This window comes from Streptomyces sp. NPDC029139, assembly GCF_055564335.1.
Map to the genome: position 1 here is coordinate 108,449 of NZ_JBVHWN010000010.1, position 56,767 is coordinate 165,215.

At 71.6% G+C, this 56,767-nt stretch carries 49 protein-coding genes, 1 pseudogene and 1 riboswitch (2 of these 51 cut by a window edge); of the genes and pseudogenes, 30 read left to right on the forward strand and 20 right to left on the reverse strand.

Annotation, left to right across the window (positions count from 1 at the left end; genetic code table 11):
• Window positions 1–394, reverse strand: the 5' portion of a protein-coding gene (locus ACZ4VW_RS22375) for a flavin reductase family protein (RefSeq protein WP_467965036.1). It extends 170 nt beyond the left edge of the window; the window shows 394 of its 564 coding nt (coding positions 1–394); it begins with the start codon at window positions 392–394; the stop codon falls past the left edge of the window.
• A gap of 315 nt (window positions 395–709) precedes the next feature.
• Between ACZ4VW_RS22375 and cdgB the strand changes: the two genes are divergently transcribed.
• Together cdgB and ACZ4VW_RS22385 are read left to right on the forward strand one after the other, a co-directional pair.
• The gene (gene cdgB, locus ACZ4VW_RS22380; protein WP_467965038.1) at window positions 710–2,365 is read left to right on the forward strand and encodes a diguanylate cyclase CdgB; all 1,656 of its coding nucleotides are present in this window, start codon (window positions 710–712) and stop codon (window positions 2,363–2,365) included.
• A gap of 121 nt (window positions 2,366–2,486) precedes the next feature.
• On the forward strand, window positions 2,487–3,443 hold the full coding sequence (locus ACZ4VW_RS22385) for a CBM35 domain-containing protein (RefSeq protein ID WP_467965040.1): 957 nt from the start codon (window positions 2,487–2,489) through the stop codon (window positions 3,441–3,443).
• A 54-nt stretch (window positions 3,444–3,497) separates the two neighbouring features.
• Here ACZ4VW_RS22385 and ACZ4VW_RS22390 read toward each other — a convergent pair whose 3' ends face one another.
• From ACZ4VW_RS22390 to ACZ4VW_RS22400, 3 genes are all read right to left on the reverse strand, one after another.
• A complete protein-coding gene (locus ACZ4VW_RS22390; protein ID WP_467965043.1) occupies window positions 3,498–4,424 on the reverse strand; it encodes a 1-phosphofructokinase family hexose kinase in 927 nt (308 codons plus the stop codon).
• A gap of 124 nt (window positions 4,425–4,548) precedes the next feature.
• The gene (nagA, locus tag ACZ4VW_RS22395) at window positions 4,549–5,751 is read right to left on the reverse strand and encodes an N-acetylglucosamine-6-phosphate deacetylase (protein ID WP_467965045.1); all 1,203 of its coding nucleotides are present in this window, start codon (window positions 5,749–5,751) and stop codon (window positions 4,549–4,551) included.
• Window positions 5,751–6,731: an ROK family protein gene (locus tag ACZ4VW_RS22400; RefSeq protein ID WP_467965047.1), complete on the reverse strand. Its 981-nt coding sequence runs from the start codon at window positions 6,729–6,731 to the stop codon at window positions 5,751–5,753. Before ACZ4VW_RS22400 ends, nagA begins: the two co-directional genes overlap by 1 nt.
• A 176-nt stretch (window positions 6,732–6,907) precedes the next feature.
• On the opposite strand from ACZ4VW_RS22400, the gene ACZ4VW_RS22405 reads away from it, so the two are divergent.
• Genes ACZ4VW_RS22405 through otsB form a run of 3 tightly spaced genes read left to right on the forward strand, consistent with a single transcriptional unit; the run spans window position 6,908 to window position 9,307 of the window.
• Window positions 6,908–8,179 (forward strand): ABC transporter substrate-binding protein, encoded by a 1,272-nt coding sequence (locus ACZ4VW_RS22405; RefSeq protein ID WP_467965049.1) that lies wholly within the window; start codon window positions 6,908–6,910, stop codon window positions 8,177–8,179.
• A gap of 10 nt (window positions 8,180–8,189) precedes the next feature.
• The gene (locus ACZ4VW_RS22410; protein ID WP_467965051.1) at window positions 8,190–8,438 is read left to right on the forward strand and encodes a DUF3263 domain-containing protein; all 249 of its coding nucleotides are present in this window, start codon (window positions 8,190–8,192) and stop codon (window positions 8,436–8,438) included.
• Between the two features lie 23 nt (window positions 8,439–8,461).
• The gene (otsB, locus tag ACZ4VW_RS22415) at window positions 8,462–9,307 is read left to right on the forward strand and encodes a trehalose-phosphatase (protein WP_467965053.1); all 846 of its coding nucleotides are present in this window, start codon (window positions 8,462–8,464) and stop codon (window positions 9,305–9,307) included.
• A gap of 101 nt (window positions 9,308–9,408) precedes the next feature.
• Here the strand turns inward: otsB and ACZ4VW_RS22420 are convergent, their stop codons facing one another.
• The 4 genes from ACZ4VW_RS22420 to ACZ4VW_RS22435 all read right to left on the reverse strand — a co-directional run bounded on the left by ACZ4VW_RS22420 (window position 9,409) and on the right by ACZ4VW_RS22435 (window position 15,789).
• Window positions 9,409–11,688 carry an immune inhibitor A domain-containing protein gene (locus ACZ4VW_RS22420; RefSeq protein WP_467965055.1) on the reverse strand — a complete coding sequence of 760 codons (2,280 nt, stop codon included), beginning with the start codon at window positions 11,686–11,688 and terminating at the stop codon, window positions 9,409–9,411.
• A 203-nt stretch (window positions 11,689–11,891) separates the two neighbouring features.
• Complete coding sequence (locus ACZ4VW_RS22425; RefSeq protein WP_467965057.1) at window positions 11,892–13,334, reverse strand: alpha,alpha-trehalose-phosphate synthase (UDP-forming); 1,443 nt, start codon at window positions 13,332–13,334, stop codon at window positions 11,892–11,894.
• A 65-nt stretch (window positions 13,335–13,399) separates the two neighbouring features.
• Complete coding sequence (locus ACZ4VW_RS22430; RefSeq protein WP_467965059.1) at window positions 13,400–14,779, reverse strand: DUF11 domain-containing protein; 1,380 nt, start codon at window positions 14,777–14,779, stop codon at window positions 13,400–13,402.
• A 56-nt stretch (window positions 14,780–14,835) separates the two neighbouring features.
• The gene (locus tag ACZ4VW_RS22435; protein WP_467965317.1) at window positions 14,836–15,789 is read right to left on the reverse strand and encodes a glucosyl-3-phosphoglycerate synthase; all 954 of its coding nucleotides are present in this window, start codon (window positions 15,787–15,789) and stop codon (window positions 14,836–14,838) included.
• 121 nt (window positions 15,790–15,910) lie between these two features.
• A riboswitch (SAM riboswitch) is annotated at window positions 15,911–16,063 on the forward strand.
• Between the two features lie 17 nt (window positions 16,064–16,080).
• Between ACZ4VW_RS22435 and thrC the strand changes: the two genes are divergently transcribed.
• The 7 genes from thrC (at window position 16,081) to ACZ4VW_RS22470 (ending at window position 22,545) form a co-directional block, all read left to right on the forward strand.
• Entirely contained in the window at window positions 16,081–17,388 is a 1,308-nt protein-coding gene (gene thrC, locus ACZ4VW_RS22440; RefSeq protein ID WP_467965061.1) for a threonine synthase, read from the forward strand.
• A gap of 31 nt (window positions 17,389–17,419) precedes the next feature.
• Window positions 17,420–17,698 (forward strand): MoaD/ThiS family protein, encoded by a 279-nt coding sequence (locus ACZ4VW_RS22445; protein ID WP_467965063.1) that lies wholly within the window; start codon window positions 17,420–17,422, stop codon window positions 17,696–17,698.
• A 404-nt stretch (window positions 17,699–18,102) separates the two neighbouring features.
• On the forward strand, window positions 18,103–18,306 hold the full coding sequence (locus ACZ4VW_RS22450; RefSeq protein WP_005315736.1) for a cold-shock protein: 204 nt from the start codon (window positions 18,103–18,105) through the stop codon (window positions 18,304–18,306).
• Between the two features lie 390 nt (window positions 18,307–18,696).
• Entirely contained in the window at window positions 18,697–20,325 is a 1,629-nt protein-coding gene (gene groL, locus ACZ4VW_RS22455) for a chaperonin GroEL (RefSeq protein ID WP_467965065.1), read from the forward strand.
• Between the two features lie 135 nt (window positions 20,326–20,460).
• Window positions 20,461–20,928 carry an SRPBCC family protein gene (locus ACZ4VW_RS22460; protein ID WP_467965067.1) on the forward strand — a complete coding sequence of 156 codons (468 nt, stop codon included), beginning with the start codon at window positions 20,461–20,463 and terminating at the stop codon, window positions 20,926–20,928.
• Window positions 20,925–21,539, forward strand: coding sequence for a GNAT family N-acetyltransferase (locus tag ACZ4VW_RS22465; RefSeq protein WP_467965069.1), 615 nt, complete (start codon window positions 20,925–20,927; stop codon window positions 21,537–21,539). Before ACZ4VW_RS22460 ends, ACZ4VW_RS22465 begins: the two co-directional genes overlap by 4 nt.
• A gap of 49 nt (window positions 21,540–21,588) precedes the next feature.
• The gene (locus tag ACZ4VW_RS22470; RefSeq protein WP_467965071.1) at window positions 21,589–22,545 is read left to right on the forward strand and encodes a hypothetical protein; all 957 of its coding nucleotides are present in this window, start codon (window positions 21,589–21,591) and stop codon (window positions 22,543–22,545) included.
• Window positions 22,546–22,683: 138 nt separating this feature from the next.
• Here the strand turns inward: ACZ4VW_RS22470 and ACZ4VW_RS22475 are convergent, their stop codons facing one another.
• Window positions 22,684–24,264, reverse strand: coding sequence for a carbohydrate-binding protein (locus ACZ4VW_RS22475; RefSeq protein WP_467965073.1), 1,581 nt, complete (start codon window positions 24,262–24,264; stop codon window positions 22,684–22,686).
• 603 nt (window positions 24,265–24,867) lie between these two features.
• Here ACZ4VW_RS22475 and ACZ4VW_RS22480 point away from each other — a divergent pair.
• A complete protein-coding gene (locus tag ACZ4VW_RS22480; RefSeq protein WP_467965075.1) occupies window positions 24,868–25,269 on the forward strand; it encodes a hypothetical protein in 402 nt (133 codons plus the stop codon).
• 184 nt (window positions 25,270–25,453) lie between these two features.
• On the opposite strand, the gene ACZ4VW_RS22485 is transcribed toward ACZ4VW_RS22480, so the two are convergent.
• Together ACZ4VW_RS22485 and ACZ4VW_RS22490 are read right to left on the reverse strand one after the other, a co-directional pair.
• Window positions 25,454–25,714: a DUF397 domain-containing protein gene (locus ACZ4VW_RS22485; RefSeq protein WP_467965077.1), complete on the reverse strand. Its 261-nt coding sequence runs from the start codon at window positions 25,712–25,714 to the stop codon at window positions 25,454–25,456.
• Window positions 25,695–26,537, reverse strand: a complete 843-nt coding sequence (locus ACZ4VW_RS22490) for a helix-turn-helix domain-containing protein (RefSeq protein ID WP_467965319.1) — start codon at window positions 26,535–26,537, stop codon at window positions 25,695–25,697. The genes ACZ4VW_RS22485 and ACZ4VW_RS22490 overlap by 20 nt, the downstream gene beginning before the upstream one ends.
• A gap of 120 nt (window positions 26,538–26,657) precedes the next feature.
• Between ACZ4VW_RS22490 and ACZ4VW_RS22495 the strand changes: the two genes are divergently transcribed.
• From ACZ4VW_RS22495 to ACZ4VW_RS22505, 3 genes are all read left to right on the forward strand, one after another.
• Window positions 26,658–26,873, forward strand: a complete 216-nt coding sequence (locus ACZ4VW_RS22495; RefSeq protein ID WP_467965078.1) for a hypothetical protein — start codon at window positions 26,658–26,660, stop codon at window positions 26,871–26,873.
• Window positions 26,870–27,073 (forward strand): hypothetical protein, encoded by a 204-nt coding sequence (locus ACZ4VW_RS22500; protein WP_467965334.1) that lies wholly within the window; start codon window positions 26,870–26,872, stop codon window positions 27,071–27,073. Before ACZ4VW_RS22495 ends, ACZ4VW_RS22500 begins: the two co-directional genes overlap by 4 nt.
• Window positions 27,074–27,242: 169 nt before the next feature.
• A complete protein-coding gene (locus ACZ4VW_RS22505; protein ID WP_467965080.1) occupies window positions 27,243–28,730 on the forward strand; it encodes an alpha/beta hydrolase in 1,488 nt (495 codons plus the stop codon).
• 53 nt (window positions 28,731–28,783) lie between these two features.
• On the opposite strand, the gene murQ is transcribed toward ACZ4VW_RS22505, so the two are convergent.
• Window positions 28,784–29,704: an N-acetylmuramic acid 6-phosphate etherase gene (gene murQ / locus ACZ4VW_RS22510; RefSeq protein WP_467965082.1), complete on the reverse strand. Its 921-nt coding sequence runs from the start codon at window positions 29,702–29,704 to the stop codon at window positions 28,784–28,786.
• 26 nt (window positions 29,705–29,730) lie between these two features.
• Window positions 29,731–30,669 (reverse strand): MurR/RpiR family transcriptional regulator, encoded by a 939-nt coding sequence (locus ACZ4VW_RS22515; RefSeq protein ID WP_467965084.1) that lies wholly within the window; start codon window positions 30,667–30,669, stop codon window positions 29,731–29,733.
• A 123-nt stretch (window positions 30,670–30,792) separates the two neighbouring features.
• Between ACZ4VW_RS22515 and ACZ4VW_RS22520 the strand changes: the two genes are divergently transcribed.
• Entirely contained in the window at window positions 30,793–31,149 is a 357-nt protein-coding gene (locus ACZ4VW_RS22520; RefSeq protein WP_467965086.1) for a hypothetical protein, read from the forward strand.
• A 13-nt stretch (window positions 31,150–31,162) separates the two neighbouring features.
• Window positions 31,163–31,447: a DUF4031 domain-containing protein gene (locus ACZ4VW_RS22525; RefSeq protein WP_467965088.1), complete on the forward strand. Its 285-nt coding sequence runs from the start codon at window positions 31,163–31,165 to the stop codon at window positions 31,445–31,447.
• Between the two features lie 80 nt (window positions 31,448–31,527).
• On the opposite strand, the gene ACZ4VW_RS22530 is transcribed toward ACZ4VW_RS22525, so the two are convergent.
• Entirely contained in the window at window positions 31,528–32,784 is a 1,257-nt protein-coding gene (locus ACZ4VW_RS22530) for a Cmx/CmrA family chloramphenicol efflux MFS transporter (protein WP_467965321.1), read from the reverse strand.
• A 115-nt stretch (window positions 32,785–32,899) separates the two neighbouring features.
• Entirely contained in the window at window positions 32,900–33,589 is a 690-nt protein-coding gene (locus ACZ4VW_RS22535; RefSeq protein ID WP_467965089.1) for an HD domain-containing protein, read from the reverse strand.
• A 136-nt stretch (window positions 33,590–33,725) separates the two neighbouring features.
• On the opposite strand from ACZ4VW_RS22535, the gene ACZ4VW_RS22540 reads away from it, so the two are divergent.
• From ACZ4VW_RS22540 to ACZ4VW_RS22565, 6 genes are all read left to right on the forward strand, one after another.
• Entirely contained in the window at window positions 33,726–35,165 is a 1,440-nt protein-coding gene (locus ACZ4VW_RS22540; protein WP_467965091.1) for an MFS transporter, read from the forward strand.
• A 166-nt stretch (window positions 35,166–35,331) separates the two neighbouring features.
• Window positions 35,332–35,643 carry a DUF2087 domain-containing protein gene (locus ACZ4VW_RS22545; RefSeq protein WP_467965093.1) on the forward strand — a complete coding sequence of 104 codons (312 nt, stop codon included), beginning with the start codon at window positions 35,332–35,334 and terminating at the stop codon, window positions 35,641–35,643.
• Window positions 35,640–36,266: a LysE family transporter gene (locus ACZ4VW_RS22550; RefSeq protein WP_467965095.1), complete on the forward strand. Its 627-nt coding sequence runs from the start codon at window positions 35,640–35,642 to the stop codon at window positions 36,264–36,266. The genes ACZ4VW_RS22545 and ACZ4VW_RS22550 overlap by 4 nt, the downstream gene beginning before the upstream one ends.
• Before the next feature lie 480 nt (window positions 36,267–36,746).
• The gene (locus tag ACZ4VW_RS22555) at window positions 36,747–37,298 is read left to right on the forward strand and encodes a precorrin-3B C(17)-methyltransferase (RefSeq protein WP_467965097.1); all 552 of its coding nucleotides are present in this window, start codon (window positions 36,747–36,749) and stop codon (window positions 37,296–37,298) included.
• Window positions 37,299–37,683: 385 nt separating this feature from the next.
• Complete coding sequence (locus ACZ4VW_RS22560; RefSeq protein WP_467965100.1) at window positions 37,684–41,427, forward strand: laminin G domain-containing protein; 3,744 nt, start codon at window positions 37,684–37,686, stop codon at window positions 41,425–41,427.
• A gap of 169 nt (window positions 41,428–41,596) precedes the next feature.
• Window positions 41,597–48,115, forward strand: a complete 6,519-nt coding sequence (locus ACZ4VW_RS22565; protein WP_467965102.1) for an RHS repeat domain-containing protein — start codon at window positions 41,597–41,599, stop codon at window positions 48,113–48,115.
• Between the two features lie 470 nt (window positions 48,116–48,585).
• Here the strand turns inward: ACZ4VW_RS22565 and ACZ4VW_RS22570 are convergent, their stop codons facing one another.
• On the reverse strand, window positions 48,586–49,281 hold the full coding sequence (locus tag ACZ4VW_RS22570) for a M48 family metalloprotease (RefSeq protein ID WP_467965323.1): 696 nt from the start codon (window positions 49,279–49,281) through the stop codon (window positions 48,586–48,588).
• Between ACZ4VW_RS22570 and ACZ4VW_RS22575 the strand changes: the two genes are divergently transcribed.
• Entirely contained in the window at window positions 49,166–49,513 is a 348-nt protein-coding gene (locus tag ACZ4VW_RS22575) for a hypothetical protein (RefSeq protein ID WP_467965104.1), read from the forward strand. The two genes, ACZ4VW_RS22570 and ACZ4VW_RS22575, sit on opposite strands and share 116 nt — an antisense overlap.
• A 14-nt stretch (window positions 49,514–49,527) precedes the next feature.
• On the opposite strand, the pseudogene ACZ4VW_RS22580 reads toward ACZ4VW_RS22575, so the two are convergent.
• From ACZ4VW_RS22580 to ACZ4VW_RS22590, 3 genes and pseudogenes are all read right to left on the reverse strand, one after another.
• Window positions 49,528–49,611: pseudogene (locus ACZ4VW_RS22580) on the reverse strand (metal-sensing transcriptional repressor); the annotation flags it as partial.
• Window positions 49,612–49,640: 29 nt separating this feature from the next.
• Window positions 49,641–51,914, reverse strand: coding sequence for a heavy metal translocating P-type ATPase (locus ACZ4VW_RS22585; RefSeq protein ID WP_467965106.1), 2,274 nt, complete (start codon window positions 51,912–51,914; stop codon window positions 49,641–49,643).
• 110 nt (window positions 51,915–52,024) lie between these two features.
• On the reverse strand, window positions 52,025–52,309 hold the full coding sequence (locus ACZ4VW_RS22590) for a cation transporter (RefSeq protein ID WP_467965108.1): 285 nt from the start codon (window positions 52,307–52,309) through the stop codon (window positions 52,025–52,027).
• A 165-nt stretch (window positions 52,310–52,474) separates the two neighbouring features.
• Here ACZ4VW_RS22590 and ACZ4VW_RS22595 point away from each other — a divergent pair, with 165 nt between their 5' ends.
• Entirely contained in the window at window positions 52,475–53,452 is a 978-nt protein-coding gene (locus ACZ4VW_RS22595) for a hypothetical protein (protein WP_467965110.1), read from the forward strand.
• Window positions 53,453–53,503: 51 nt separating this feature from the next.
• A complete protein-coding gene (locus ACZ4VW_RS22600; protein WP_467965112.1) occupies window positions 53,504–54,199 on the forward strand; it encodes a copper homeostasis protein CutC in 696 nt (231 codons plus the stop codon).
• Between the two features lie 169 nt (window positions 54,200–54,368).
• Here ACZ4VW_RS22600 and ACZ4VW_RS22605 read toward each other — a convergent pair whose 3' ends face one another.
• Entirely contained in the window at window positions 54,369–55,106 is a 738-nt protein-coding gene (locus ACZ4VW_RS22605; RefSeq protein WP_467965114.1) for an SDR family NAD(P)-dependent oxidoreductase, read from the reverse strand.
• Between the two features lie 83 nt (window positions 55,107–55,189).
• Here ACZ4VW_RS22605 and ACZ4VW_RS22610 point away from each other — a divergent pair, with 83 nt between their 5' ends.
• The 3 genes from ACZ4VW_RS22610 to ACZ4VW_RS22620 all read left to right on the forward strand — a co-directional run.
• Window positions 55,190–56,059 carry an aminoglycoside phosphotransferase family protein gene (locus tag ACZ4VW_RS22610; protein ID WP_467965116.1) on the forward strand — a complete coding sequence of 290 codons (870 nt, stop codon included), beginning with the start codon at window positions 55,190–55,192 and terminating at the stop codon, window positions 56,057–56,059.
• Window positions 56,056–56,259: a hypothetical protein gene (locus tag ACZ4VW_RS22615; RefSeq protein WP_467965118.1), complete on the forward strand. Its 204-nt coding sequence runs from the start codon at window positions 56,056–56,058 to the stop codon at window positions 56,257–56,259. The genes ACZ4VW_RS22610 and ACZ4VW_RS22615 overlap by 4 nt, the downstream gene beginning before the upstream one ends.
• Before the next feature lie 168 nt (window positions 56,260–56,427).
• Window positions 56,428–56,767: the 5' end (the start) of a hypothetical protein gene (locus ACZ4VW_RS22620; RefSeq protein ID WP_467965120.1), read on the forward strand. Its footprint extends 1,169 nt past the window's final position; only the first 340 of its 1,509 coding nucleotides appear in the window; the start codon lies at window positions 56,428–56,430; the stop codon falls past the right edge of the window.

Genomic DNA, 56,767 nt, shown 5'->3' on the forward strand with positions numbered 1-56,767 from the left:
CGCTCTCCTCCCCGCGCGTGTACGGGACGTCGTCGAAGAGCAGCCGGTCGCTCACCCGGCCCTTCATGGCGAAGCGGCCCGCGATGTGACGCTGGCTCTCGGAGAGGACGGAGACCGCCCAGACCGGCACCTCCGCCAGCAGGTCGTCCATGCGGGAGCCGTTGCGGAGGCTGACCAGCACCAGCGGCGGGTCGAGGGACACGGACATGAACGCCGTCGCCGTCATCCCGACGTCCTCGCCGCGCGGACCGTCGTCAGGGTCGTGGGCCGTCACCAGCACCACGCCCGCCGCGAGGCGGGACATCGCCGCCCGGAACTCGTCGTTGCTCACCCCCTCAGCATGAGGGATCGCCAGATCCGAGGCGGGGGGCGGGGCGGGAGTCGTCGTCAGCACACCTCGCACGCTAGCCGCGCCCCGCGCCCGCCCGCATCGGGCCGTGGGACCAGTCCCGGCCCCCTCGCCGGTCCTAGGACCTCCGCTTCCGTTGCCGTACCGCACCGTTCTCTTTGCGTTCAAGAAAGAACGGGAGCGCTTTCCGACCTCCTCTGTAACGCTTCATCACCTGTTGTGACTTGAGTCACAGAGCCCAGTATTTGTTGACCCTGTGTACCGGGTGCACAGCTCGCTGTGATTCAGTGGCAAGGACAGTGCAGTACGAAGCCGATGAGAACCCTGGAGTTGCTGTCGAGGTCTCGGGGAGAGCGAGCGATGGAGACCGAGTCGGAGCCGTACGTCCGTCTTGCGACCCTGCGGCAGCTGCATCAGGTCGTGGCGGACCTCAACACAGCCCGCAGTCTGGCGGACACCCTGCAGACCGTCGCCGACGGAATCGTCGTCGGCCTGAACTACGAACTGGCCTGCGTCAACCTCGTACGCCCCGACGGTGACCTCGTCGTCGCCGCCTTCGCCGGCAGCCCCGCCGCCGAAGCGCTGATCACCGGCCGCGTCGGCTCCCGGGAGTCCTGGGAACGCCGCCTCTCCATGGGTGTCGCCTGGGGTGACCTGCGGTTCATCCCGCACACCGAGGGCTGGGTCCTCATCGAGGACGACGTCCCGCAGTGGCACACCGAAGGCCCCGCCCCCCGCTTCGAGGACGAGTGGCACCCCCACGACCGGCTCTACGCGCCCATGTACGCCCCCGGCGTGCGCTCCGGGCACCCGGGGGGAGCCACCGGCGCCAAGCGTGAACTGCTGGGCGTGATCTCCGTCGACCGGCCGCGCAACGGCCGCCACCCCGGTCCGTGGGGCCAGGAGGCCCTGCAGATGTACGCCTCCCAGTCGGCCATTGCGATCAGCAACGCCCGGCTGCGGGCAAACATGCAGCGCGCCCTCGTGCGTCTCGAACGCGAGCAGCAGGCCCTGCGCGCCAGTGAAGAGTCGTTCCGGCAGGCCTTCGAGTACGCCCCCTCCGGCATGGCGATCGCCGAGATGGGCGGCGACCAGCACGGCCGCCTCCTGCGCACCAACGACGCGCTGTGCCGCCTCCTCGGCCGCCCCGCCTCCGTCATGCGCCGGTACTCCTTCGCCGACCTGGTCCATCCGGAGGACATAGGCACCCTGCTCCGCACCTCCGCCGAGGGCGGCCGCGCCGAGCTCCGCCTCGGCCGCCGCGACGGCACCTATGTCTGGGTCTCCCTGCGCAACTCCGTCGTCGCCGACACCGCCGACGGCCCCCGCTTCCTCCTCACCCACGTCGAGGACATCGAGGAGCGCAAGCGCCACGAGCTCCAGCTCGCGCACCGCGCCTCGCACGACGCCCTCACCGGCCTGCCCAACAGCGCCGAGCTGCGCTCCCGGCTGAGCGCCCGGCTCTGCGAGCGCCCGCACTCCGCGCCGGAGACCGACCACGACGTCCCGTACGGGCACGAGCACAACTTCGGCTTCGACTCCGGGCCCGGCCCCGTCGGGCCGTACGACCACCACGTCCACACCGTCGCCCCCGCCGGCGGCGAGGTGGACGACGGGACGAAGGGGCTCGCCGTCCTCTTCTGCGACCTCGACGGCTTCAAGTCGATCAACGACCGCTTCGGGCACCACACCGGCGACGCGGTGCTCATCGAGGTCGCCCGGCGGCTCACCACCGGCGTACGGGACGGGGACACGGTCGCCCGGCTCGGGGGTGACGAATTCGTCGTCCTCGCCGACGGGCTCGGCGCGGCCGACGCCGCTGACCTGGCCGTACGGCTGCGGAACGCCATCATTCCGCCGATCCGGGTCGACGGACGGGCGGTCAGGGTCGGGGCGAGCTTCGGCATCGGCTGGGCCGAGTGCGGCATGAGCGTCGAAGAGGTCCTGAACTCCGCCGACCAGCGGATGTACATCGAGAAGCGGTCCCGGGCGAAGATCCACCGTCGCGCCGGATAGGCCGCGACGCTACCTGTGAGTCACTTCATGGTCGGTCAAGAGACGGATCGGCGGGTGGCCCGTTCGAGGTAGGCTCGGCCGGTCGGCGACGGCTGGCGAGCATGGATAGGAGTGACCAGGGATGGCTGCCGGTAACGACGGCGCGAACACGCCCGAGGACGACGATCCGTTCGGCTACCTGTACGCGGACGGCCAGGCGGCAGGCGCCCAGCCGCCGGGACAGGGCGGCTACGGCTACCCCGGCCCGGCCGCGCAGCCGGGTGTCCCCAGAACCTCGTACAACCAGGTCAGGACGGTCGGCGAGCGCCAGTACGGTGGCGTGCCGCAGCAGCAGACCTACGGTGGCCAGCAGCAGTACGGCCAGCCCAACGCGCAGTACGCCGCGCCCGAGACGTACCCCGGCGGCGACCGGACCCGACAGGCGCCGATCCCGCCCCAGCGCGGTGGTGGCGGTGGCGGCCGCGGACCCAACACCAAGGGCCTGCTCGTCGGTGCGATCGCGGTCGTCGCGGTCGTCGTGATCGGTATCACCGCCGCCGTCATCAACAACACCGGTGACGAGAACTCCGACGGCGGGACCGCGGGCGGCAAGCCGACCGGCGGATCCTCGCAGGTCCAGGAGACGCCCTCCACCACGCCCAGCGCGGACGAGACCCCGGCCGAGCTGCCGCAGCAGGACGCGGCGACGCTCAAGCTGGGCGGCACGGCGCAGCTCGACAAGACCATCAAGGGCGCGCAGGGCACGGACGGCCTGTACGTGACCGGGTTCAACGCTGTCGGCTCGTCCGCGACCTGGCAGACCGAGGTGCCCGAGGCCGGCACGTACAAGATGGAAGTGCGGTACGCGATCCCCGCCAAGGACGCCAACGCCACCGTCACCGTCAACGGCAAGGCGAACAGCAACCCGATGAATCTGAAGAACTTCATCGGCACCAGCGACCCGAACCCCGAGAAGAACTGGCAGACCACGTGGTCCCAGGTGTCGCTCGAGAAGGGTCAGAACACGATCATGCTCTCCTGCGAGCAGGGGAACCAGTGCGACGTGATCTTCGACTGGGTGAGGATCAGCCACCTCTGATCCGTACGGCTTCGGCGCGGGCCCCGTGGAACCTTCGGTTCCGCGGGGCTTTCGCTATGCCGCCGCGACCTGTTCCGTGACCGTCACCCGCGGCAGCAGCTCCTCGTACGCCTTCCGGTCGAACTCGCCCGCGACCGGGGAGAGCACCGTCGCCGCCGACAGGGCGACCGCCCGGGCCAGCCGGTCCGGCCAGGAGAGTCCGTCGACCAGAGCGGACAGCAGGCCCGCGACGGCCGAGTCGCCGGCTCCGGTCGGGTTGCCCCGCACCGCGGCCGGCGGGGCGGCGTGCCACAGGCCGTCCGGGGTGGCGGCGAGGATGCCGGCCGGGCCGAGCGAGGAGACGACCGCGTGCGCGCCGCGCCGGCGGGCGTCGCGCGTGGCGCGGTGCGGTTCGCGGGAGCCGGTGAGCTGGGCGAGTTCGTCCGCGTTGGGCTTGACGAGGTCCGGGCGGGCCGCGATGCCGCGCCGCAGGGGCTCACCGCTGGTGTCGAGCAGGACCGGAACGCCGGCGCCGCGGGCGATGCGGACGAGCTCCGCGTACGCGCCGACATGGATGCCGGGTGGCAGGCTGCCGCACAGGGCCACCGCTTGGGCGCCGGCGAGCAGCTCGGTGTAGTGGCCGGTGAAGGCGGACCACTCGGCGGGGGTGAGGGTGGGGCCGGGCTCGTTGAGCTGGGTGGTGTCGCCGGTCGCGGCGTCGACGACGGCGACGGTACGGCGGGTGGGCCCGGCGATCGGCAGAAGCGCGTCGGTCAGCGGCAGTTCGGCGAGGTGGGCGCGGACGACCTCGCCGGTCGGGCCGCCCGCGCAGCCGGTGACGACCGTCTCGTAGCCGAGGGCGGCGAGCACGCGGGCGACGTTCAGGCCCTTGCCGCCGGGGCGTTCGATCACCTGGGTGACGCGGTGGGAGGCGTGCGGGGTCAGGGCGGGGACGCGATAGGTGAGGTCAAGTGCCGTGTTGAGGGTGACCGTGAGAATCACCTGCCGTACCCCCGTACGCGTCGGAAGATCGTGGAACCGCCGTGGAACGAGCCCCGATCATGCCAAACAGAAGGCGGTTGGCCCAGTCCCCGGGCCAACCGCCGTGCGCTCTGTTCCGTCCTTTTCAGGCCACTTGGGGCTCAATCACCCAGGCGCCCTTGCGCATGACGCCCTTGAGGTCGAAGTTCTCGTCGAGAACGACCAGGTCGGCGTTCTTGCCCGGCTCCAGCGAGCCGACCCGGTCGTCGATGCCGAGCAGCCGGGCCGGGTTGGCGGAGATGGCCTGCACGACGGACTCGATGGGCAACCCGTCGATGGTCGCCGCCCGCTTGAACGCGCGGTCCAGGGTGAGGGTCGAGCCGGCGATCGAGCCGCCCTCGACGAGGCGCGCGACGCCGTCCTTCACCTCGACGGCCAGCGAGCCGAGCGCGTAGTGCCCGTCGCCGAATCCGGCCGCGTCCATCGCGTCGGTGATGAACGCGACGCGCCGCGGGCCCGCGTGATGGAACGCCAGTTCCAGGGAGGCCGGGTGCAGATGCGTGCCGTCGTTGATCAGCTCGACCGTGATGCGCTCGTCCTCCAGGAGCGCCGCGATCGGGCCGGGGGCGCGGTGGCCGAGGCCGGGCATCGCGTTGTAGAGGTGGGTGGCGACGGTGGCGCCCGCCTCGATGGCCTCGACGGTCTGCTCGTACGTCGCGTCGGTGTGGCCGATCGCGGCGATCACGCCGTGTTCGGCGAGCAGGCGTACGGAGTCGATGCCGCCGGGCAGTTCGGTCGCGAGGGTGACCATCCGGGCCTGGCCGCGGGCGGCGTCGACGAGCTTGCGGACGTCGGCGGGGTCGGGGTCGCGCAGCAGGGTCTCGTCGTGAGCGCCCTTGCGGCACGGGGAGATGAACGGCCCCTCGAAGTGGATGCCGGCGATCTCGCCCTGCTCGGCCAGTTCGGAGAGCAGGCCGGCCCGAGCGCTCAGGAAGTCGAGCTCACCGGTGACGAACGAGGCGACCACGGTGGTGGTGCCGTGCAGCCGGTGCGTGTGGACACCGGTGAGGATGTCCTCGACCGTGCCGGAGGTGAAGGAGGCTCCGCCGCCGCCGTGGTTGTGCATGTCGACGAAGCCCGGGACGACCCAGTGACCGGACAGGTCCAGGGCGGGTGCGTCCGCCGGGGCTTCCCCACGGCCTTCGGACCGGGTGGGGGTCGCCCCGGCGGGGCCGGGGGAGGTGCCCGCACCCGCGATGCGGCCGCCTTCGACGATCACGCGTCCGTTCTCGACGATCCCGGTCGGCAGCACCACGCGGGCGCCGGCGAGAACTGTGCGATCGGCCATCAGGCGGATACCTCCGAGTCGGGCTCGTTGCGGGCGGGGCCCTCGTGGTGGGTGGGGCGCTGGTCGGCGAGCAGGTCCCAGGCGAGGAGGCCCGCGCCCAGGCATCCGGCGGTGTCCCCGAGGGCCGCCGGGACGACGGCGGGCAGCTTCTGGAACGTGACGCGCTCCTCCACCGCCGCCCTCAGGGGTGTGAACAAGGTTTCCCCGGCCTCGGCCAGACCGCCACCGATGATGAGCGTGCGCGGGTCCAGCAGGGTGAGCGCGGTGACCAGGCCGTCCGCGAGGGCGTCGACGGCGTCCTGCCAGACCCGGACCGCCCGGGCGTCCCCGGACTCGACCGCCTTGGCGCAGTCGGCCGCGTCCGCGTCCGGGTCGCCGGAGGCGGCGGCCCAGGCGAGGGAGACGGCGGAGGCGGAGGCGTACCGCTCCAGGCAGCCGCGCTGGCCGCAGCCGCACTCGGTGCCGCCGGGGCGGACGACGATGTGGCCGATCTCGCCGGCGTAGCCGTGGGCGCCCGCCTCGATGACGCCGCCGATGCCGATGGCGCCGGCGATGCCGGTGCCCAGCGGTACGAAGAGGAAGCGGTCGGCGCCGTTCCCCGCGCCGATGCGGCCCTCGGCGAGGCCGCCGGTGCGGACATCGTGGCCGAGCGAGACGGGGATGCCGTCGAGGCGTTCGCTGAGCAGGGCGCGCAGGGGGACGTCGCGCCAGCCCAGGTTGGCGGCGTAGACGGCGATCCCGTTCTCGGCGTCGACGATGCCCGGAACGGCGACGCCGGCGGCCGCGGCGGGCTGCCCGTACCGCTCCACGCCGTGGGCGCGCAGCTCGGCGGCGAAGTCGAGGATCGTCTCGACGACGGCCTCGGGGCCGCGCTCGCGGCCGGTGGCGCGCCGGGCCTCGTGGAGCAGGGTGCCGTCCGCCCCGACGAGGGCGGCCTTCATGCCGGTGCCGCCCACATCCAGGGCGATGACGTGTCTCACGGGGACAGTCTCGCGTGCGAACGCCCGAAAGGTCTAGTCCACTGGCCGATATTGTTGCGCGGTCATACAAATAGGCCGGGACCGACGCCGAAGCGATACCCAAGTGGTGTAGACCTTATGCTTCCTACCCTGTGAAAATCACAGCTCGACGACGAGCAAGAGGGTGGGACGACGCTGTGCAGCGGCGATTTCTTGGACTGACCGCGACGATCGCCGCGCTGGGCCTGACCGCGGGTCTGGCCGGCTGCGGCCTCACCGGCGCCGGCTCGGGCGACGTGACACTGAAGCTGGTCGCCGCCGACTACGACCTCACCGGTGGCGACACGACCCTGCGGTACTGGGAGAAGCTCACCGCCGCCTACGAGGCCGAGCACCCCGGCGTGAACGTCGAGGTCCAGATCGAGTCCTGGAACGACGTCGACCGCAAGGTCGCCGAGATGGTCAAGGCCGGCCAGGCCCCCGACATCGCCCAGATCGGCGCCTACGCCGACTACGCCGCCGCCGGCGAGCTCTACTCCGCCGACGAAATGCTCTCCATCCCCGTCCAGGCCAACTTCCTCGCCCCGCTCGTCGCCGCCGGCGAGATGAGGCGCACCCAGTACGGCCTGCCGTTCGCCGCCTCCACGCGTCTGCTCTTCTTCAACCAGGACCTCTTCGACCGGGCCGGGATCACGAAGGCGCCGGCCACCTGGGCGGAGCTGGCGGCCGCCGCCCAGAAGCTGAAGGACGAGGACGTCCCGTACCCCTTCGCGCTGCCGCTCGGCCCGGAGGAGGCGCAGGCCGAGACGATGATGTGGCTGCTCAGCGGCGGTGACGGCTACACCGACGGCAGCGACCGCTACCGCATCGACTCCGACCTGAACGTCCGGACCTTCGACTGGCTGAAGGAGAACCTGGTCGAGAAGGAGCTCACCGGCCCGGTCGCCCCCGGCAAGCTCAACCGCAAGGACGCCTTCGCGGCCTTCTCGCGCGGCGAGGTCGGCATGCTCAACGGTCACCCCTCGCTCATGCAGGAGGCCCGGAAGAAGGGCGTCAAGGTCGGCAAGGTGGCGCTGCCGGGCGTCGCCGGCAAGGCCAAGGCGTCCATGGGCGTCGCCGACTGGATCATGGGCTTCAAGCAGAACGGCCACCGCGAGGAGATCGGGGACTTCCTCGACTTCGTCTTCAGCGACGAGAACGTGCTGGAGTTCGCGGGGGACAACGACCTGCTGCCGGTGACGGTCAGCGCGTACTCCCGCATGGAGAGCGAGGAGGAGCACAAGGACCTCCGTGAGTTCCTGAAGGAGCTGCCGAGCGCCCAGCTCCCGCCGGTGGGCAAGACGTCCTGGGCCCGGGTCAGCGACTCCGTCAAGCAGAACATCGGCAAGGCCGTCGCGCCCGGCCAGAAGCCCGCCGAGGTCCTGGCGAAGATCGGCCGCGAGGCGACGGAGGCGGAGAACGCCGAATAAGTTGGGTCGTATGACCAACGATGAGGAACGGGGAGGCGGCCTCGGCGAGCGCGAGCGTGCCGTGCTCGCCCTGGAGCGCCGCTCCTGGCCGGGCCCCGGCGCCAAGGAGCGGGCCGTCCGCGAGCAGCTCGGCCTGTCCGCCACCCGCTACTACCAGCTCCTCAACGCGCTCCTGGACGACCCGCGCGCCCTGGAACACGATCCGGTGACCGTCAACCGGCTGAGGCGGGTCCGTGCGGAGAAGGAGCAGCGCCGTTGAGCGCGCGTCGGTAGGGTCTTCCTATGGTCAGCAGCCTTCCGCACCCGACCACGCCCGCCGGCCGCGACGGCCTGGCCGCGCTCCTCGCGCGGCCCGACAAGGCCGTGGTCGCCCTCGACTTCGACGGGACGCTCGCCGAGATCGTCCCGGACCCGGAGCAGGCCCGCGCCCACCCCGGCGCCGTCGCCGCGCTCGCCGCACTCGCGCCCGAGGTCGCCTCGATCGCGGTGGTGACCGGCCGCCCGGCCGGCGTCGCCGTCCGCTACGGCGGTTTCGCCGGCGTCCCCGGCCTGGAACACCTCGTCGTCCTCGGCCACTACGGCGCGGAGCGCTGGGACGCGGTCACCGGCACCGTCCATGCCTCCGCCGTGCATCCGGGTGTGGCCGCGGTCCGTGCCGAACTCCCCGGCTTCCTGGACAGCGTCGGCGCCTGGCCCGGCACCTGGATCGAGGAGAAGGGCCGCGCGGTCGCCGTCCACACCCGTCGCTCCACCGACCCCCAGGCCGCCTTCGAGGCTCTCAAGGTCCCCCTCGCCGATCTCGCCGCCCGGCACGGCCTGGTCCTCGAACCGGGCCGCATGGTCCTGGAGCTGCGCCCGCCGGGCATGGACAAGGGCGTGGCGCTGGGGGAGTACGTACGGGAGGTGGGCGCCGGCTCCGTCCTGTACGCGGGTGACGACCTGGGCGACCTCCCGGCCTTCGCCGCGGTGGAGAAGCTCCGCTCGAACGGCACCCCGGGCCTGCTGGTCTGCAGCGGCTCCGCGGAGGTCCCGGAACTGACCGAGCGGGCCGACCTGGCGGTCGCGGGCCCCGCGGCCGTCGTGGACTTCCTCGCGAACCTGGCGAAGGCGGTACGGGAGGCCCGCTGAGGCCCGCCCGCACCGCCTTCGCCGGCGCACCGGCGCCTGGGTCGTGTCCGGAAAGTCCCGCCTGGCCCACGACGCCTGGCACGCGCTTTCCGGACCCGGCCCTAGGACGCCGGGTTGACCACGCTGATCGTCAGGTCGTCACCGGCGTCGCCGGTCACGGTGACCTTCACGCCGTGGCCCGCGACCTTCACGCTGGCCTGCGGGGCGGCCGTGTCGTAGTACGCGTTCGGGTCGGTGTCGTCGAAGACCGCGATGCCCGGGACCGTCGGCGCGCACGCCGCCATGGTCACGACCGTCTGGGTCTTCCCCTTGCCCGACAGGGCCTCCTTGTGGAGGCAGGTCGCGTCCGTGGCCTCCAGGCCGAAGGTCGCGTCGAAGGGCTGGCGGCGGTTGCTCGGCGCGGTGCCGTCCGCGTAGCGGAAGGGCGTCGGGCGGGCGTCGACCGCCATGGCCTGGCCGCCACCGGGGTGGGTGCTGACGTTGTTGTCGTCGTAGGAGCGGTCCACGTACCAGACCAGCATGCCGTTCTGGTAGCGGAAGAACTCCACCCAGTCCGGGGCGGTGATGCCCTTGCTGAACTGGTACGGCCCCTCGGCGAGCAGGGCGTCGCTGCCGACGTACTCGCGGTTCTCGACCAGGTAGTAGCGCGGGAAGGTGGCCGTCTCCGTGCCGGTCGAGATCTTCCACCGGCCGTCGGCGGTCCAGCCGCCCACGCCCTGCTCGACGTCGTCCGCCAGGAGCGTCGTCCCGCCGGAGGTGAAGCGGATGTCGTCCAGGAACGCGCCGGCGAAGTGCACGCCGCCGTCGGTCTGGTAGCGGAAGCGGAACAGGGACTCGGCGCCGCCCGCGTCGTAGGAGTAGCGCAGCGACGTCCACCGGTCGGCCGAGGAGCCGTCGACGGCCGCGCCCGCGCGGGACCAGTTCTTGCCGCCGTCGAGCGAGTACTCGGCGAAGAGGTAGTCGTAGTCGGCCTCGATCTCGTACCAGGCGCTCGCCTGGACGGTGACGCGCGAGGTCGCCGGGAGGGAGCGGGTGAGCGACTGGTTCAGGCCGTCGGCCGAGCCGGTCCACCAGGCGTGCGAGCCCGAGGCGGGGGTGGCGTACGTCGTGCTGCTGGTCTTGTCCGGCAGCGCGACGCGGACCGCCTGGTCCTTGCCGGTGACCTGGAGCTGGGCCGGGTTGAGCGTGAAGGTTCCGGAGCTGCCCAGCGGGGCGTCGGAGTAGTCCAGCCAGCCGAGGAACATCTTCTCCTCGGCGCCCATGAGGCCCGGGTGGGTGCCGATGCCGGCGCCGGCGGCGTCGCCGTGGCCGAGCCACGAGCCGCTGCTCATCAGCGTCCAGAAGGCGGTGGAGTTCTCGCCGCCGTTGGTGTCGTAGTAGTCCGGCAGGCCGAGGTCGTGGCCGAACTCGTGGCAGAAGACGCCCAGACCGCCGTTCTCGCCCTCGGTGGTGTAGTCGCCGAGCCAGTACTTCGACTGGCCGATACGGGCGCCGCCCGCCTTGTTCTGGGTGCCGGACACCTCCGGCCCCGTGAGGCCGTAGTCGTCACCGTTGACGTACCAGCGGTGCGACCAGATGGCGTCCTCGCCCTGGGCACCGCCGCCCGCGTCCTCGCCCATGCCGGCGTGGACGGCCTGGAAGTGGTCGATGTAGCCGTCGGCCTCGTCGAAGTTGCCGTCGTGGTCCCAGTCGTTGCGGTCCCACACGTCGAACTGGGCGAGGTGGGCGTCGATCTCGGCGGGCGTCTTCCCGGCCGCGATCTGGGCGTTCCACCAGGCGTCGCCGGTGTCCTGGACGAAGGCCCACGAACCGCCGTTGTCCTCGACGGCGTTGTCGCCGTAGAAGGAGGCGTTGTACGGGACCTTGACCCAGTCCTCGACGGTGTTGGTGACCGAGTAGCGGCCGTTCGACAGCTTCTCGTAGTACGTCTTCATCGACTCGCCGGGGCCGTTGAAGAGGTTCTCGTAGTACGCCTTGTCGAAGTCGGCCGTCCAGGCGTTGGAGTTGTCCACGCTCCGGTCCGGCTGGGCTATCTGGTTGTGCAGCGGGCCGGGGGTGGAGCCGTACCGTCCGGCGCTCTGCTCGCCGAACTCGGAGAGGATGGTGAAGATCTTCTCCTGGCGGAATGTCGTCTCGGTCGTGGTCTCCACGAACTTGCCGGGTGCGATCTCGACGACGCCACGGGCGTTCGGCTCGGCCTTCCCCTTGGCGATCTTGTCGATCGCCTGCTTGCGCAGCTCGGTGCGCTGCTTCGTGAGCGGTCCGGGACGGTTGTCACTGCGGGGGGCGGTGGCCCCCGGTGCGATGTCCCGGGCCTCCTGTGCGGCGGCGGGGGTGAGTCCCGCAGCAAGGAGGGCGGTGAGCGCGGACCCTAGGGTCATGCCCACGACAATCTTCTTCACGTCGTGCCCTTCGACAGCGTGGTTGCGTGGTTGGTGTCTCGCCCGATCGCCTGGGGGAACGATCGCCGCAGAGTCTGACACGAAAGGACCCACTGCGAGGAGGGGTTGATCGCGCAAATCCCACGCTGCCGAAGGGTTTCACCGGGACGCGGCCCGGCCGGAACGGGGAGCCCGCCGGCCGGTCAGCCGCGCAGCGCCTCCAGCTGCTTCAGGAACCACTGCTGCGGCGGCAGCGCGGTCGCCGTGGCCGCCAGTCGTTTCGTGCGCTCGGAGCGCTCGCCCGGGGGCATCGTCAGGGCCTCGTGCAGGGCACGCGCCGTCTCGGAGATGTCGTACGGGTTGACCGTCAGCGCGTCCTCGCGCAGCTCGCCGTACGCCCCCGCCCCCGTCGACAGGACCAGGGCGCACCCCTCCTCCGACACCACCGGGATCTCCTTGGCCACCAGGTTCATCCCGTCCCGTACGGGATTGATCAGGGCCACGTCCGCCATCCGGTAGGCCGCGAGGGAGCGCGTGAAGTCGTCCTTCACCGAGAGCAGCACCGGCTGCCAGTCGTCCGTGCCGAACTCGGCGTTGATCTCCTCCGCCAGCTCGGCCACCGACGCCGTGTACGCGCGGTACACCGCCAGGTCCTGGCGCGAGGGGTACGCCGAGGCCAGGTGGACGACCCGGTCGCGCCACTCGGGCCGCTCGCGCAGCAGCTCGCGGTAGGCGAGGAGGCCGCGCAGCACGTTCTTCGACAGCTCCGTGCGGTCCACCCGCACGATCGTCTTCCGGTCGCCGACCTCGGCCCGCAGCTGCGCGAGCCGCTCGTCCACCTCGGGCCGGTGCGCCAGCGACCGCAGCTCGTCCGCGTCCACGCCGAGGGGGTACACCTGCACCCGCGTGGAGCGCTTGGGACCGCCCTGCCGGCGGTGGCGCACTCCCCGCCACGGGTCGCCGCTCGGCCAGGAGCCCTGCGCCGTCCCCTCGGCGCTGTCGATCTGCGCACCGCCGATGAACGTCGACGCCCAGGCCCAGGTGTGGAAGCCGAGCTCGTCCGCGCCGAGCATCCCCCACACCAGCTCTTCGCGGATGTCGTCGGGGAGCATCCGCAGATACTCGGACGACGCCCACGGCGTGTGCGTGAAGTGGGCGATCCGCAGGTCGGGGCGGAGCTCCCGCAGCTGCCCCGGAACCAGCGCCAGGTGGTAGTCCTGCACCAGGACCTCCGCGCCCTCGGCCGCCTGTTCCGCCAGCGCCTGGGCGAAGGAGTGGTTGTAGGCGCGGTACGACTCCCAGCGGCGCCGGAACGCCGCGTCGAAGACCGGCTCGCGGGGCACGTCCCACAGATGGTGGTGGAGGAACCACAGCACCGAGTTCGCGATGCCGTTGTACGCGTCGTCGTAGACCCCCGGGTCGAGGGCCAGCATCCGCACGCCGGGCTCGGAGACGCCCTGGCGCACGGCCTCCCGGTCACCGTCCGACAGCGCGGCGCAGACCCAGAGCGCCTCGGGCTGCTCGGCGAGGGCGGCGGACAGGCCGGAGACGAGGCCGCCCCCGCCGCGCCGGGCGCTGAGCGTGCCGTCGGCGGCGAGGACGTACGAGAGGGGGCCCCGATTGGAGGCAACGAGCACAGAAGCCATGTGGCGAACCTAGCCCCTCCCGTAAACGCTCAAACGTACGTATACGAGTGTGGCGAATCCGCGCCTCAGAGTTCGCGCCGGCCACGCAGGGCCGCCTTCGCCACCAGACCCGTCGCCGCCAGGGCGAGGGCGAGGCCGCCGAGCAGCCAGAGGCGCTCGCCGTTGCCGCCGGTCTCCGCCATCGAGCCGCTGGGACCGTGCGGGGCCGAGCGCGGGCGAGGAGGAGTGGTGACCGGTGTCGGCTCGACGTCGGTATCGGCCGAGGCCGAGGTCGCCGTCGCGGTGGGCGCGGGATCCGCCGTGTCCACGGGGGGCGAGGCGAGGGTCGGTGTCGGGGTGTGGTCCCGCTTCACCTGCTTCGGGCTCGCCGCATCAGTGGTCATAAGGTCCGGCACCGGTACGGAGAAGGCGAGGGCGGAGGCCAGGTAGGTGCCACCGGCCGGGGTGAAGGCGAGCTCCGCCGACCGGGCGCCCACCGGGATCGCCCCGTCAGGGACGGTGAAGGTCGTGGTGTCGATGCCCTGTCCGGTGTGTCCGGTGTGTCCGGTGCGGCTCTCGGGGACCGTCTCGCCGTTGACCAGGAACCCGCTGCCGGGCGTGTTCCGGTCGCCGCCGTACGCCGTCACGCTCGCCCGCACCGCGCCCGCCGTCCGCTGGAAGCCGTCGACGGCGATCGTCGTCGCGGGGGAGGTCGGGCGCTGGAGCACGTGACCGCCGTAGACGTACACATGGCGACGGCCCGGCGCGTGCGCCGGCTTCGCGCGCGTCGGTTCCGCGCGCGTCGGCTCCGCGGGCGTTCGCTTCGCGTCCGACGGCTTCGCGTGTGTCGGCTCGGGGCCCGGGAAGGAGTGGACGACCGTCAGGGACCAGCCCGCCACGCAGCCCTTGCCGTTCGGCGCCCAGATGTTGCCGACCGCGACCCGCACGTCCGTGCCGCGCACGCCCGCGAACGCGGCCGTCACGTCCGACTCGCCCGTGTAGTGGTGCGGGCCGTCGGTCTCCGCCGGGTCGGTGACCATGGAGTCGATGGAGACCGGCGTCTCGGGCCCGGCACCCACCCGGAGGTGCGGCGCGGCGGTCGCGTGGTCGTCGGGCGAGGGCGCCAGATCGCTGCCGGAGAGCGCGCACCGCGGGAGCTGCGCGCCGTTCGGCGCCCTGTACGTCCCGTCGTTCCCGCCCCAGAAGAGCCGGGCGTACGTCACCTCGGCGCCCGCAGGGATCGTCAGCCGGCCGGTGCTCGATCCGTAGTCGCCGATCATGGAGCGGGCGGTGCTCCGCTCCCTGGCGACGGTGTTGCCGATCGTGGTGAAGTCGCCGTACAGAGACGCGTCGTACCGCTTGCCGAAGGGCTCCACCCCATCCGCCGCGGCCGGACCGGCCGCGGCGAGGGACAGTGAGCCGAGGGCGCCGGCGGCCAGACCGAGCGCCGCCAGGAAGGTAGTCATTCGATAGGTGAACCGCATGAAACGGAAATTTAGGTAAGAAGTGTCATCATGCGGCGTTACGCCACGCGTCGGCGCGCGTACTCCGTGATCTCGGCCATCGGCGGCCGCTCCTCGGTGTCCACCGCGTACGTCCGGGGCGTGAAGCCCTTGCCGCCGCCCGACTCGTCCCGCTCGAACTGCGTCAGCCGCGGCCGCACCAGATGCCCGCGGGACAGCCGCAGCTGTGCCGTCCGGTAGATCGCCGCCGCCATCCGGCCGAGCGCCTGACCGTCCTGGTGGCGGTGCTTGCGGACGCCGACGTCGACCTGGGCGAGGGCGTCGAGGCCGACCGTGTGCAGCGCGTCGACGAGGAGGCCCAGCTCCACTCCGTAACCGACGGGGAACGGCAGCCGTTCGAGCAGCGAACGCCGCGCCGCGTACTCGCCGCCCAGCGGCTGGACGAATCCGGCCAGCTGCGGCCAGTGCAGATTGAGCAGCGGCCGGGCCACCAGCTCCGTCACCCGGCCCCCCTGGCCTGGGGTGTCGCCGAGCGGGCGGTCGTACATCGCCTTCACGAAGTCGACGTCCGGCTCGGTCAGGAGCGGACCGACGATGCCGGTGACGAAGTCCGCGGAGAAGTCCCGGAGATCCGCGTCGACGAAACAGATGATGTCACCGTCGGTCACCATCAGTGACCGCCACAGCACCTCGCCCTTGCCGGGCACGGTCGGTATGCGCGGAAGGATCTCGTCCCGCGCCACCACCCGCGCTCCGGCCGCCGCCGCGACCTCGGCCGTACGGTCGGTGGAACCGGAGTCGATCACCACGAGCTCGTCGACCAGCGGGACCGCCTCGGACATCAGCTCGCGGCGGATCACGGAGACGATCTCGCCGACCGTCGCCTCCTCGTCGAGCGCCGGCAGCACCACGCTGACCCTCGTCCCCCGCTTGGCGGCCAGCAGCCGCTCCACCGGACGGTCTGCCACGGACCAGGACCGCCGGGCCAGCCAGCGCTCCACCTCATCCAGCAACGTGATCTCCATCTCGCGGTTCGGACGACCATCTCACCCGTCCATGCCTTCGGTTACAGTCTTGAACAACGCGGACGCCCGATGCATGTCGGGGTACCGCCCGCGTTCCACAACCGAATACCGCTCATCCAGAGGGGCAGAGGGAAACGGCCCGTTGAAGCCCCGGCAACCCTCCAGTCGGTCTCGTCCGCGACACAGCGCGCCAGCGAGGCTCCCGGCTAGGGAAGGTGCCAAATCCGTCTCATGGCGACGTTCGTCATGGGAAAGATGAGGAGAAAGGGCCTCGCCTCCATGGCTGTACAGACTGTTTCCACCACCGAAACCCCCGCCGAGACGGTCAAGACCGTCGATCTCGGCCCCGCTTCCGGGCTTTCCTGCCGGGAATGCGGCGAGGTTTTCGCCCTCGGCCCCATCTTCGCCTGTGAGCTGTGTTTCGGCCCGCTCGAAGTCGCGTACGACCTCCCCACCGGTGACCCCGAGGCGCTGCGCAAGCAGATCGAGGCGGGCCCCGCCAACATCTGGCGCTACGCCCCGCTGCTGCCCGTCCCCGCCGACGTGGCCGAGAAGCCGAACCTGAACCCGGGCTGGACCAAGCTCGTCCAGGCCGACAACCTCGCCCGTGAGCTGGGTGTCGAGCCGGGCAAGCTCTTCGTCAAGGACGACTCCGGAAACCCGACGCACTCCTTCAAGGACCGCGTCGTCGCCCAGGCCCTGGAGGCCGCCCGCGCCTTCGGTTTCACCACGCTCTCCTGCTCCTCCACCGGCAACCTGGCCGGCGCCGTCGGCGCCGCGGCCGCCCGCGCCGGCTTCCGCTCCTGCGTGTTCATCCCGCACGACCTGGAGCAGGGCAAGGTCGTCATGGCCGCCGTCTACGGCGGCGAGCTCGTCGGCATCGAGGGCAACTACGACGACGTCAACCGCTTCTGCTCCGAGCTCATCGGCGACCCGCTCGGCGAGGGCTGGGGCTTCGTCAACGTCAACCTGCGCCCGTACTACGGCGAGGGCTCCAAGACACTCGCGTACGAGATCTGCGAGCAGCTCGGCTGGGTCATCCCCGACCAGCTCGTCATCCCGATCGCGTCCGGCTCGCAGCTCACCAAGATCGACAAGGGTCTGCAGGAGCTCATCAAGCTGGGCCTCGTCGAGGACAAGCCGTACAAGATCTTCGGCGCCCAGGCCGAGGGCTGCTCGCCGGTGTCGGCGGCCTTCAAGGCCGGTCACGACGTCGTACGGCCCCAGAAGCCGAACACCATCGCCAAGTCCCTGGCGATCGGCAACCCGGCCGACGGCCCGTACGTCCTGGACATCGCGCGCCGCACGGGGGGTGCGGTGGAGGACGTGAACGACGAGCAGGTCGTCGAGGCGATCAAGATCCTGGCCCGTACCGAGGGCATCTTCGCCGAGACGGCGGGCGGCGTGACCGTCGGCGTGACCAAGAAGCTGGTCGAGGCCGGGCTCATCGACCCGAGCCTGACCACGGTCGTGCTCAACACCGGCGACGGCCTCAAGACCCTGGACGCGGTGGCCGATACCTCTCAGGCCACCGCCACCATCCGCCCGAGCCTCGACGCGTTCCGCGACGCCGGCCTGGCCCACTGACCCCCCTCGTCACGGAAGGCAGCACCACCACATGAGCGTCAAGGTCCGCATCCCCACCATCCTCCGTACCTACACCGGCGGCCAGGCCGAGGTCGCGGCCGAGGGCGCGACCCTCTCCGAGGTCATCGCCGACCTGGAGAAGAACCACACGGGCATCGCGGCCCGCGTCCTGGACGACCAGGGCAAGCTGCGCCGCTTCGTGAACGTGTACGTCAACGACGACGACGTCCGTTTCGAGCAGGGCCTGGACACGGCGACGCCGGACGGCGCCGGCGTCTCGATCATCCCGGCGGTCGCCGGCGGCTGCTGAGCCCGTGCATTACCCGCCGTAACCGAATTGCCCTCTCCGCCCGGGAAGCGGAGGGGGCAATTCTGCATGGTTGAGCGCGGTAGAGTTGGGGAAGTCCCCCCGGCTTCCCTTCGCTGCTCATGCCAGGCGCATATGAGAATGCGTCCGTGCGCGACAAGATGCAGCCAAAGTGTTCGAGTGTTGTGTACCTTCTGCGTACTTTGCCGGGCCCGACTTGCCCCGGAATTCAGTGAATTCTCCCGAATTCCCCTTTACGCCGCGCCCAGAATTCTCGCTCGATTGCCCTGTTGCAGAGGGCAGTTGGGCAGATACATTCAGCCGCGGTCGACGCGTTCCGGCGCAGGGTCTGACCCGGGTCCGCGAAGTGCGGTCCCGCGCAAGGGCCAGTAATAGGGGAGTTAGGCATGGCTCAGGGCACCGTCAAGTGGTTCAACGCGGAGAAGGGCTACGGCTTCATCGCGGTCGACGGTGGTGCGGATGTATTCGTCCACTACAGCGCGATCCAGATGGACGGTTACCGCACCCTTGAAGAGGGTCAGCGGGTCGAGTTCGAGATCTCGCAGGGCCAGAAGGGTCCGCAGGCGGACATGGTCAAGCTCGCCGTCTGAGCACGGCGCGATCGGCCACCACGTACGCACTCACGCGTTCTCACGCCGAGGGGTCCGCATCCTGACCAGGATGCGGACCCCTCGTGCGTGTCCGGACAGCCTCGGTGGGCCTCCACGAACCCGGTCCCGATCATCGAGAGGCGCTTGCCCCCGCCCGTCGCCCGACCGCCACCCCTCATCGACGTCCCTTCGGGACGGCCTTGCACTCTCCTGGGTCGAGTGCTAATCATTGGCGTTAGCACTCTGAAGGTGAGAGTGCTTACGAGGATCGGGCAGACGAGGCCCGCGGCCAGGTGGGGCAAGGAACCATCGGGCACGCAGGCCGTCCGTCGCGGGCGTCGGCGCGGTCCTGGAGCGTTATCCACCCCATGTCCGGGAGGACCACTTCACATGGCCAAGATCATCGCGTTCGACGAGGAGGCACGGCGCGGTCTCGAGCGCGGGATGAACCAGCTCGCCGACGCCGTCAAGGTCACCCTTGGCCCCAAGGGTCGCAACGTCGTCCTCGAGAAGAAGTGGGGCGCCCCCACGATCACCAACGATGGCGTGTCCATCGCCAAGGAGATCGAGCTCGAGGACCCGTACGAGAAGATCGGCGCCGAGCTGGTCAAGGAAGTCGCCAAGAAGACGGACGACGTCGCCGGTGACGGTACGACCACCGCGACCGTCCTCGCCCAGGCGCTCGTCCGCGAGGGCCTGCGCAACGTGGCGGCCGGCGCCAACCCGATGGCGCTCAAGCGCGGCATCGAGAAGGCCGTCGAGGCCGTCTCGGGCGCCCTGCTCGAGCAGGCGAAGGATGTCGAGACCAAGGAGCAGATCGCTTCCACGGCCTCCATCTCCGCCGCCGACACCCAGATCGGCGAGCTCATCGCCGAGGCGATGGACAAGGTCGGCAAGGAAGGCGTCATCACCGTCGAGGAGTCCCAGACCTTCGGTCTGGAGCTGGAGCTCACCGAGGGTATGCGCTTCGACAAGGGCTACATCTCGGCGTACTTCGCCACCGACATGGAGCGTATGGAGGCGTCCCTGGACGACCCGTACATCCTGATCGTCAACTCCAAGATCTCCTCCGTGAAGGACCTGCTCCCGCTCCTGGAGAAGGTCATGCAGTCGGGCAAGCCGCTGCTGATCATCGCCGAGGACGTCGAGGGCGAGGCCCTGTCGACCCTGGTCGTCAACAAGATCCGCGGCACCTTCAAGTCCGTCGCGGTCAAGGCCCCGGGCTTCGGCGACCGCCGCAAGGCCATGCTGAACGACATCGCCATCCTCACGGGCGGCACGGTCATCTCCGAGGAGGTCGGCCTCAAGCTCGAGAACGCCGGCCTGGACCTGCTGGGCCGCGCCCGCAAGGTCGTCATCACCAAGGACGAGACCACGATCGTCGACGGTGCCGGTGAGAGCGACCAGGTCGCCGGCCGCGTCAACCAGATCCGCGCCGAGATCGAGAACTCGGACAGCGACTACGACCGCGAGAAGCTGCAGGAGCGCCTGGCGAAGCTCGCCGGCGGTGTTGCGGTCATCAAGGCCGGTGCCGCGACCGAGGTCGAGCTCAAGGAGCGCAAGCACCGCATCGAGGACGCCGTTCGCAACGCGAAGGCGGCCGTCGAGGAGGGCATCGTCGCCGGTGGTGGCGTGGCCCTGCTCCAGGCCTCCTCGGTCTTCGAGAAGCTCGAGCTGGACCTGTCGGGCGACGAGGCCACCGGTGCCAACATCGTCAAGCTGGCGCTCGAGGCTCCGCTGAAGCAGATCGCCGTCAACGCCGGCCTCGAGGGCGGCGTCGTGGCGGAGAAGGTCCGCAACCTGCCCGTCGGCCACGGCCTCAACGCCGCGACCAACGAGTACGTGGACCTCATCGCCGAGGGCATCATCGACCCGGCGAAGGTGACGCGTTCCGCCCTGCAGAACGCGGCCTCCATCGCCGCGCTGTTCCTCACCACCGAGGCCGTCATCGCCGACAAGCCGGAGAAGGCGTCCGCGCCGGCCGGCGGCGGCATGCCGGGCGGTGACATGGACTTCTGATCCATCCGGATCGGCGGTTCATCGCTGTACGCGACGAGGGCGGCACTCCCAGCCGGGGGTGCCGCCCTCGGGCGTTCGGAGCGATGCTGGAAGGGGAGGGGTGGCGGTTCCGAGCCCGGAAGGCGGGAGCGATCCATGATCACGCTGCTGACGACACCGACCGACCGCGAGCTGGTCATCACCCGGACCTTCGACGCCCCGCCCGCCCGGGTCTGGGAGGCGTGGACGAAGCCCGAACACGTCCGCCAGTGGTACGGGGTCGCCGCCCTGCCCACGGTGGTCTGCGAGATCGACCTGCGCGTCGGCGGCGCATGGCGCTGGGGACAGAAGGCGCCCGACGGCCGGGAGATCGTCTTCTCGGGGACGTACCAGGAGATCGTCCCGGGCGAGCGGCTGGTCTACACGGAGACCTTCGAGCTGATGCCGGGCCCGCCGGTCCACGTGACGCTGACCTTCGACAACACCCCGGACGGCGGCACGGCCCTCACCAGTACCTCGCTCTGGCCGTCCACGGAGATCCGGGACCAGGCTCTGGCGACCGGAATGGAGGACGGGGTGAAGGAGGAGTACGACCGCCTGGCCGAGTACCTTCGCACGATGTGAGCCTGATCGTTCCCCGGCTGACCGCCGGGCCCTTCGCCCTTCGACCGTGGGAGCGCGCCGACCTGCCCCTCGTGGAGGAGGCGTCGTCGGACCCGTACATCCCGCTGATCACCACCGTGCCGCCGGTGTACTCCGAGCGGGAGGGCGAGGCGTTCGTCCGACGTCAGTGGACCCGCTCGGAGACCGCCGCCGGCTACCCCTTCGTCATCGTCCGCCGCCGTGACGAGCGGCCCGTGGGCATGATCGGCCTCTGGCTCCGCGACCTGCCCGAGGGAAGGGCGACCCTCGGCTACTGGATCGCACCGTCCTGCCGCGGCGAGGGCGCGGCCGGGGCGGCGCTGGTGGCGGTGAGCGAGTGGGCTCTGGGCGAACTGGGCGTCCCGCGCCTCCAGTTGCTCGTGGAACCCTGGAACGAGGCCTCGGCCCGCACCGCGGAGCGGGCGGGGTTCGTACGGGAGGGGCTGCTGCGGTCCTGGCAGGAAGTGGGCGGGGAGCGGCGGGACATGGTGATGTACGGGCGGGTGGCGGTGCCGGCGACGCCCACGACGCGAGCGATGCCGGCGATGGGGGCGACGCCCGGGCTTGGGGGTCCGACGGCCGGGGAACGCTGAAGGCAAGGCAAGGGGAAGCCGAGCGGAGCCGGAACGCGGGGGTGGGCCGATGAGTCGCCGGAAACTGCCGTACCTCGACCACGTGGGGAAGACGTTCCCCACCCAGGACGCACACGAGCCGGTCGAGCCGCGCGACGGCACGGTCCGCGTGCACGAGCACACCTTCCGGCGGTCGCTCGACGGCAAGCCGGCGCCCTCCGTCTTCCTCGTGCGCACCCCGGGACCCGTGGACGGCTCCCGAGGTCTCGTCCCGTCCACGCCGGAGGCGTGCAGCCGTTGGGCGCGGGCCGCCGTCGCCTACATCACCGCCGTGGACGACATCACCGACGAGCTGTGGGCCGCCCGCCGGCGTGCCGCGACCGTCCCCGGGTGGAGAACCTTCGCCGCGCGCCGCGCCCTGCGCGAGTGGGAGGAGACCCGGCAGCGGTACGAGCGGGTGATGCGGGAGGCCGCAGAGGCGTACGAGCCCGTGGGCCGGGAGATCCGGGAGGCGATCCAGGCCGAGAAGGTCAAGGCCGCCGCGCGGGCGCGCGAACTGGTCCGGCGCGAGGAGGAGGCCCGGCGTCGCAGGGCGCACCTGGCCGAGCGGGCGATCTGGGGCCGGGCGGTGGTGACGGAGCCGGGTTGGCGGGCCGTGTGCGCCTTCCGGCACGACGTCCCCCGCGGCGAGGCGCCCGTGTCGGCCTCCCCGGAGGAGAGCCCGCACCTCGACCTGGCGGGCCTGCGCCGGGCGCTTCTGGAGCTGGACCTGCCCAATGTGCTGTGGGACGGCCCCGCTCTCGCGGAGACGGAGCGCGAGCTGGAGGGCGTCAGCTTCGGGCGCTGGTGGCGGGAGCTCTTCCACGAGGACTACCGCACGCTCACGGAGCGCCCTCCCAGCGGGGAGTACCGCCACGGAGGTTCCTCCACCGGAGGGTCCTCAGCCGGCGGGAACCCATCCGGCGGCACCGCCACCGGCGGCACGGGAGGGTTCAGCGGCGGCTTCAGCTGCGTCGGCGGGTTCTGACCCGGCCTCACCGGGTGGGGCGTGGTGGGCTGGGGCACCGCCGGGCCCGGGTGTGGTGGGCCGGGCGCCGACGAAACGGCATGGGCGCGCCGGCCTCGGTGTTCCGTGCCGAGGCCGGCGCGCCCGTCGTCGTGTGGTCTACCAGGTGACCGGGCGACCCCCGAAGGCCGCGACGAGGCGTCCGTCCGCGGCGTAGGACCAGCTCAGAGCGCCGGCGTACGAGGAACAGCGGGAGCCGTTCGCGCCGGACCAGAACTGGTTCGTGCCGTCGACGTCACCGATGGTCCGGTCGTTCGTGCCGCTGCTGGTGCTGCGGCAGGAGGTGTTGCTCCGGAACACCGACGTGCCCGCGTCGAAGGAGAAGTTGCGCTGGGCGTTGTCGACGCTGATGTTGTTCGAGATCGTCATCGAGCCCGGGTTGCTGTTGTACGTGAACCCGTGCTTGCCGTTGTGGAAGGCGATCGTGCGGCGGACGACGTGGTCGACCTTGATGTCCTCGCCGCCGAGCTTGAAGCCGTTGCGGTCACCGGCGCCGGCCTGGGAGCCGTCGCTGAGCGTGCCGTTGTCGTACGCGAGGGAGTCCTCGATGGTCACCACGCCGATGGGGCCGGTGTCCGTCTTGGTGTAGAGGTCCCAGCCGTCGTCGATGTTGTGGTGGGCGACGGCGTAGCGGAAGACGTTGCCGCTGCCGACGGTGAGCTTCGCGGCGAAACCGTCGGCGTCCTCGCCGTCGGAGTCGGCGTTGTCGTGCGACTCGGCGCTCAGGACGAGGTTGTTGGACGGCCACTGCTCGCGGGGGGTGGTGGAGGCGATCCGCGAGAGCTGCAGGCCGGTGTCGCGGTTGAAGCGGGTCACCGTGCGCTCGATGACGTTGTTGCTGCCGCCGACGAAGATCCCGTTGTCGCCGGCACGCTCCACGACGATGCCGTTGACGTGCCAGTACGAGCCGTTGAGGGCGAGGCCGCGGTTGGCGGGGTCCTCGGTCATGGCGGAGAAGTTCAGCACCGGGGTCTCACCGGGGTAGGCGAGGAGCTTCTTCCGGGCGGCGGCCGTGCCGTTGTTGGCGGGCGGGACGGTGATCGTCGTGGAGTGACGGTAGGTGCCGCCGCGGAGGTAGATGGTCCCGCCGGGGGCGATGCGGGCGATCGCCGAGGTGAGCGTCGTGGGGTCGGCCTGGGTGCCGGACGCGCCGTCGGTGCCGTTCGGAGCGACGTACAGAGCGGTGCCGGTCGGCGGCGGCGTGGTGTCGCCCGTCGTCGTGACGTTCAGGGAGTCGATGTTGGGCAGGCCGGCGGAGGTGGTGGGGGTGAGCCGGATGGTGTTGCTGCCCGCGGCGAGCGTCACGGTCAGGCTCTTGGTGGTCCAGGTGGACCAGGCGCCCGTGGCCTCGAAGGACGGCGTCTGCACGGTGGACCCGTTGACGACGAGGCCGGCGGGGCGGGCGGTGGTCCCGCCGTTGGCGAACCGGACGGCGAGCGTCGCGGTGCCGGCGGCGGGGGCGTTCACGGTGAACTGGGCATAGGCGCCGGTGGCGTTGGTGGCGTTGCAGAAGCCGCTGCCGGTGAAGCCGGACCAGTCGGATTCGATGGCGCCGGTGCAGACGGCGGGGGATGCCTCGGCCTCGTACAGGGTGGAGGCGGCGGTGGCGGTGGTTCCGGACAGGGCGACGAGTGTGCCCGCCAAGAGGCTGACGCACGCCGTGACGGATCGCAGATGCATCGTGGGGTCTCCAGGGAGGGGGATGGACAGCGTTCCGGGACTGGACGAGAAAGCGCTTTCACCGGAAGCTAGGCGTGCCGTCGTGGACGCGTCAATAGTCGCGTACATGATTACTGTTCAGCTGGCTGAACACTGGAGTACGCGCGGGGTTGGGTTGGGGTCCGTTCGCGCGCCGGCTGGGGTGATGCTTGGGGGCTTGCGGCTCCGGTTCGACCGCCCCGGCCGGCCACCGGCCCAAACCCGCCAGAGCCGCCCGCTACCGCTGGTCAGCCGCGGTGGGTGGTGGAATCCCGGCCCCGAAAGGTGCGCGAAGGTAGCCTCCGGACAGGACGAACAGGGGGAGGGGACGCGGTGGATGAGCGGACGTGCGGGGTCGTCGGGCAGTTCTGCGACGACGAGGGATTCGAAGCCGAGTGTGTCCTGCCGGCCGGACACCCGGGCAGGGTGCACGAGGACCCGGTGATCGGCAGGTGGGATGAGGACGAGCTCTACGGCCCCTGTCCCGCGTAGCGCCGGACCGCCGGGTGGAGGGCTCGAAACTCCTCACGGAATGAGTTGTCGGGGGTTCCTCAGCGTGGGGGCGCTGTCGGGCAGCATGGGGTGATGCACTTCGAGCCGCTGCCTCGCGAGGTGAAAGTCATCGATTCGGCCTCGCTGTTCAGGTTGGAGGAGCGGGCGTGTGACCTCGACCTGAACTCGCGCCTGGACCCGGCATGGGTGCGGGCGAATGCTGCGCCCGAGGGCACCCACTACCTGTGGCCGGCCCTGTGGAACTGCCTGTCCCACCGTTCCAGCGTTCCGCACCAGGTGCGGTGCGAATTGTTGATCACTCTGCGTGCGGGAGACCGGGTGGTGAGCTTCCTGGACGTCCTTCCCGACGACTTCGCCCCACTGCCCCGGGTGACCGCACGAGAGGAGGAGATGGAAGTCCGTCGGCTCCTGGACCACGCTCCCATGGTCGGGGAGTGGCAACTTCGGGAAGGCGAGGACCCGGGTCGCCTGTGACAGGCGTCGATGCCGGCTGGTGGGTCGTACCCGCATGATCGGCTGACGCCCCGCAACCGCCCATCCCTTTTCCTGAGCGTGATCGGCCTCGGCGGGTCGTGCCGGGCCGCCCTCCGAGAGTTCCGTCGCCCTCGCCGCGGCGGCGGAAGGTGCGACTCTCGCAAGGAGGGCGGCCCTGCGGTGCCTACTTCAGACCGTCCACGAAGAGCGCCCACGCGGCGGCGCCGAAGACGAGCTTGGGTCCCTCGGGGTTCTTGGAGTCGCGCACGGGGACGATGTGGGGGTGGGAGTCGGAGACCTCCAGGCAGTCGCCGCCGCTGCCGCCGCTGTACGAGGACTTGCGCCAGGTCGCGACCTCGACACAGTCACCGCCGCTGGCCCCGCTGTAGCTGGACTTGAACCACATCGCCGTGGCCAGGTCGTACTCAGAGTTGCTGATCTTCATGGGCGTAATCCTCCGCCACGGACTCGATCAGGACCAGGGATTCTCGCGGGGACAAGGCAGTGGCCCCCAGCAGATCGTAGGCCAGTTCGTGCGCTCTGACCGAGGCGGGATCGTCCTCCAAGCGTCCTGTTCCCAGCGCTTGAAGGTAGGCCAGGGGCGGAGCGTCCTCGAAGGACATGAGCTTGAGCGGGCCTTCCAGCGCTGTGTGTGCGCCCGCCTTGAATGGCATGACTTGCACGATCGCCCTGCGCTTGTTCATAAGGGCCGCCACATGACGCAGCACCTCCGCCATTGCCGCCGGGCCGCCGACTTCCTGTCGCAGTACCGCCTCCCCGAGCACTACCCACAACACGGGCTTTGTTGGGTCATCGAGAAGGCGCCCCCGGGCTAGCCTCGCTTCTACAAGTTCGTCGATCGCCTCGTCTGTCGCGACCGGCAATCCATCGCGGAAAACTGCCCTCGCGTACGCCGGCGTCTGCAGCAGCCCCGGAATCAGCAGTGGTGCGAATTCCTTGATCACCACCGCCATCGCTTCCGCTTCCGCCGCCTCCGCGAAGTGGTCCGGGTACTTCGACTTGTTCGCCGCCCCGCAGTTCCGCTCGAAGAAGCCGCCCGTCCCCAACACCTCATCCAGTTGGGACGCGATCTCCGGCCGGATCCGTCTCGTGCCCGCCTCCATCTGGCCGATGTACGAGCCACTCACGAACACCGCCTCGCCCAGCGCCTCCTGGCTCAGGCCCTTTCGCTCCCGTGCGTGGCGCAGTTCCGCGCCGATTATCGCTCTGGGCGAGGTCGATGGATCCGGCTTCCGCTGTCCGTACATGGGCATCAACTCCCGCTCGCACATCTGGGGTTGTTGGGGCGTTCCCACTGTTCCCCAGTCTTCTCCTTCCGGACACTCGGCGGTGGCGAATTCGATACACACAGTGGAAAGGACCGTAAAATGCCCACTTCACTCGAGCGTCTGCAAGCCGCCCAGGAAGTCGTCACCCGGCTCAAGGGCGAGTTCGATGCCCTCGGGGTCGGTCTGCCCTCCCTCGGGGTCGACCCGCTCACGATGGCCGGCGCCGTGAACACGTACCCCCTCGTCGAGCTCGGGCGCTGCGACCTCGACACCGCTCTGCGGCTCCTCGCCGTGCTCGGGGAGGTGAAGCGGTGAACATCGGGGCGTACGTCATCGACTCGCGTGACGGTCGGATCGGTCGGGTCATGGGACGCGTCGGACCCTGCGTGCAGCTGCGACCGCCCGGTGGCGGGCGGGAATGGGACTGTCCGGCCGAGGAGCTGACTCCGGCGTCGGTGGGTGACGTGCTCCGGGCCCGGGTGCGGGCGATCAACCGGGAGAGCCGGCTGCCGTGACGGCGCCGGTCCGGGTGGCCAGGGGCCGCCACAGTGCTGGAGACGAAGAGGAGGCAACGACCGGGACGCCGGGCTCATTGCGCGGGGGTCAGGTGAGGGGGATAGCCCCACCCCGTACCGACCCGGCTGCCGGATGGGAGTGCGAGGCGGCGCCAACGAAGCTGTGCGCATGACGACTTACCGACGCACCGGCCTCGTTCTCGCTCTCTCCGCCGCCGCCGTCGCGGCCTCCCTCACCGCCACCACCGCCCGGGCCACCGACTCCGGGAGGGGGCTCGTGTGGACGAACTGCGCCAAGGAGGGCGGTCCCGCCACCCAGGAGTGCGCCACCCTCAGCGTGCCGCAGGACTACGGCGATCCCGGTGGGCCCCGGGTCTCCCTCGCCGTGTCGCGGATCCGGAGCGAACGGCCCGAGGCGCGGCGTGGAACGCTGATGGTGATTCCCGGCGGGCCGGGCAGCTCCGGGGTGCAGCGGCTCACGCAGAAGGGGGCCGCGCTGGCGAAGGAGATGGGCGGGGCGTACGACCTCGTGGCCTTCGACCCGCGCGGGGTCGGCGGGAGCACGACCGCGGACTGCGGGCTCGACGAGGGCGACCGGCGGCTGGTGACCCTGCGGTCCTGGCCTGCCGCCGACGGGTCGATCGACGTGAACGTCGCGCGGGCCCGGCGGACCGCCGAGGCATGTCTGCGCAACGGCGGGGAGCGGCTGCTCGGCTTCACCACGGCCAACCAGGTCCGCGACCTGGACCGGCTGCGGCAGGCGCTGGGGGAGGAGAGGATCTCTGCCTGGAGCGTGTCGTACGGGACGTACGTCGGGGCGTTGTACGCGCAGAAGTTCCCGCGGCGTACGGACCGCTGGGTCCTGGACAGTGCGAGCGACCCGGACCCGAGGCGGGTCGCCCGGGGCTGGCTGGCGTACATGTCGCGCGGAGCCGAGGAGCGGTTCCCCGACTTCGCCGCCTGGGCGGCGCACCCGGACCGGGCGAAGGAGGGTCTGCGGCTCGCCGAGCGGGCTGAGGACGTACGGCCGCTGGTCCTCGGACTCGCCGCCGCGCTGGACCGGGAGCCGAAGGAGTCGACGCGGCCGGGTGTGCCGATGACGGGCGCGATGCTGTTGCAGGCGGTGCAGAGCGGGCTCTACTCCGACGCGGCCTTCCCGGGTCTCGCCCGGCTGATCACCGGGGCGCAGGCGCCCGCCGACCAGCCGGTCGCGCTGCCGGGGGAGCTGGCCGGGGCGATGAGCCAGGAGGCCGTGGCGGTCATGGTGGGCGTGATCTGCAACGACGTGTCGTGGCCGCGCTCCGTCCCGGCGCACGAGCGGGCCGTCGCCGCCGACCGGGCCCGGTATCCGCTGACCGGCGGGATGCCCGTCAACATCACGCCCTGCTCCTTCTGGAAGGCCCCGGCCGAGCGACCGGCCCGGATCACCGACCGCGGCCCGTCCAACATCCTGCAGATTCAGAGTCTGCGCGACCCCTCGACGCCGTACACCGCCGGGCTGAAGATGCGCGAGGCGCTGGGCGCGCGCGCCCGTCTGGTCACCGTCGACCAGGGCGGGCACGGGATGTACCTGGGGAACGGCAACGCGTGCGGGGACCGGGCGGTGACCGCGTTCCTGCGGACGGGGGTGCGGCCGGCCTCCGACACGTCCTGTTAGGGTGTGCGGCGAACGTCCCGCCTGGCACGTGACGCCTGGCACCCCCTGGACGGTCAGGGGGTGAGGGCCGCGCGCAGGTGGCCGCGGGAGCCGGTGAGGCGGTCTGCCGCCGTCTTGGCGTCGATGCCGGTCAGGATCATCAGGATCGCCGTCTTCACCTCCCCGTCCGCCTCGGTGAGCGCGGCCTCGATCCGCTCGTCCGGCGCGCCGGTGGCGAGGGCGACGATCCGCCGGGAGCGCGCCTGGAGCTTGTCGTTGGAGGCGCGGACGTCGACCATGAGGTTTCCGTACGTCTTGCCGAGCCGGATCATCGTGATCGTCGAGATCATGTTGAGAACCAGCTTCTGGGCCGTGCCCGCCTTCAACCGGGTGGAGCCGGTGAGGAGTTCGGGGCCGGTGACGACCTCGATGCCGTGCTCGGCGGCGGCCGCGAGCCCGCTGGCCGCGTTGCAGGACAGGCCGATCGTCAGCGCGCCCCGCGCGCGGGCGTGTTCGACGGCGCCGATGGCGTACGGGGTGCGGCCGGAGGCGGAGACGCCGACCACCGTGTCGTCGGCCGTGAGGTGGAGGGCGTCGAGGTCCTGGGCCGCGAGCTCCTTCGAGTCCTCCGCCCCCTCGACCGCCCGCACCATCGCCGAGGGTCCGCCCGCGATCAGGCCGACGACCTCCGAGGGGTCGGTGTTGAAGGTGGGCGGGCACTCGCTGGCGTCGAGGACGCCGAGCCGGCCGGCCGTGCCGGCGCCGGCGTAGATCAGCCGGCCGCCGCGGGCCATGCGGGCGGCGGTGGCGTCGATCGCGGCGGCGATCCGCGGCAGCTGCGCGGCGACGGCGGCGGGGACGGTCTGGTCCTCGGCGTTCATGGTGCGGGCGATGTCGAGGGTCGGGAGCTGGTCGATCTCCGCGAGCTCGGGCCGGAACGCCTCGGTGGTGAGGTTGGCCAGCTGCGCCTGAAGCTCGGAGTACGTAGAAGACACGTGCGGCTCTTTCGGTGCTGTGGTCGTCAGCGGGTGCGGGGGGAGTGGCGGTGGGCGAGGGCTTCGTACGAGGCCGCGAGGGCGGGGGCCGCCGTCTCGTACGTACGTTGGGTGACGCAGGTGAAGAGGCAGTCCACGACCAGGAGTTGACTGGTGCGGGACGACATGGCGGCGGGGCGCAGTTCGCTCTCGCGGGCGGTGGAGGTGGTCAGGATGTGGTCGGCGTACTGCGTCACGGGCCCGTCCGGGCGGCCGGTGATCGCGACGGTGGTCGCGCCGTGGTCGAAGGCGACGCGCAGCGGTTCTATGACGTCGCCGGTCGAACCGGAGTGGGTGATGGCGATGGCGACGTCGCCGGAGCGGAGCTGCACCGCGTTGGTGACGGCGAGGTGCGGGTCGCTGTGCGCGTGCGCGAGGAGGCCGATACGAAGGAGCTTCTGGCCGAGGTCCTGGGCGACGAGGCCCGAGGCGCCGACGCCGTAGATGTCGATGCGGCGGGCGGTGGCGAGGGCGGCGACGGCGGCGCCGAGCTGGACGGTGTCGAGTCCGGCGGCGGTGTCGGCGAGGGTCTGCTGCTCGTCGTAGGCCAGCTTCGCGACCACGTCGGCGATCGGGTCGTCGACGGCGATGTCGGCGGTGACGGAGGGCGCGCGTCCGGACTGCTGCTGGGCGGCGAGTCCGGCGAGCGCGAGGCGCAGGTCGCGGTAGCCGGGGTAGCCGAGGAGGCGGGCGGTGCGGACCACGGTCGCCTCGCTGGTCCCGGTGAGTTCGGCGAGGCCGGTGACCGTGAGGGCGGCGCAGCCGGCCGGGTCCCCGGCGACGGCTTCGGCGACCCGCTGCATGGAGCGGGTCATGGACGGCGCGAGGGTGCGCACCTTGGCCGCGAGGGCGGCGGGTGCGGGAGGGGCGTCCCTGCCGGGGTGCCCACCCCCCAGGCTGAAACTTTCCTTCACGTCATTGGTCACACCTGAAAGATATTTTCGGCTGGTCAGAGCGTCAAGACCCCTCGGGGCCCCGGTTGGTCCCGCCGGAGTTCCGGGTGCGGGAGGGGCCTGCGCCGCCGAGGCTTGTCGGGTGACAATGTGTGCATGGACGACATCGACCCCCTGGAGCAGGCGCTGCACACCGCCCGCGCCCTGGTCCTCGCTGATCTGGCGGCGCGGAACGTGGCCGCGGCCGAGGTCGTGTCGATGGTCGAGGACTCCGTCACCCACCGCCGGTGGTGGGTCGAGCAGTGGCCGGAGGGCATCACGTACGTCGCCGGGCTCGTCGCCCAGGACGTGCAGGACGCCCTTCTGGAGCGGTACGGCCGCTGGCCGCTCTGCCCGGTCTGCTCCTCCGGTGAGCCGCACGCCCTGGACGTCGAACCCGAGCTCGGCCCGGACCCGCACTGGGTCTGCGGCAAGGCGGGCGTGGTCGTCGCGCCGGTCGGTGGTCTGACGTGACGGCGGTCCTGACGTGACGCTCTACATCGATCCGCCGACCTGGCCGGGCCACGGCCGCATGTGGTCGCATCTCGTCAGCGACGTCTCCTTCGAGGAGCTGCACGCCTTCGCCGCCGCCATCGGCTGCCCGCCTCGCGCCTTCGAGCGCGACCACTACGACATCCCGTCCGACCGGTACGCCTCCGCGGTGGCGGCCGGTGCCGTCGAGGTCGGCTCGAAGGAGATCGTCCGGCTGCTGACAGGGGCTGGGCTGCGGCGGCCGAAGGGGCGGCCGGAGGACTGGCCCCCGGCGCCCTGACCGACCGGAGTGTCAGGCGACCCGCGGTGGCGCGCTCCGCAGGGGGCGGCGACCGCCGCCGCCTCCGGAGCGGGATGCGGTCACCCCTGCTGACGTGCCTTGTGCAGGACGCTCTCTCGGTCCGACCGCGCCGGCTCCTCCGAGGAAACCCGCGCCGGCTCCTGCGCGCGGACGCCCATGACCACCCGTGAGCGGGACTTGGTCAGTCGCAGGGAGAGCGTGACCGTCCCCAGCGCCACCACCGTCATCGCCGCTCCCGCCCACGCCGTCGCGGCGAAGCCGAAGTCCGCGTCGATGACGGTGCCGCCGAACCACGGGCCCGCCGTGTTGCCCAGGTTGAAGGCGGCGGTGGTGGTGGCGCCCGCGAGGGTCGGGGCGGCGCCGGCGACGTTGAACATGCGGGCGTTGAGGGCGGGCGCGGTGTAGAAGGCGGAGACGCCGAGGAGGAAGGAGAGGGCGACCACGGCGACCGGGCTTGAGGCGAAGAGGGCCAGGGCGACCAGGAAGACCGTCGAGGCGGTGATGCCGCTGAGCAGGACTCCGAAGAGGTGGGCGTCGGCGACCCGGCCGCCGATCGTCGTACCGATCAGCGCGCCGATGCCGAAGAGGCCGAGGATCGCGGAGACCCAGCGGGTGTCGATCCCGGCGACGTCGGTGATGACCGGGGCCAGGTAGGAGAACGCGCAGAAGACGCCGCCCGCGGCGAGCGCGGTGATCACGATCGAGAGCAGCACCTGCCGGTCGCGGTAGATGACCAGCTCGCGCTTGAGGCGGGGCGTGGTCGCGGGCCGCGGGAGGTGCGGGATACGGGTCACCACGCCGACGAGCGCGACGGCGGAGGCCGCGCCGACCGCCCAGAACGCGGAGCGCCAGCCGAGGTGCTCGCCGAGGAAGGCGCCGGCGGGGACGCCGAGGACGTTGGCGATCGAGAGACCGCCGATCATGACCGCCATGGCGCGGGCGCGGGAGCCGACGGGGACCATCGCGATGGCGACGGCGGCCCCGACCGCCCAGAAGCCGGCGCAGGCGAGGGCGCTCACGACGCGCGAGGCGAAGAGGACGGCGTAGTTCGGGGCGAGGGCGCCGGCGACCTGGCCGAGGCCGAAGAGGGTGATCAGGGCGACCAGGGTCGTCTTGCGCGGGAGGCGCAGGGTCGCGGCGGCGAGGAGCGGGGCGCCGACGACCATGCCGATGGCGAAGGCGGAGATGAGGAGGCCGGCGCGGGGGATGGAGACGTTCATGTCGTCGGCGATGGCCTGCAGCAGACCGGACAGCATGAACTCGCTCGTGCCGAGCGCGAAGACGGAGAGGCCGAGGATGTAGACGGCCAGGGGCATGCGGGTGGGGGCGGGGGCTTCGGGTGCTGATGTCGTGCGCTCGGCGGAGGAAGGCGGCATGACATGGGTCAACGGGCTGTTTGTGCCTGACATTCCCCCGCCCGGCACCGTCTCGTCATTCGGAACGGTTCTCCACGGTCGGCGGTGGGCAGTTCGTCGCCGTCAGGATCGTCAGCTCGGTCGCCAGGTTCCGGCGGGCCGATGACTCCCAGTGTGCCGCTCCGTACGGGGTGCGGAAGAGGCGGGGCAGGGCCAGCAGTTGGCGCAGGACCGCCGCCCGGCCCTCGCGGAAGGCGGCGTCGGGGACGAAGGCGTACTCCTCGCGGACCGCACGCACGTACCCCCCGTACGTATCCGCGTCCGTGGCCAGGATCGCGAGGTCCGCGTCGCAGAGGATCGCGCCGTCGATGTCGCCGTCCGCCGGGTCGTGGGTGATCGTGAGGCGGACCAGGCGGGCCACCTCGGCCACGTCGTGGGCGCTCAGTCCCGCCTCCGTCAGGGCCTTCTCCGCCAGGGCGGCCGAGCGTTCCTCGTTCTCGGAGCGGTCCGGGCGGTAGACCGCGTCGTGGAACCAGGCGCCGAGGCGGGCCAGCTCCACGTCCCCACCGTGACCGGCCAGCTCGTCGATGCGGTCGAGGACCGCCCGCAGGTGGGCGACCGTGTGGTACTTGCGCTGCGGCTCCGCCCAGCGGGTGAGGAGATTCCGGCCGTACGGGACGGGGTCCGGGCCCTCGCGGCCGGCGCGGGCCGCGAGCAGGGTCGAGGTCCAGCGCCGGAGCAGTTCTTCTTCGCCGTCTGCGGTCATGCGGTCATTCTGCCCGGCTCCCGGGACCGCGCCCCCATCCCCTTCCGCACGCTCTCTTCCATACCCCTAGGGGGTATGCTAACTTGCTCTCCGGAGGTACCCCTAGGGGGTATAAATCGAGTGAAGGGGCAGGATCATGTCAACCGTCAATCCCCGGCGCTGGTGGGCACTTGTCGTGCTCGCGGCCGCCCAGTTCATGGTCATCATGGACACTTCGATCATCGGAGTCGCGCTTCCCGAGATGCAGAAGGACCTGGGCTTCTCGCAGAGCGAGCTCCAGTGGATCTTCAATGCGTACGTCATCGTCTTCGGCGGGCTCCTGCTCCTCGGGGGCCGCCTCTCCGACCTCCTCGGAGCCCGCAGGATCTTCGTCTCCGGCTGGGCGGTCATGATCGCCGGCTCGGTGGTCGCCGCCGCCGCGCAGACCGCCTGGGTCGAGATCGTCGGCCGCGCCGTCCAGGGCGTCGGCGGTGCGCTGATCGCGCCCTCCGCCATGACGCTCCTGATGATGCTCTTCATGCACGACCCGAAGGAGCTCGGCAAGGCGATGGCGCTCTACGGCGCCGCCGCTCCCGCCGGCGGTACCGCGGGCGTCTTCCTCGGCGGTGTCTTCACCGAGTGGATGAGCTGGCAGTGGGTCTTCATCATCTACATCCCGATCGGCCTCGCCACCCTCGCCGCCACCAAGCTGCTCCCGGCCGTCGAGCCCCGTCGCGGCTCCGTCGACATCCTCGGCGCCGTCGCCGTCACCGCCGGTCTCGCGCTCGCCGTGTTCGCCGTGGTCCGGGCCCCCGAGGTCGGCTGGGGCGCCACCGCCACCATCCTGGAGCTGGTCGGCGCCGCTGCCCTCCTCGTCCTCTTCTTCGTGATCCAGAGGTCGGTGCGCGAACCCCTCATGCCGCTCAGCGTGTGGCGCGTCCCGCGCCTCGGCCCGGCCAACCTGGCGATGACACTGCTCGGCGCCGCCTGGATCCCGATGTGGTACTTCCTCAACCTCTACCTGCAGCAGGTCCTCGGCTACGGTGCCTTCGCCTCCGGTGCGGCCCTGCTCCCGATGACCGTCCTGCTGATGATCTTCATGACGGCCATCACCGCCCGCCTCCTGGGCAGGTTCGGTGCCAAGCCGCTGATCGCCGGCGGTCTGCTGCTCCTGGCGGCCGGTCTCGTCTGGCTGGCGGCGGTCCCGCCGACCGGCACCTTCCTGGTCGACGTCCTGCCCGCCTCGCTGGTCGCCGCGCTCGGCATGTCCCTGGCCTACATCCCGGCGATGATCGCCGCGATGGCCGGAGCCCCGCAGGAGCAGGCCGGTCTCGCCTCCGGCATCGTCAACACCACCTACAACGTCGGCTCCGCGCTCGGTCTGGCCGCGCTGACCGCCGTCGCCATGTCCCAGGGCGCCGACAGGATCGGTGATCTGCCCGCCCTCACCGACGGCTTCTCGGCCGCCTTCACCGGCGCCGCGATCATCGCCGCGGTCGGCGGCGTCACCACACTCCTCGTCATGAGGAGCGACGCGTCCCCCGCCGCCGAGCCCGGCCCCTCGTCCGCCCCGCAGGGCGAGAAGGTCTCCGCGTGACGTCAGCACCCGTGTGCTCGGCGAAGAAGCCGCCCGATGTCCGACCCGGACATCGGGCGGCCCCTTTTCCCGGCTGCGGCCCGGCGGCTGAGTGAGCACCCCCCCCGCCCCCGGTTCCGCGAAAACCCGTTGCCGGGCGCCTGCGGGGCGCGCCACGCTTCGGGGCATGACTTCCCACCCCGTAGCGCGCCCGGTGGCGGATCTCTTCTCCGCCGAAGGGCGCCTGAAGGCGATCCCGCGCAAGGCGCAGCGCCGCGCACAACTGCTCGCCCACCTCGCCGAGTCGCTCTTCGAGCCGAGCCGTTCCTACAGCGAGCCCGAGGTCAACGACGCCCTGCGGGGCGTCCACGACGACTTCCCGGCCCTGCGCCGCTACCTGGTGACCGGCGGCCACCTCTCCCGTACGAAGGACGGCGCGAGCTACCGCCGACAGCAGCAGCCCGGCTCCCCCGGAGGCGCGATCCCGTCCGTCGCGTGACCGCCGCGGTGGTGGCCGGCCTGCTCGCCGGCTACGGCATCGCGATCCCGGTCGGCGCGGTCGGCGCCTACCTCGTCGCGGTCACGGCGCGCACGGGCTGGCGTACGGGAGCGGGCGCGGCCCTCGGCGTCGCCGCGGCGGACGGCCTCTACGCCATGATCGCCGTCCTGGGCGGCTCGGCGCTCGTGCCGCTCCTCACCCCCGTCATGACCCCGCTGCGCTGGGCCTCCGCGGTGGTCCTGGTGGCTCTGGCGGCCCGCGCGGCATGGACGGCGGTACGGGCCTACCGCGCGCGGAACCTCGCGACGCGCGACGACCGCGACAGCCCGCTGACCCCGCTGCGGGCCTTCCTCACGTTCCTGGGCATCACGATCCTCAACCCCATGACCGTGATCTACTTCGTCGCCCTGATCCTGGCGACGGGTCCCGCGGGTCCGGCCACACCCCTGGACCGTACGGCCTTCGTCCTGGCCGCCCTGGCCGCCTCCGCCAGCTGGCAGCTCCTCCTCGCCTCGGGCGGCGCCCTGCTCGGCCGGGGCCTGACGGGACCGAGGGGGCGGCTCGCGACGGCCCTGGTGTCGAGCGCGCTGATCGGCGGGCTGGCGATCCACCTCGTGAGCTGACGCGAGCGCCCGGACCGTGCGCACGGGGGCGTACAGCCCCGGGCTTCGCCGGCCACTCGACCGTACCGTCATGTCGGGTGTCGCGTGGGTCAGCGACGTCTGGGGTGGCGGCACGGTCACGAGCCAACCGGCCGGGATCACTGCCACCAGCAGGCGTGGCCGCCGTACAGCGAGACGGAACCGCAGCAGCCGCCGACGGGCACCTGCCACGCGAGCTTCCCGGTCGGCACGACGGTCACCTTCACCGCCACGGCGGACCCGGGTCGTACATCACCTACGGTCCGGATCCGGCGTCCCTGACGGTGCGGGCCGGCTACAACGCCATACAGGTCATGTTCTGTCCGGAGAACGGTCTCTGCTCCAGCTGGTGATCGGCGGCCGGGACAAGCCCGTCGCCTTCAGCCCAAGTCCGGGCAACGGGTCGATCACATCTCTTGGCCACCGGCCGCGGCGGGTCGGCCGGGCGTTCAGGATGGGATCATGCGCTCTCGCCCCCGCCCTGCCGCGGCAGCCTCCGTCCTGCTCCTGGTCACCCTCGCCGCCGGCGGCTGCGCCGTCCCCCCGGACGACCGGCTGGGCGCCGGGGCGGCGACGGGGACGCCGAGCTGCCCCGCCCCGGAGGGTGCCCGGCCCGCGGACTTGGGGCCGTGCGACCCCGCGTACGACCCGAACGATATGGCCGACAAGTACGCCGAGAACCACGGCTACCGGCGCGAGATGGAGCTCACCCCGGAGCAGCGGGCCGGGGCGGAGGACGAGGCGGAGGCGCTCGGAGCCGTACTGCGGACGTTCGCGGGGAAGTCGGCTACGGAGGCCGAGTTGCGGGATGCGGTCGCCCCGGTCATCGGCGTCCAGCCGAACGAGTTGGAGACACGGGGCGTGTTCGGCAAGCCCCTGAAGAACGTCCTGGTCGGCGGCGGCCACGGCAAGGTGTGCGTCAACGGCCGCATCGGTGACCTCGACGGCGTCACGGCCGAGGTCGCCGGCCGCACGATGGACGGCACGTGCCTTCCGGGTCTCGGCGGCCACTGATGGAGGAGAGCATGCGTCAGATCGTCAGTCCAGGATTCCCGTTGGAACCGCGGATCGGGTTCTCCCGCGCGGTGCGGGCGCGGAGTTCGAGAGAGACGGCGAGAGCCTGATCGCTTCCCGTACGCGTCCTGGTGGCGTTTTTTCATGCAGCGCAGCAGACCCCCCCGCATCCCTGCGGATCCCGTTGAATCGCCCCGCTAGACCCTGCCATATGAGAGTTCGGACGTCCGGGGAAATTTCCGGCCCGTGATCCAGGTCACAGATCACATAGTGCACGATCGCATACCGACCTTTGACTCGTCCTTGACGGTCCGTAATCGGCCGGGATTCAATCCGTCGGTTCGATGTGGATCTCTGGAATGACAGGTGGGGGCAGACCGGTCCTATGGAGCATCTTGCCAAGAGACGAAGAAACGGGGCGGGTTATCGCCTCGGTGGGGCCGCCGTGGCGCTGGCGACGGCGGCCACCACTCTGCTCGGGGTGGTGCCGGCCGGAACGGCCGTGGCCGCCGAGCCGACAGCCGGCGCGGAACCGACCGCGTCGGAGGGCCGGCGTGCCCTGGAGGCGGCGAAGAAGTCGGGCAAGCGCGTGGAGGTGACGAGTGAACGCTCGGAGCGCACCACCGTGTTCGCGAACCCGGACGGCTCCACCTTCACGCTGGAGCAGTCCGTCGTCCCGGTGCGCGTGGCGGCCCCCGGCGGTGGCTGGCGGGCACCGGACGCGACGCTGCTGCGGCGTCCTGACGGGTCGATCGGCCCGAAGGCGGCCGCGGCGCACATGTCGTTCTCCCGTGGCGGTGACAAGGACGCACTGGTCTCGATCGAGGACGCCGGGCGCTCGCTGGCCCTGGAATGGCCCGGCAAGCTGCCGGCGCCCCGCATCGAGGGCACGAGCGCGGTCTACCCGAACGTGCTGCCGGACGTCGACCTGAAGGTCACGGCCACCGTCGAGAGTTTCCAGCACGTACTGGTCGTCAAGACGCCCAAGGCCGCCGCGGACAAGAAGCTCAAGGAGCTGACCTTCGGCCTGCGGACCAAGGGCCTGTCCGTCCGCAAGGGCGCGACCGGCGCCTTGGCCGCGGTCGACGGCGACGGCCGTACGGTGTTCAAGGCGCCGCCCGCCCAGATGTGGGACTCGGCGGGCAAGGCCGCCGCCCAGCAGTCCGTCCAGCAGGCCGCGCCGGCGCCGTCGAAGCGGGCGGCCGCCAACCCGGCCGCCGGACCTGCGGCCGCTCCGTCCGCAGCCCCCGCGCCCCGCGGCTCCGCCGATGTCTCCGAGACGGCGCCCTCCGGGACCGGGCACGCGCCCGGCCAGGGGGACAAGGTCCGCCGGATGGGCGTGAAGCTCGGCAAGGACACGCTGTCGGTCGTGCCGGACGCCACGATGCTGACCTCCACCCCCGCCTCCGCGTACCCGCTGTTCATCGATCCGACGGTGACGTGGGGCGAGTCGGAGCGGACGCTGCTGCGCTCCGACGGCTACGAGTCGTACGGCTGGGGCAACGGCTCCGACGACCGCGGCATGGGCGCGGGCAAGTGCGGTACCTGGAACGGCTACTACTGCGGCCCGGGCTATGTGCAGCGGCTGTACTTCGAGTTCTCCCCGGCCAGCCTCAAGGGCAAGAACGTCCTGGACGCCACCTTCCGGGTGACCGAGCCGTGGGCGTTCCAGTGCGACCCGCGCTGGGTCGACCTGGTCCGTACCGACAACATCTCCTCCTCCACCACCTGGACCTCGCGGCCCGCGGAGCTGGACTGGATGGTCGACCGGCACGTCTCGGCCGGGCGGGGCTCGCTCTGTGACCCGGACTCCCCGGACGCGCCGATCGAGTTCAACGACAACCCGGAGGAGACCAACGAGAACCTCACCCCGACGGTGAAGTCCTTCGCCGCGGGCAAGTTCTCCCGCCTCACGCTGGAGATCCGGGCGCAAGACGAGTCCGACACCTCGGCCTGGAAGCGCTTCAAGAACGACGCCGTCCTCGCCGTGAAGTACGTGGCCCTGCCCGCCCTGCCCACGGGCGTGGGACTGGTCAGCGGCAGCGGCACGGTCTGCTCGACGAACTCCGCCGACCCGGCCGTCATCAGCGACCCGACGCCGGCCGTGAACGGCCGCCCGCAGACCGCGGCGGGTGGCGAGTCCGGTGCCAGCCTGCGCGTCCGCTGGCGTACGCAGAAGTGGGACGGCGCCGCGTGGGTGACCGCGCACACCGACGTCGACAGCCCGACCAGCGGATACGTCGGGGACAACGTCAACCAGACGAAGAGCCTGCCGACGCTCTCCGAGGGCGTGAAGTACCGGCTCCTCGCGCTGACGCTCTCGTACTACGAGGACGGTTCGAACCGGCTCAACACCGGCTACACCACCCCGTGCTACTTCACCATCGACACGACGGCGCCGAAGGTCCCCAAGATCACGTTGGGGACGCCGTACTCGGAGTGTCTGCCGAACTCCTGCGTCGCCGCCGGCGGTCCGGGCGTGTCGGCCGTGGTCTCCTTCACCCCGGCCACCGGTGACACCGACATCACCAACTTCCAGTACCGCTCCACGGAGCAGGCGACCTGGTCCAACACGTGCACGGCCGGCAGCCCGTGCCTCTTCAAGGCCACCGTCAAGCCGGACCGCTCCGGTACGCACCGGCTGTACGCGCGGGCCGTCGACTCGCTCGGCCGCGCCGGCGCCCAGCAGGTCATCGACTACCTCGTCGCCTCGGGCGCCGGGCCCGTCGGCCGCTGGAACTTCGGCGAGAGCACCGGTGCCGCCGTCGACAGCGGCGCCGACACCGTCCGCCAAGACGCCACCCTGGCCGGTACGGCGACCCGGGACGACCGGGGCCGACGCGGGCTGCTGACCCACGACGCCAACGGCGTCCCGCTGGCCACTCCGGTCACCGACCGCGGTCTGCTGCTCAACGGCGGCGGCCACGCGGCCACCTCCGCCGGGGTCCTGGAGACCCGCTCCGGCTACTCCTTCTCGGCCTGGGTGCGGCTGGACAACAAGGACGCCACCGGTGTCGTCCTGTCGCAGGACGGCTCCCAGTACAGCCCCTTCGTGGTCACCTACGAGAAGCCGTACGACACCTGGTACTTCGGTGTGAAGGAGAAGGACGAGCCCACGGCCGACGCGTACTGGGGCCGCAAGGCGGTCACCCCGGCGCGGGTCGGCGTGTGGACGCACCTCGCGGGCACCTACGACCCGGCGGTCAAGACGCTCCAGCTGTTCGTCAACGGCAAGCTGGAGGCGGTCAACACCAACGTGGTCAGCTCCTGGTCCGCGACCGGCCCGATGCAGTTCGGCCGCTACAAGTACAACAGCGCGTACGGTCTGCCGTTCAAGGGCAGCATCGACGAGGTCGCGGTCTGGCAGCGGGTCCTCTCGGCGAAGGAGATCGCCGACGAGGCGAAGCTCATGACCTCGGCGGCGTACGCGGGCGCCGAGCTCGTCGCCGACTGGAACGCGGCCGACGCCACCGGCACCACGGTGCCGAACTCGGCCGGCGGCTACGGTCCGGCGCTGACCCTGTCCGGCGGCGCCACCGTCGTCGGCGGCGAGATCGTCCTCGACGGCGTGGACGACGCGGCCACCGCCGCCGGTCCGGTCCTGGACGACGTGGGGTCCTTCACGGCGACGACGGCGGTACGGCTGGACAGCGCGAAGCTGCTCACCAAGCCCATCGGCCACACGGGCCAGGTCGTCGGGCAGCGGGCGGCGGACGGGTCGGCCTGGGGCTTCTGGTTCCAGCTCACCGGCAAGGACAGCGCCCTCGACCCCGAGACCGGTGAGGAGAAGACCAGCCCTGTCGGCAAGTGGCACTTCGGCCGGCTCCTCGCCGACGGCACCACCTGGTCCTCGGTCGTCTCCGACGAGGTCGCGGACATGGACAGCGTGGTCCGGCTGACCGGCGTGTACGACGCCCAGGAGGGCACCATCGGCCTCTACCTGGGTCACAACCAGAACGGCGCCGACAAGGCGTTCACGGCGAAGGTCGGCACGGGTGACTTCACCCTGGGCAAGGGCTTCACGTCCACCGCGTGGGGCCACCACCTGCCCGCACGGATCGCCGAAGTACGCCTCTGGGCCGGGGCGATGGCGAGCCCCGACCAGATCGAGACGCGCGTCGGCGACTGACCGACGCGAAGGGAGGGCGGGGGCCGTCCGGTCCCGGAAGGACCGGACGGCCCCCGCCCTTGTCGTCCCCACGCGCCGAATCCTTTCGGCGTGTGGTTTTTCCACCGTTCGATTCCACTGTTCGTCTTTTTTCTCATTTCTCGGGGTGGGCCTTCAGATGTTGATGGGCATGGGCAGATTCGACAGAGGGGACGGTGGCGGCGGACGCCGCGCCGGCACCCTCGCGGCGGCGCTGGCACTGGCGCTGGCCGTACCGGTGGGCCTGACACCGGTCGCACAGGCGGCCGGCATCGGGGGTCTCGGCCGGCCCGACGTACCCGAGCAGCGGGTCAGCAAGGTGCGGGAGGTCAAGGGCGGCGGGGCCAAGCAGGCCCGCGAGCGGGTCGAGCGGGAACGGAAGGCCGACGACGGCCTGGCCGCGCAGGCCGCACGCGAACAGCAGGCCGCCTGGCCGGTCGGCGGATCGGCCGAGCTGCCGCTGGCCGGCGGCAGGGCGGGCACCGCGACCCCGGGCGGGCTGCCGGTGACGGTGACCCCGAAGGACGGCAAGGGCGGCGGCGCCCCGGCCGCCGGGGCACGGATCACCGTGATCGACCAGCAGGGCACCCGTAAGGCCGGTGTCACCGGTGTGCTGCTGACCGCCGAGGCCGACACGGCCGGCGCCGCCAAGGTCACCGTCGACTACGGCGCCTTCGCCTCCGCCGTCGGCGGCGGCTGGTCCGGGCGACTGCGCCTGGTCACCCTGCCCGCGTGCGCGCTGACCACTCCGGCGAAGCCCGAGTGTCGCACCCAGACCCCGGTGGCCTCCCACAACGACCGCACCGCGCGGACCGTGTCGGGTGAACTCCCGCTCGCCGAGGCCGCGTCGGGCCCGTCGGCCCAGCTGCTGACCGCCGCACCGGCCGCCGCCACGGCCACCTCCGGCGCCACCGTCTTCGCGGTGACCGCCGAGGGCGTCGGCGGCGGCGAGGCCGCGAACGGCTCGGGCGACTACTCCGCCACCCCGCTCGCCGCGTCCTCGTCCTGGCAGGCGGGCTCAGGCTCGGGCTCGTTCACCTGGAACTACGGCTTCACCCTGCCGCCCGCCGCGGCCGGCCCCACGCCGTCGCTCGCGCTGTCCTACGACTCCGGCAGCGTCGACGGCCGCACCGCGACCTCGAACAACCAGGGCAGCGCCGTCGGCGAGGGCTTCTCGCTCGGCGAGTCCTACATCGAGCGCTCGTACGGCAGCTGTGACAAGGACGGCCACACCGACGTCTTCGACCGCTGCTGGAAGTACGACAACGCCCGGCTCGTCCTCAACGGCAAGGCCGACCGGCTGGTCAAGGACAACACCACCGGCGCCTGGCACCTGGAGAGCGACGACGCCTCGAAGGTGACCCGCTCCACCGGCGCCGACAACGGCGACGACAACGGCGAGTACTGGACCGTCGTCACCGCCGACGGAACCACCTACACCTTCGGCAAGAACGTCCTCGACGGTGCCACCACCCAGCGCACCCACTCCACCTGGACCGTCCCCGTCTTCGGCGACGACTCGGGCGAGCCCGGCTACTCCAGCGGGACCGCGTTCGCGGACCGGGCGCTGACCCAGGCATGGCGGTGGAACCTGGACCTGGTCGAGGACCCGTCCGGGAACGCCTCCACGTACTGGTACACCTCCGAGTCGAACTACTACGAGAAGAACAAGGCCACCAAGGCCGGCACCCCGTACATCCGCGGCGGCTACCTCACCGAGATCAAGTACGGCCTGCGCAAGGGCGCCCTGTTCACCGACGACGCCGATGCCAAGGTCACCTTCGGCCACGCCGAGCGGTGCACCGTCGCCGACTGCACCTCCCTGACGGACGCCACCTCCGACAACTGGCCGGACGTCCCCTTCGACGCGATCTGCTCAAAGGACGACACCGACTGCAAGTCCGGCGGCCCGTCGTTCTTCTCCCGCAAGCGCACGACGAGCGTCAACACCTTCTCGTGGAACGCCACGACCAGCGCCTACGACCCGGTCGACTCCTGGGCCCTGAACCAGAAGTACCTGGACGGCGGCGACATCGGCGACAGCTCCGACCACGTACTGGCGCTCCAGTCGATCGTCCGCATCGCGGAGGCGGGCAGCACCGCGATCCAGTTGAAGCCCGTCTCCTTCACGTACCACATGCGCCCCAACCGGGTGGACGGCACGGACAACATCCTGCCGCTGACGCGGCCCCGGATCTCCACCGTCACCTCGGAGACCGGCGCCATCACCACCGTCACCCTGTCCGCCGCCGAGTGCGTCCGCGGTGAGGTCCTCGGCGCCGCCGAGGACACCAACACCCGTAGCTGCTACCCGCAGTTCTGGAACATCAACGGCGCCGCGGACGCGTCCATCGACTGGTTCCACAAGTACCGCGTGCTGGCCGTCGCCGTCTCCGACCCGGCGGGTCAGAACGACACCGTCGAGCACGCCTACAGCTACGCGGGCGCCGCCTGGCACCACAGCGACGAGCCCTTCACGCCCAAGGCCGAGCGGACCTGGTCCGAATGGCGCGGCTACCGCCAGGTCACCGCGTACAGCGGCGCCCTGAACACCACCCGCTCCAAGACCGTCTCCCTGTTCTTCCAGGGCATGGACGGCGACAAGAAGAAGGACGGCACCACCAAGTCCGTCACCCTCGCCCCGCTCACCACCCCCGCCATCGGCGCGGCCTCCGTCACCGACAGCGACGCCTATCAGGGCAAGCTGCGGCAGAAGGTCACCTACGACGGGGCCACCGCCATCGGTGCGGAGGTCCACACGCCGTGGCTGAAGGAGACCGCCCGCCAGACCGTCCCCGACGCCGCCGACCACGTCGCCCGCTTCGTGCGCGTGGCCCGGTCGACCAGCCACACGCTGCTCACCGCGTCGAACACCTGGCGCGCCCACACCACCGTCACCGACCACGACGCCTACGGCATGCCGTACCGCGTCGAGGACCGCGGCGACGACGCCACGACCGGCGACGAGACCTGCGAGTACACCTGGTACGCCCGGGACACCGCCATCGGGCTCGTCTCGCTGGCCTCGCGCACCCGGATCGTCGGCCGCCCGTGCTCCGTCACGGACACCGACCTCGACCTGCCCGCCGACTCCTCGCGCCGCGGTGACGTGCTCTCCGACACCGCCACCGCCTACGACGGTGCCGTCTGGTCGACCACGATGAAGCCGACCAAGGGCCTGGCGACCTGGACCGGACGGGCCAAGAGCTACGGCACGGACAACCAGCCCACCTGGCAGAAGCTCTCCGCCACCGGCTACGACACGCTCGGCCGCCCGGTGTCCCTCTCGGACGCCCACGACAAGGCGACCGTCACCGCGTACACCCCGGTCGACGCGGGCCCGCTGACCAAGACGATCGCCACAGACCCCAAGGGGTTCCGGACGACGACCTTCTTCGACGCCCGCCGCGGCCAGCCGCTGCGCATCTACGACGCCAACCTGAAGAAGACCGAGACCGAGTACGACGCCCTCGGCCGGCTCACCGACGTCTGGCTGCCCGACCGCAACCGGGCCGGCGGCTACAGCCCCAGCCAGAAGTACACGTACACGATGTCCAACACCCAGCAGTCCTGGGTGTCCACGGCGAAGCTGAAGAAGGACGGCACCACCTACAACACCACGTACACGATCTACGACGCGCTGCTGCGTCCGCTCCAGACCCAGGCACCGACCCCCGACGGCGGACGGCTGCTGACCGACACCCGGTACGACTCGCGCGGCATGACCTACGAGACGTACGAGCAGATCTTCGACACCACCTCCACCCCGAACGGCACGTACACGCGGGCCGAGTACGGCGAGGCGCCCCAGCAGACCGAGACCGTCTACGACGGCGCCGGCCGGGCGGTCACCAGCAGCCTGCTCGTGTACGGCGTGAAGAAGTGGTCCACGTCCACCACCTACACCGGTGACTCGACCGCCGTCACCGCCACCGAGGGCGGCACCGCGACCCGGACGATCACCGACGCCCGCGGCCGCGCCGTGGAGACCCGCGAGTACGCGGGCCCGCAGCCGACCGACACCCAGTACGGAGGCGCCCTCGGCGTCTCCTACGCGTCCACCCGGTTCGGCTTCACCCTCGACGGCAAGCAGAACAAGGTCACCGGCCCCGACGGCGCCGAGTGGACCTACACGCACGACCTGTTCGGCCGCGAGTTCACCGTCACCGACCCCGACAAGGGCGCATCGACCACCTGGTACGACGCCCTCGACCGGCCGACGAAGGTCACCGACACCCGTGGCACCGTCCTCACCGGCTACGACGAACTCGGCCGCGTCACCGGCACCTGGACGGGCTCGGTCAGCGACGCCAACCAGCTCACCGGCTACACCTACGACACCGTCCTCAAGGGCCGGCGCGCCGACGCCACCCGTTACGTCGGCGGCAAGACCGGCCAGGCGTACACGAGGTCGGTGACCGCCTACGACACCCTGTCCCGGCCCACCGCCTCGACCATCACCCTGCCCGCCACCGACCCGCTGGTGGCCGCCGGAGCGCCCCAGACCCTGTCGTACAGCAGCTACTACAACATCGACGGATCGCTGCAGAACACCACCGAGCCCGCGCTCGGCGGCCTCGCATCGGAGACGATCTCCTACGGGTACGACAACCTCGGGCTCGTCACCTCGATCACCGGCGCCACCGGCTACCTCCTCGGCGTCGACTACTCCGCCCTCGGCCGAGCCCAGCAGCTCACGCTCGGCACGGCGAACACGGAGGCCGTCAAGAAGACGTACGTCACGAACACCTACGAGGAGGGCACCGGCCGGCTGACTCGCAGTCACGTCACCGACCAGACCCACCCGTACATGCTCCAGGACCTGAACTACGCCTTCGACCAGGCCGGGAACATCACCTCGATCACCGACCCGACGCTGCTCGGCGGCGCCGGCAAGGCCGAGACCCAGTGCTTCACCTACGACGGCCACCGCCGGATGACCGAAGCCTGGACCCCGTCCTCGCAGAACTGCGCCGACCCGCGCAGCGCGACCTCCCTCTCCGGCCCGGCGCCGTACTGGGACTCGTACACGTACAACACCGCGGGCCAGCGCACCTCCGTCACCTCCCACAAGAGCACCGGGGACACGAAGACGACGTACTGCTGGACGGCGGCCCGCAAGCACAGCCTGGCCGGCACCAGCACCAGCGCCAACTGCACCACCCCCGACCGGTCCTACTCCTACGACACCACCGGCAACACCACCAAGCGGCCCGGTGCCACCGGCGTGCAGGACCTCGTGTGGTCCCCGACCGGCCAGCTGTCGAAGCTGACCGAGAGCGGCAAGGCCACCGACTACCTGTACGACGCCGACGGCACCCTGCTCGTCCGTGCCACCGCGGGCGGCGAGCGGATCCTGTACGCCGGGGCCACCGAGCTGCACCTGCGGGCCAACGGAACGACCTGGGCGCAGCGCTCGTACGCCTCCGGCAGCATGAACGTCGCCGTCCGGTCCAACCAGTCCGGCACCCAGAAGGTGTCCTACCTGACCGGTGACCACCACGGCACGCAGAGCCTGGCCATCGGCTCGGACAGCACCCAGACGTTCAGCAAGCGCTACACCGGCGTCTTCGGCCAGACCCGCGGCACCGTCACCGGGAGCGCCTGGCCCGACGACAAGGGCTTCCTGGGCAAGACCGTCGACACCACCACGGGCCTGACGCACGTCGGCGCCCGGCAGTACGACCCGACCATCGGGCAGTTCATCAGCGCCGACCCCAAGCTGACCCTGGACCAGGCACAGTCGCTCAACGGTTACGCCTACGCCAACAACAACCCGGTCACGCAAGCCGACCCGACGGGCGAGAAGGTGCCCGAGTGCGATAACCCGAGCAAGTACGGCATCACCTGCAAGGGCGGCATCCCGGTCTCCAGCGGTGGTGGCGGCGGCGCGCCGTGTCCCAGCCTCACCAACCCGCAGTGCCCCGAGTACCAGGGCGGCGGCGGTGGCGGCGGCGGTGGCGGTGGCGGCGGTGGCGGTGGCGGCGGTGGTGGCGGCGGTGGCTGCGACTCCGCCTGCCAGCGCGCGCTCAACAACATCGCCAAGAAGTGGAAGGGCGGCCTCTACCACGCGCTCGGCGTCGACCTGAAGAAGTACGTCCAGGTCCTCACCCACGAGACCACCCCGTGCGTCGAAGGCGCCATGGTCTCCTCCGGCGTCGCGGCCGGCTGCGCCGACATCGCGGGAATCGGCTCCACCGACACCTGGAACGACCTGCTCAACGAGTGGCTGAACGGCAAGGGAGGCAACCGGGCCTTCGGCGTCGGCAGCTTCATGACCCAGCAACTCGCCGCCAACAAGCACAGCCTCAACATCGTCAACCAGCTCAAGGAGCAGATCGAGGCGGCCGACTACGACATCGACCCCGCCAAGCTGGGCGGAAGGTCCTCCTACAAGGACCCCAAGACCAACTTCTTCAACGACATCACCGGCATGCTGACCGACGGCGCGAAGGGCTCCGGGGTTCCGGAGGCGTTCATGGGCTCCTACGATCAGATCCACCAGGTCATCAACGTCAACAAGCGGGAACGCACCTTCACGGTCGCCTTCGCCGCGTACAACGAGACCGGCACGGAGTCCCTGACGCACCTCATCCCGGACATCGGGCAGGGGAAGCAGATGGGCACCCTGCACCAGACCTACTACTGGACGATGACGGTCGATTTCTGACCGTTGCCGACTGATGACAAGAGAGGGGACAGGAGTGGCCGTGCGTGCACTCGACCGTCTTCCCGTACGGGCCCGAGGCCCGGTGCACCGGTCGCTTCGGGCGCTCGCGCTGCTGCTCCTGCTCGCCGCGGTCGTCGACCTGCTGTCGAACCTGGTGCCGCGCCAGGCTCCGCTGCGAGATCTGCTCGACGACGTGCGCGCCGGCCGGACCTCGGTGGTCCATGTCTTCTACAACGCCCCCGACGCAGTAGGGGTGCGGTGGACCACCGGGTTCGCCGGCGACAAGGAGCTGACGCACCGCTTCGAGACCCTTCCGGGGGGCGAGGGCGGTGAGGCGGCTTTCGAGGCGTTGGTGCGGAAGGAACTCGCGGGGGAGGGCGGCGGCGGTGTGCCGGTCGCCTTCGACAGGGAGGATCCGCTGGAGAGGTTGGGCGGTCTCTCCGCCCTGGTGCCGGTGCTGTACTGGCGGTTCATCTCCACCGCCTGGCTCGCCTGGGCGGTTCTCGTGGCCGGGGCGGCCGTCCTGGTCGACATCGTCGTCCGGGCGCGGCTCCGGGCACCGAGCGCCGGATACTGGCTGACCGCGTGCCTGGTGTTCGGCGCCGGCTTCCCCGCCTACCTGTGGTCGGAGCCGGCGGCGCTGTGGCGCCCGGCGGCGGACGGCCGCATCGGCGGCGGGGGAGTCGTGGGCCGTACGGCTCTGTGGGCGGCGGGGGTCGTGGCCCTGGCCGTGACCATGGCCGCGACGCGCTGACGCGCGGCTCGCTGTCCGTGTCGCGTTCCGTGTGAGGAGCGCCGTGGCCGGGGGTGGTTTCAGTCGCCCTCGGCCACGGCGTCGCCCAGACAGTCGGGGCACACGCCCTAGAAGACGATCTCGGCGTCGAGCGGCCGCCAGTCGGGGAGGGCGCGTCACGCGTGCAGTGGCGCAACGCCCGTTCGGGCGCCGTAATTTCGAGCCGCAGCGGTACGGCCGTCCCGCCGTGCCGCGCCAGGGGGAGCCGCGGGAACACCGCGGCGAACGCCGCCGCCATCAGCAGATGGTGGCGCCCGGTGATGTGGGCCCGCTCGTGCGCGAGCGCCGCCGCCGCCGACTGGGCGTCGGCGAGCGTGTCCACGGCCCCCGAGAAAACCACGACCCGGCGGGCGCGCCCCGGGAGGCAGAACACCGCCGGCCGCGCGTGGTCGAGCACGGTCGCCCGCAGGGCCGGGTCGTACCGTCCGACCAGTCGCAGGACCCCCGCGTGCCGCGGCCTCGCCCACCTGCACCTTCGCCTGGTCCCCGCCCTGGGCGATCGCCTCCGTGACACAGCAACTGTGGTGCTCGTCCAGGAGGGCCATGGCGCAGGACTGGAGGCCGCGTCGATGGCCGAGACCCGGGTCGGCACGTCGATGCAGTAGGCGTCCTCGTCCACCATCCGCTGCACCCCCCGGACCTGCCCCTCGATGCGCCGCAGGCGCCTGATGAGGTCTTCCTTGTGCTGTAGGCAACCGGCCACGACGGCCTCCTCGCATGTCCGCGGGGATGTCAGCGGTCGGCGGCCTGGAAGCCGCGCAGGCGCAGGCTGTTGCCGACCACGAAGACCGAGGAGAAGGCCATCGCGGCCCCCGCGATCATCGGGTTGAGCAGTCCGGCCGCGGCGAGCGGCAGGGCCGCCACGTTGTAGGCGAAGGCCCAGAACAGGTTCGAGCGGATCGTGCCGAGCGTCCTGCGGGAGAGCCGGATGGCGTCGGCCGCGGCCCGCAGATCCCCTCGTACGAGGGTCAGGTCGCCGGCCTCGATGGCGGCGTCCGTCCCCGTGCCCATGGCCAGACCGAGATCGGCCTGGGCGAGCGCGGCGGCGTCGTTGACGCCGTCGCCGACCATGGCGACCGAACGGCCCTCACCCTGCAGGCGCCTGACGACGTCGACCTTGTCCTGCGGCATGACCTCCGCGATGACCTCGTCGATGCCGACCTCGGCGGCGACGGACTCGGCGACGGCCTTGTTGTCGCCGGTCAGCAGGATCGGGGTCAGGCCGAGCGCGCGCAGCCGCCGGACGGCCTCGGGGCTGGTCTCCTTGATGGCGTCGGCCACCTCCAGGACCGCACGGGCCCTGCCGTCCCAGGCGACCGCGATGGCCGTCTTCCCGGACTTCTCGGCCTCGTCCTTCGCGGACTTCAGCGGCCGCGGCAGCTCCATGGCCCACTCTTCGAGGAGCTTCTCGCGGCCGACGAGGACCGCGTGGCCCTCCACGACGCCCTGCACACCGAGACCGGGCACGTTGGCGAAGTCCTCGGGGGTGGGGAGCGTGCCGACCACGGCGGCGGCTCCGGTGGCGACGGCCTGGGCGATGGGGTGCTCGGAGGAGTGCTCCAGGGCGCCCGCGAGCCGCAGGACGTCGCTCTCGTCGACACCTTCGGCGGTGTGGACCTTGATCAGGGTCATCCGGCCGGTGGTGACGGTGCCCGTCTTGTCCAGGACGATCGTGTCGACCTTGCGGGTGGTCTCCAGGACCTCGGGGCCCTTGATGAGGATGCCGAGCTGGGCGCCACGGCCGGTGCCGACCATGAGAGCGGTCGGGGTCGCCAGGCCGAGGGCGCACGGGCAGGCGATGATCAGTACGGCGACGGCGGCGGTGAAGGCGGCCGTGAGACCGGAACCGGTGCCGAGCCAGAAGCCGAGGGTGCCGAGCGCGAGCGCGATCACGATGGGGACGAAGACCGCGGAGATCCTGTCGGCGAGCCGCTGGGCGGCGGCCTTGCCGTTCTGGGCGTCCTCGACCAGCTTGGCCATGCGGGCGAGTTGGGTGTCAGTGCCTACGCGGGTGGCCTCCACGACCAGGCGGCCGCCGGCGTTCAGGGTCGCGCCGGTGACGGAGTCGCCGACGGAGACCTCGACCGGCACGGACTCGCCGGTGAGCATGGAGGCGTCGACGGCGGAGGAGCCCTCGACGACGGTGCCGTCGGTGGCGATCTTCTCGCCCGGGCGGACCAGGAAGCGGTCCCCCACGGCGAGTTCGGCGGTCGGTACGGTGACCTCGCGGCCGTTCCTGAGGACCGTCACCTCCTTGGCGCCCAGCTGCATCAGCGCCTTGAGCGCCGCTCCCGCCTTGCGCTTGGAACGCGCCTCGAAGTAGCGGCCGGCCAGGATGAAGGCGGTGACGCCGGCCGCGGCCTCCAGGTAGATGTTCCCGGCGCCGTCGGTGCGGGCGATCGTGAACTCGAAGGGGTGCGTCATCCCCGGCGTACCGGCGGTGCCGAAGAACAGCGCCCACAGCGACCACAGGAACGCGGCGAGGGTGCCGACCGAGATCAGCGTGTCCATCGTCGCCGCGCCGTGCCGGGCGTTGGTCCACGCGGCCCGGTGGAACGGCCAGGCGGCGTAGACGACGACCGGCGCGGCGAGGGTGAGGCTCAGCCACTGCCAGTACTCGATCTGGAGTGCCGGGACCATCGCCATCGCGATGACCGGCACGGCGAGGGCGACGGCGGTGATCAGCCGCTGCTTGAGGGGGCGCAGCTCCTCGTCCGCCTTCTCCTCGTCGGTGGGTCCTTCCACGCCGGCGGACTCGACCTTCGGGGGAGTGGGTTCGGCGGCGGTGTAGCCGGTGGCCTCGACGGTGGCGATCAGATCCTGGACCGAGACGTCGGCGTCCGCGGCGAAGGTGACCTTCGCCTTCTCGGTGGCGTAGTTGACGGTGGCCTCGACCCCGTCCATGCGGTTGAGCTTCTTCTCGATACGGGCCGCGCACGAGGCGCAGGTCATGCCGCCGATGGCGAGTTCGACCTGGGCGGCGCCGGGTGTCGTCGTGGTGGACAAGATGCACCTCTTTCTGTGGAGGCTCGTGGCGGCCGGCCCTGATGTCGGGAACTCGGGGGCCGGGGCCCATGGGCGGGCCCCGGCGGCCGGGGTCGGGCGCGGCCGGGCGGTCAGGCGCGGCCGGTGAGTTCGTAGCCGGCGTCGTCGACGGCGGCGGCGATCGCGGCGTCGTCGGGCGTCCCGCCGGTCGTCACGGTCACCAGGCCGCCGGCGATGTCGACGTCCACGGAGACGACTCCGTCGAGCGCGCCGACCGCGGTGGTGATCGCGGTCCTGCAGTGTCCGCAGGTCATGCCGGACACGGCGTAGACGGTGGCGGTGCTGTCGGCGACGGCGGTGGTGGCGCCCTCCGCGGTGGTCGAGCAGCTGTGGTCAGGAGTACAGCAGGAACCCATGTCTTCCTCCTCGCTGGGGTCCGGATACCCTGAGGGGGTATCCGTCTGAGATCAATGTATACCCCCCGGAGGTACGCCACGCAAGCATCTCCTCGCCTTGACTTTATACCCCCTAGGGGTATCGTGAAGTGCATTGAACGGGTACTCACGTACGGGAGAGCTGCCATGAACACCGGTGTGAAGATCACCGCCTTCGCCGCCGCGCTCGCCGCGACCTTCGGGACCGCGTACGGGGTCGGCCAGGGCATCGGACCCGTGGGCGAGCCGGCGAAGGCCGCGCACGGGGAGCGCGCGGCGTCGAAGCCGAGCGCGGAGTCGGGTGCGGAGGCCGGGGCGGGCGGTCACGCGGGGCATGGGGAAGGCGCCGCGAACGCCCCCGCCGCAGGTGGCCTCCAGGTCTCCGAGGGCGGCTACACGCTGGCCATGGAGACACCCAGGCCCGCCGTCGGCAAGAGCGTCCTGAAGTTCTCGATCAAGGACGCGGCAGGCCGGAAGGTCACCGCGTACACCACGGAGCACGGCAAGGAGCTGCACTTCATCGTGGCTTCGCGGGACCTCACGGTCTACCGCCACCTGCACCCCGTGCGCGCGGCCGACGGCACCTGGTCGACACCGGTCGACCTGCCCGCCGCGGGCGGCTACAAGGCCTTCGCCGACTTCAAGCCCGCGGTGAAGGGCGCCGAGGGCGTGACGCTGGGCGTGGACCTGTCCGTACCGGGCGCGTACGCGCCGCGGCCGTTGCCGGCCGCCGCGCCGACCGCGACGGTCGACGACTACCAGGTCACGCTGGCCGGCGCCCTCGCCCCGGGCAGGGCCGGCGAGCTGAAGCTGAGGGTCCGCAAGGGCGGCCGGCCGGTCACCGACCTGGAGCCGTACCTCGGGGCGTACGGCCACCTCGTCGCCCTCCGCGACGGTGACCTCGCCTACCTCCACGTCCACCCGAACGAGGGCGGCCCGGGACCGGACGTCTCCTTCACGGCGACGGCGCCGAGTGCGGGGACGTACCGTCTGTTCCTGGACTTCCAGCACGGCGGGAAGGTGCGGACGGCGGCGTTCACGGTGCACGCGGGACCCGGCCACGCGGCCGCACCCGCGGCGGGCGACAGTGCCGCGCGCGATGCGGGAGGTCACTCGCACGGCTAGTCTGGTCATTGGACTAGACCTGTAGCCGTCATTCATGGAGGAATGGGCTCGATGAGCAAGCGTGCAGTCCTTGAGGTGATCGCCCTCGACGCCGAGGACGCGGTCGCCGCCCAGGAGGGCGGGGCGGACCGCCTCGAGCTGGTCACGGACATGGCGGCGGACGGGCTGACGCCGTCGCGGACCGGCTTCGAGGTGATCCGTGGCGCCGTGGACATCCCGCTGCGCGTGATGCTCAGGCTCGCCGACGGCTTTGCCGCCGGCGACGTCGACGCGCTGGTGGCCCGCGCCTCCGACCTGCGGGAGGCGGGCGCGGACGAGTTCGTGCTCGGATTCCTGACGGCGCACGGGGACGCGGACCTGGTGGCGGTCGAGCGGCTGATCGCCGTCCTGGACGGCTGCCGCTGGACCTTCCACCGCGCCATCGACCGCGCCGCCGACCGCGACGCCGTGCGCAAGCAGCTCGCGGACCTGCCGGGCCTCGACACCTACCTCACGGCGGGCGCGGCCACCGGCGTCGACGACGGCCTGGCCGTCCTCACGTCCGAGGCCGCGCGGGCGGCTGCGGGCGAGCCGGGCTACGAGCCGCAGATCCTGGTCGGCGGCGGCCTGCGCCTCGACCACCTCCCGGAGCTCCGCACGGCCGGCCTCACCGCCTTCCACATCGGCGGCGCGGCCCGCCCCCAGGGCTGGACGGCCCCGGTCTCGACGGCCGCGGTACGCACCTGGCGCGAGGCGCTGGACGCGTAAGGACGCGCAGACGCGACGGGATCGCCTCCTCCGCCGGAAGAGCCGGACGCCTTCCCGCCGCCGGGATCGGTCCGCGCGGCCCGGACACCACCGTGCCCTCACCTGCCGGTGCTCACCGGCGGGTGGGAGGGCGCACCGACCGCACGGCCGGGCCCGCGCCCCACGGGGTTCAGCGGCCGCCCGAGACCCTCAGGATCGTGCCCGTCGTGTACGAGGCGTCCGGGGAGAGCAGCCAGGCCACCGCCGCCGCGATCTCCGACGGGCGGCCCGGGCGGCCCAGGGGGATCGTGGGCGCGGCCTTCGACGGGCGGTCGGGGTCGCCCATCGTCGCGTGCATGTCGGTCTCGATGATGCCGGGAGCCACCGCGTTGACCCGGATCCCGTCCGGGCCGAGCTCCTTGGAGAGGCCCACGGTCAGGGCGTCGGTCGCCGCCTTCGTCGCCGCGTAGTGGACGTAGTCGCCGGGGCTGCCGAGCGTGGCGGCGGCGGAGGAGATGTTCACGATCGCCCCGCCACCGCGCGCGGCCATGTCACGGGCAGCGCGGCGGCAGCACAACAGACAGCCGAGGAGGTTGACCTCCACCACCCGGCGCAGGTCCTCCGTCGACGCGTCCGCGAGGCGGCCCAGCGGGCCCGTCACCCCCGCGTTGTTGACCAGGCCGGTCACCGGGCCCAGTTCGGTCTCCGCCGTGTCGAACAGCCGCTCCACGTCCGCCTCGACGGCGGTGTCGGCCCGCACCACGGCACAGCGCGCCCCGGCCGCCCTGACCGCTCGCGCCGTCTCCTGCGCGGCGGCGGCGTCGCGTACGTACCCGAGCACCAGATCGTGGCCCTCGGCCGCCAGCCGTACGCAGGTCGCCGCGCCGATCCCCCGGCTGCCGCCGGTGACGACGGTCGTCCTCGCCATGGTGGTCCGCCCTTCCTCGCGATCGCGCCGCCCCACCGTAATCCGCTGGCCCGGCGCGAGTCGCGCTGGCTACCCTCCGCGCCATGACCGACCTCGTGCGCCGACTGATCGCCGCCCAGTTCCCCCGGTGGGCGGAACTCCCCGTCAGGCACGTGCCGTCGGCCGGCACGGACAACGACATGTTCCGGCTCGGCGACACGATGGCGGTCCGGCTGCCGAAGACCGCCGACTCCGCCCGGTCCCTCGTGAAGGAGCAGCGCTGGTTGCCCCGCCTCGCCCCGCACCTCCCGCTGCCCGTGCCCCTGCCGCTGGGCGAGGGCGTCCCGGGGGAGGGCTTCGGGCTGCCCTGGGCCGTGTACGGCTGGCTCGACGGAGCCAACGCCTTCGACGAACCGATCGCCGAACTCGCCCATGGCGCCGTGGAGTTGGGGCGCTTCGGTGTCGCCCTGCGGGCCGTGGACGCCACCGGAGGCCCGCGGTCCTTCCGCGGCGGCAAGGTCACCGAGTGGACGGGGGACCACATCGACCGGGCGCTGCGGGACCTCGGCGCCGACGGTACGGTCGACGGCGCCGCCGCGACCGAGGCGTGGGAGTCGGTGCTGCGCCTTCCGCAGTGGGGCGGCGACCCCGTCTGGGTCCACGGCGACCTGCTGCCCGGCAACCTGCTGACCCGGGAGGGGCGGCTCGGCGCCGTCATCGACTTCGGCGGCGTCGGAACCGGCGATCCGGCCTGCGACATGATGGTCGCCTGGACCCTGCTCACGCCCGAGACCCGCCCGCTGTTCCGCGAGGCCGCCCAGGTCGACGACGCGACCTGGGCCAGGGGCCGGGGCTGGGCGCTCGGCTGGGGCCTGGTGACCGAGCACTGCTACCGGTCCACCAACCCCGTCCTGGCCGCCGTCGCCCGCCGCGCCCGGTCCCAGGCCCTCTCCGAGTACCCGGCGGAGGTGTGAGGCACGGGCGTGCCGACGAGGTCCTGTCCGGCCGGCTCGCCGCGTACGTGAAGTGGCGGACGGGCGCCGCCCGCGCGGACCTGGTCGCCCACTCCTTCGGCAGCATCGTCACCCGCGTCACCGTGCCGGACGGTACCGATCACGGTTTCTGCACCGAAGTCCTACCGGACGGCGCGGCGTTGCGCGAGCGAAGGCCATAGGGTGTGTGTGAGTAACGGGGAGGGTGGCCGGGAGAGTGCGTGACATGCTCGGCATGAGCTCGTACACGCAACTCGGACGGCCCCCGGCAGAGTTGCGCCTTCGCTCCTCCGTGCGGCCGGACCGGGCCACGTGCTCCCTCATCGAGCGAATGGTGCGAGAGGGAAACCATGTCTTATTCGGCGCCGCCCGGAGGGCCGGGCCCCGCGGGTCCGTACGGGGCACCGGGCCAGCAGCCCACCGCCCCCCACGGGGCACCGCCCCAGCAGCCCGGGTGGTACCCGCCCGGGCCGCCACCGCCCAGCGAACCGGGCGGCGGCAAGGGGCTGAAGAAGGCCGTCATCGGGATCTCGGTCCTGGCGCTCCTGGCCGTGCTCGGTGTCGGCGGGTTCGCCTTGTACAACGCGGTCGGCGGGGGATCCCTGCCCCTTGCCGAAGGTTCGGGGGAGGACACCGAGCAGCTCGTGAGCCAGGAGGACATCGCCACGCTGCTCGACGGCCGCACCCGGG

Excerpts from the sequence above, each read along its gene's own strand:
- ACZ4VW_RS22600 (WP_467965112.1), top strand. The coding sequence starts at position 53,504 with ATGAGCAAGCGTGCAGTCCTTGAGGTGATCGCCCTCGACGCCGAGGAC.
- ACZ4VW_RS22610 (WP_467965116.1), top strand. The coding sequence starts at position 55,190 with ATGACCGACCTCGTGCGCCGACTGATCGCCGCCCAGTTCCCCCGGTGG.
- ACZ4VW_RS22560 (WP_467965100.1), top strand. The coding sequence starts at position 37,684 with ATGGAGCATCTTGCCAAGAGACGAAGAAACGGGGCGGGTTATCGCCTC.
- ACZ4VW_RS22540 (WP_467965091.1), top strand. The coding sequence starts at position 33,726 with ATGTCAACCGTCAATCCCCGGCGCTGGTGGGCACTTGTCGTGCTCGCG.
- ACZ4VW_RS22545 (WP_467965093.1), top strand. The coding sequence starts at position 35,332 with ATGACTTCCCACCCCGTAGCGCGCCCGGTGGCGGATCTCTTCTCCGCC.
- ACZ4VW_RS22450 (WP_005315736.1), top strand. The coding sequence starts at position 18,103 with ATGGCTCAGGGCACCGTCAAGTGGTTCAACGCGGAGAAGGGCTACGGC.
- ACZ4VW_RS22520 (WP_467965086.1), top strand. The coding sequence starts at position 30,793 with ATGGACGACATCGACCCCCTGGAGCAGGCGCTGCACACCGCCCGCGCC.
- ACZ4VW_RS22490 (WP_467965319.1), bottom strand. The coding sequence starts at position 26,537 with ATGTACGGACAGCGGAAGCCGGATCCATCGACCTCGCCCAGAGCGATA.
- ACZ4VW_RS22505 (WP_467965080.1), top strand. The coding sequence starts at position 27,243 with ATGACGACTTACCGACGCACCGGCCTCGTTCTCGCTCTCTCCGCCGCC.
- ACZ4VW_RS22410 (WP_467965051.1), top strand. The coding sequence starts at position 8,190 with ATGACCAACGATGAGGAACGGGGAGGCGGCCTCGGCGAGCGCGAGCGT.
- ACZ4VW_RS22475 (WP_467965073.1), bottom strand. The coding sequence starts at position 24,264 with ATGCATCTGCGATCCGTCACGGCGTGCGTCAGCCTCTTGGCGGGCACA.
- ACZ4VW_RS22485 (WP_467965077.1), bottom strand. The coding sequence starts at position 25,714 with ATGAAGATCAGCAACTCTGAGTACGACCTGGCCACGGCGATGTGGTTC.
- ACZ4VW_RS22420 (WP_467965055.1), bottom strand. The coding sequence starts at position 11,688 with ATGACCCTAGGGTCCGCGCTCACCGCCCTCCTTGCTGCGGGACTCACC.
- cdgB (WP_467965038.1), top strand. The coding sequence starts at position 710 with ATGGAGACCGAGTCGGAGCCGTACGTCCGTCTTGCGACCCTGCGGCAG.
- ACZ4VW_RS22430 (WP_467965059.1), bottom strand. The coding sequence starts at position 14,779 with ATGACTACCTTCCTGGCGGCGCTCGGTCTGGCCGCCGGCGCCCTCGGC.
- thrC (WP_467965061.1), top strand. The coding sequence starts at position 16,081 with ATGGCTGTACAGACTGTTTCCACCACCGAAACCCCCGCCGAGACGGTC.
- ACZ4VW_RS22535 (WP_467965089.1), bottom strand. The coding sequence starts at position 33,589 with ATGACCGCAGACGGCGAAGAAGAACTGCTCCGGCGCTGGACCTCGACC.
- ACZ4VW_RS22495 (WP_467965078.1), top strand. The coding sequence starts at position 26,658 with ATGCCCACTTCACTCGAGCGTCTGCAAGCCGCCCAGGAAGTCGTCACC.
- ACZ4VW_RS22605 (WP_467965114.1), bottom strand. The coding sequence starts at position 55,106 with ATGGCGAGGACGACCGTCGTCACCGGCGGCAGCCGGGGGATCGGCGCG.
- ACZ4VW_RS22590 (WP_467965108.1), bottom strand. The coding sequence starts at position 52,309 with ATGGGTTCCTGCTGTACTCCTGACCACAGCTGCTCGACCACCGCGGAG.
- ACZ4VW_RS22470 (WP_467965071.1), top strand. The coding sequence starts at position 21,589 with ATGAGTCGCCGGAAACTGCCGTACCTCGACCACGTGGGGAAGACGTTC.
- ACZ4VW_RS22385 (WP_467965040.1), top strand. The coding sequence starts at position 2,487 with ATGGCTGCCGGTAACGACGGCGCGAACACGCCCGAGGACGACGATCCG.
- nagA (WP_467965045.1), bottom strand. The coding sequence starts at position 5,751 with ATGGCCGATCGCACAGTTCTCGCCGGCGCCCGCGTGGTGCTGCCGACC.
- groL (WP_467965065.1), top strand. The coding sequence starts at position 18,697 with ATGGCCAAGATCATCGCGTTCGACGAGGAGGCACGGCGCGGTCTCGAG.
- ACZ4VW_RS22530 (WP_467965321.1), bottom strand. The coding sequence starts at position 32,784 with ATGCCCCTGGCCGTCTACATCCTCGGCCTCTCCGTCTTCGCGCTCGGC.
- ACZ4VW_RS22595 (WP_467965110.1), top strand. The coding sequence starts at position 52,475 with ATGAACACCGGTGTGAAGATCACCGCCTTCGCCGCCGCGCTCGCCGCG.
- ACZ4VW_RS22565 (WP_467965102.1), top strand. The coding sequence starts at position 41,597 with ATGGGCAGATTCGACAGAGGGGACGGTGGCGGCGGACGCCGCGCCGGC.
- ACZ4VW_RS22555 (WP_467965097.1), top strand. The coding sequence starts at position 36,747 with ATGCGCTCTCGCCCCCGCCCTGCCGCGGCAGCCTCCGTCCTGCTCCTG.
- ACZ4VW_RS22425 (WP_467965057.1), bottom strand. The coding sequence starts at position 13,334 with ATGGCTTCTGTGCTCGTTGCCTCCAATCGGGGCCCCCTCTCGTACGTC.
- ACZ4VW_RS22480 (WP_467965075.1), top strand. The coding sequence starts at position 24,868 with ATGCACTTCGAGCCGCTGCCTCGCGAGGTGAAAGTCATCGATTCGGCC.
- otsB (WP_467965053.1), top strand. The coding sequence starts at position 8,462 with ATGGTCAGCAGCCTTCCGCACCCGACCACGCCCGCCGGCCGCGACGGC.
- ACZ4VW_RS22445 (WP_467965063.1), top strand. The coding sequence starts at position 17,420 with ATGAGCGTCAAGGTCCGCATCCCCACCATCCTCCGTACCTACACCGGC.
- ACZ4VW_RS22460 (WP_467965067.1), top strand. The coding sequence starts at position 20,461 with ATGATCACGCTGCTGACGACACCGACCGACCGCGAGCTGGTCATCACC.